The sequence below is a fragment of the Ferroplasma acidarmanus Fer1 genome, from assembly GCF_000152265.2.
GTDB classification, from domain to species: Archaea; Thermoplasmatota; Thermoplasmata; order Thermoplasmatales; family Thermoplasmataceae; genus Ferroplasma; species Ferroplasma acidiphilum.
Genome location: NC_021592.1, coordinates 1,499,462 through 1,557,132, shown reverse-complemented (window position 1 = coordinate 1,557,132; position 57,671 = coordinate 1,499,462). Strand labels below are relative to the sequence as shown.

General features: G+C 37.4%; 54 protein-coding genes and 1 tRNA gene (2 of these 55 running past the window's edge). 28 read left to right on the top strand and 27 right to left on the bottom strand.

Annotated elements, in window-relative coordinates; translation table 11 throughout:
* The 3 genes in view from FACI_RS07935 to FACI_RS07925 are tightly spaced (at most 20 nt apart) and all read left to right on the top strand, a layout consistent with a single transcriptional unit that may run on beyond the window.
* A protein-coding gene (locus tag FACI_RS07935; RefSeq protein ID WP_009887629.1) for a tRNA(Ile)(2)-agmatinylcytidine synthase crosses the window boundary here: on the top strand, positions 1–1,083 show its 3' portion. 234 nt of this gene lie to the left of the window's left edge; 1,083 of the gene's 1,317 nt are visible here — the last part of the coding sequence; the start codon falls outside the window, past its left edge; it ends in the stop codon at positions 1,081–1,083.
* On the top strand, positions 1,084–1,536 hold the full coding sequence (locus FACI_RS07930; protein WP_009887628.1) for an AAA family ATPase: 453 nt from the start codon (positions 1,084–1,086) through the stop codon (positions 1,534–1,536).
* A 20-nt stretch (positions 1,537–1,556) separates the two neighbouring features.
* Positions 1,557–1,799 (top strand): hypothetical protein, encoded by a 243-nt coding sequence (locus FACI_RS07925; RefSeq protein WP_009887627.1) that lies wholly within the window; start codon positions 1,557–1,559, stop codon positions 1,797–1,799.
* 171 nt (positions 1,800–1,970) lie between these two features.
* Here the strand turns inward: FACI_RS07925 and FACI_RS10320 are convergent, their stop codons facing one another.
* The 3 genes from FACI_RS10320 to FACI_RS07915 all read right to left on the bottom strand — a co-directional run bounded on the left by FACI_RS10320 (position 1,971) and on the right by FACI_RS07915 (position 4,808).
* On the bottom strand, positions 1,971–2,117 hold the full coding sequence (locus tag FACI_RS10320) for a hypothetical protein (protein WP_009887626.1): 147 nt from the start codon (positions 2,115–2,117) through the stop codon (positions 1,971–1,973).
* A gap of 82 nt (positions 2,118–2,199) precedes the next feature.
* Positions 2,200–3,057, bottom strand: coding sequence for a thiamine pyrophosphate-dependent enzyme (locus FACI_RS07920; protein ID WP_009887625.1), 858 nt, complete (start codon positions 3,055–3,057; stop codon positions 2,200–2,202).
* Between the two features lie 2 nt (positions 3,058–3,059).
* Positions 3,060–4,808, bottom strand: a complete 1,749-nt coding sequence (locus FACI_RS07915) for a 2-oxoacid:acceptor oxidoreductase subunit alpha (RefSeq protein WP_009887624.1) — start codon at positions 4,806–4,808, stop codon at positions 3,060–3,062.
* Positions 4,809–5,030: 222 nt separating this feature from the next.
* Between FACI_RS07915 and FACI_RS07910 the strand changes: the two genes are divergently transcribed.
* Positions 5,031–5,462: a MarR family winged helix-turn-helix transcriptional regulator gene (locus tag FACI_RS07910; RefSeq protein ID WP_009887623.1), complete on the top strand. Its 432-nt coding sequence runs from the start codon at positions 5,031–5,033 to the stop codon at positions 5,460–5,462.
* A gap of 47 nt (positions 5,463–5,509) precedes the next feature.
* Positions 5,510–7,078 (top strand): site-2 protease family protein, encoded by a 1,569-nt coding sequence (locus tag FACI_RS07905; RefSeq protein WP_009887622.1) that lies wholly within the window; start codon positions 5,510–5,512, stop codon positions 7,076–7,078.
* Between the two features lie 33 nt (positions 7,079–7,111).
* Here FACI_RS07905 and FACI_RS07900 read toward each other — a convergent pair whose 3' ends face one another.
* Positions 7,112–7,768 carry an alpha/beta fold hydrolase gene (locus tag FACI_RS07900; RefSeq protein ID WP_009887621.1) on the bottom strand — a complete coding sequence of 219 codons (657 nt, stop codon included), beginning with the start codon at positions 7,766–7,768 and terminating at the stop codon, positions 7,112–7,114.
* A 61-nt stretch (positions 7,769–7,829) separates the two neighbouring features.
* On the opposite strand from FACI_RS07900, the gene rqcH reads away from it, so the two are divergent.
* Positions 7,830–9,677 carry a ribosome rescue protein RqcH gene (gene rqcH / locus FACI_RS07895; protein WP_009887620.1) on the top strand — a complete coding sequence of 616 codons (1,848 nt, stop codon included), beginning with the start codon at positions 7,830–7,832 and terminating at the stop codon, positions 9,675–9,677.
* Here the strand turns inward: rqcH and FACI_RS07890 are convergent.
* The 3 genes from FACI_RS07890 to FACI_RS07880 form a co-directional block, all read right to left on the bottom strand.
* The gene (locus FACI_RS07890) at positions 9,669–10,586 is read right to left on the bottom strand and encodes a bifunctional phosphoglucose/phosphomannose isomerase (protein ID WP_009887619.1); all 918 of its coding nucleotides are present in this window, start codon (positions 10,584–10,586) and stop codon (positions 9,669–9,671) included. The two genes, rqcH and FACI_RS07890, sit on opposite strands and share 9 nt — an antisense overlap.
* 33 nt (positions 10,587–10,619) lie before the next feature.
* Positions 10,620–11,825, bottom strand: coding sequence for an MFS transporter (locus FACI_RS07885; protein ID WP_009887618.1), 1,206 nt, complete (start codon positions 11,823–11,825; stop codon positions 10,620–10,622).
* Between the two features lie 95 nt (positions 11,826–11,920).
* Entirely contained in the window at positions 11,921–12,367 is a 447-nt protein-coding gene (locus tag FACI_RS07880) for a hypothetical protein (protein WP_009887617.1), read from the bottom strand.
* A 749-nt stretch (positions 12,368–13,116) separates the two neighbouring features.
* On the opposite strand from FACI_RS07880, the gene radB reads away from it, so the two are divergent.
* Entirely contained in the window at positions 13,117–13,827 is a 711-nt protein-coding gene (gene radB / locus FACI_RS07875) for a DNA repair and recombination protein RadB (protein WP_048074068.1), read from the top strand.
* Between the two features lie 2 nt (positions 13,828–13,829).
* The gene (fen, locus tag FACI_RS07870) at positions 13,830–14,849 is read left to right on the top strand and encodes a flap endonuclease-1 (RefSeq protein ID WP_009887615.1); all 1,020 of its coding nucleotides are present in this window, start codon (positions 13,830–13,832) and stop codon (positions 14,847–14,849) included.
* Here fen and FACI_RS07865 read toward each other — a convergent pair.
* From FACI_RS07865 to FACI_RS07850, 4 genes are read right to left on the bottom strand one after another with little or no spacing between them, the layout of a single operon-like run.
* Positions 14,846–15,124 (bottom strand): hypothetical protein, encoded by a 279-nt coding sequence (locus FACI_RS07865; RefSeq protein ID WP_009887614.1) that lies wholly within the window; start codon positions 15,122–15,124, stop codon positions 14,846–14,848. The two genes, fen and FACI_RS07865, sit on opposite strands and share 4 nt — an antisense overlap.
* Complete coding sequence (locus FACI_RS07860; RefSeq protein WP_009887613.1) at positions 15,125–16,114, bottom strand: tyrosine--tRNA ligase; 990 nt, start codon at positions 16,112–16,114, stop codon at positions 15,125–15,127.
* 32 nt (positions 16,115–16,146) lie between these two features.
* Positions 16,147–16,329 (bottom strand): hypothetical protein, encoded by a 183-nt coding sequence (locus FACI_RS07855; RefSeq protein WP_009887612.1) that lies wholly within the window; start codon positions 16,327–16,329, stop codon positions 16,147–16,149.
* A gap of 47 nt (positions 16,330–16,376) precedes the next feature.
* On the bottom strand, positions 16,377–17,999 hold the full coding sequence (locus FACI_RS07850) for a B12-binding domain-containing radical SAM protein (RefSeq protein ID WP_019841720.1): 1,623 nt from the start codon (positions 17,997–17,999) through the stop codon (positions 16,377–16,379).
* 405 nt (positions 18,000–18,404) lie between these two features.
* On the opposite strand from FACI_RS07850, the gene smc reads away from it, so the two are divergent.
* Positions 18,405–21,875, top strand: a complete 3,471-nt coding sequence (gene smc, locus FACI_RS07845) for a chromosome segregation protein SMC (protein WP_009887610.1) — start codon at positions 18,405–18,407, stop codon at positions 21,873–21,875.
* Positions 21,862–22,632, top strand: a complete 771-nt coding sequence (locus FACI_RS07840; protein ID WP_009887609.1) for a hypothetical protein — start codon at positions 21,862–21,864, stop codon at positions 22,630–22,632. The genes smc and FACI_RS07840 overlap by 14 nt, the downstream gene beginning before the upstream one ends.
* Here the strand turns inward: FACI_RS07840 and radA are convergent.
* Together radA and FACI_RS07830 are read right to left on the bottom strand one after the other, a co-directional pair.
* On the bottom strand, positions 22,629–23,624 hold the full coding sequence (gene radA, locus FACI_RS07835) for a DNA repair and recombination protein RadA (protein ID WP_019841717.1): 996 nt from the start codon (positions 23,622–23,624) through the stop codon (positions 22,629–22,631). The two genes, FACI_RS07840 and radA, sit on opposite strands and share 4 nt — an antisense overlap.
* Position 23,625: 1 nt before the next feature.
* The gene (locus FACI_RS07830; protein WP_009887607.1) at positions 23,626–24,639 is read right to left on the bottom strand and encodes a type II glyceraldehyde-3-phosphate dehydrogenase; all 1,014 of its coding nucleotides are present in this window, start codon (positions 24,637–24,639) and stop codon (positions 23,626–23,628) included.
* Positions 24,640–24,734: 95 nt separating this feature from the next.
* Here FACI_RS07830 and priS point away from each other — a divergent pair, with 95 nt between their 5' ends.
* A complete protein-coding gene (gene priS / locus FACI_RS07825) occupies positions 24,735–25,877 on the top strand; it encodes a DNA primase catalytic subunit PriS (protein WP_238553349.1) in 1,143 nt (380 codons plus the stop codon).
* Here priS and FACI_RS07820 read toward each other — a convergent pair.
* Both FACI_RS07820 and FACI_RS07815 read right to left on the bottom strand, forming a co-directional pair.
* On the bottom strand, positions 25,874–26,605 hold the full coding sequence (locus FACI_RS07820) for a hypothetical protein (RefSeq protein WP_009887605.1): 732 nt from the start codon (positions 26,603–26,605) through the stop codon (positions 25,874–25,876). The two genes, priS and FACI_RS07820, sit on opposite strands and share 4 nt — an antisense overlap.
* Positions 26,606–27,042: 437 nt before the next feature.
* Entirely contained in the window at positions 27,043–28,419 is a 1,377-nt protein-coding gene (locus FACI_RS07815; protein WP_009886083.1) for an IS1634 family transposase, read from the bottom strand.
* 153 nt (positions 28,420–28,572) lie between these two features.
* On the opposite strand from FACI_RS07815, the gene tnpA reads away from it, so the two are divergent.
* The 3 genes from tnpA (at position 28,573) to FACI_RS07800 (ending at position 31,610) form a co-directional block, all read left to right on the top strand.
* Positions 28,573–28,974, top strand: a complete 402-nt coding sequence (gene tnpA / locus FACI_RS07810) for an IS200/IS605 family transposase (protein WP_009887604.1) — start codon at positions 28,573–28,575, stop codon at positions 28,972–28,974.
* Positions 28,971–30,020 (top strand): RNA-guided endonuclease InsQ/TnpB family protein, encoded by a 1,050-nt coding sequence (locus FACI_RS07805; RefSeq protein ID WP_009887603.1) that lies wholly within the window; start codon positions 28,971–28,973, stop codon positions 30,018–30,020. The genes tnpA and FACI_RS07805 overlap by 4 nt, the downstream gene beginning before the upstream one ends.
* A gap of 384 nt (positions 30,021–30,404) precedes the next feature.
* Positions 30,405–31,610 carry an IS110-like element ISFac9 family transposase gene (locus FACI_RS07800; RefSeq protein WP_009887602.1) on the top strand — a complete coding sequence of 402 codons (1,206 nt, stop codon included), beginning with the start codon at positions 30,405–30,407 and terminating at the stop codon, positions 31,608–31,610.
* A 54-nt stretch (positions 31,611–31,664) separates the two neighbouring features.
* Here the strand turns inward: FACI_RS07800 and FACI_RS07795 are convergent, their stop codons facing one another.
* Complete coding sequence (locus FACI_RS07795) at positions 31,665–32,825, bottom strand: IS256 family transposase (protein WP_009887601.1); 1,161 nt, start codon at positions 32,823–32,825, stop codon at positions 31,665–31,667.
* Positions 32,826–33,001: 176 nt separating this feature from the next.
* Between FACI_RS07795 and FACI_RS07790 the strand changes: the two genes are divergently transcribed.
* From FACI_RS07790 to FACI_RS07775, 4 genes are all read left to right on the top strand, one after another.
* Entirely contained in the window at positions 33,002–33,940 is a 939-nt protein-coding gene (locus tag FACI_RS07790) for an NAD(P)-dependent oxidoreductase (RefSeq protein ID WP_009887600.1), read from the top strand.
* Positions 33,937–35,478, top strand: a complete 1,542-nt coding sequence (locus FACI_RS07785; protein ID WP_009887599.1) for a thiamine pyrophosphate-binding protein — start codon at positions 33,937–33,939, stop codon at positions 35,476–35,478. The genes FACI_RS07790 and FACI_RS07785 overlap by 4 nt, the downstream gene beginning before the upstream one ends.
* A 141-nt stretch (positions 35,479–35,619) precedes the next feature.
* Positions 35,620–36,024, top strand: a complete 405-nt coding sequence (locus FACI_RS07780; RefSeq protein ID WP_009887598.1) for an SCP2 sterol-binding domain-containing protein — start codon at positions 35,620–35,622, stop codon at positions 36,022–36,024.
* 110 nt (positions 36,025–36,134) lie between these two features.
* On the top strand, positions 36,135–37,625 hold the full coding sequence (locus FACI_RS07775; protein WP_019841709.1) for an aldehyde dehydrogenase family protein: 1,491 nt from the start codon (positions 36,135–36,137) through the stop codon (positions 37,623–37,625).
* A 20-nt stretch (positions 37,626–37,645) separates the two neighbouring features.
* On the opposite strand, the gene FACI_RS07770 is transcribed toward FACI_RS07775, so the two are convergent.
* The 3 genes from FACI_RS07770 to FACI_RS07760 form a co-directional block, all read right to left on the bottom strand.
* Positions 37,646–38,965 (bottom strand): amidase, encoded by a 1,320-nt coding sequence (locus FACI_RS07770; protein WP_009887596.1) that lies wholly within the window; start codon positions 38,963–38,965, stop codon positions 37,646–37,648.
* A gap of 151 nt (positions 38,966–39,116) precedes the next feature.
* Entirely contained in the window at positions 39,117–40,514 is a 1,398-nt protein-coding gene (locus FACI_RS07765; protein ID WP_009887595.1) for an APC family permease, read from the bottom strand.
* A 1-nt stretch (position 40,515) separates the two neighbouring features.
* Entirely contained in the window at positions 40,516–41,829 is a 1,314-nt protein-coding gene (locus FACI_RS07760) for an aspartate aminotransferase family protein (RefSeq protein ID WP_009887594.1), read from the bottom strand.
* A 161-nt stretch (positions 41,830–41,990) separates the two neighbouring features.
* Here FACI_RS07760 and FACI_RS07755 point away from each other — a divergent pair, with 161 nt between their 5' ends.
* Both FACI_RS07755 and sor read left to right on the top strand, forming a co-directional pair.
* Positions 41,991–42,443: an Lrp/AsnC family transcriptional regulator gene (locus tag FACI_RS07755; protein ID WP_048074219.1), complete on the top strand. Its 453-nt coding sequence runs from the start codon at positions 41,991–41,993 to the stop codon at positions 42,441–42,443.
* A 469-nt stretch (positions 42,444–42,912) separates the two neighbouring features.
* On the top strand, positions 42,913–43,836 hold the full coding sequence (sor, locus tag FACI_RS07750; protein WP_009887592.1) for a sulfur oxygenase/reductase: 924 nt from the start codon (positions 42,913–42,915) through the stop codon (positions 43,834–43,836).
* Positions 43,837–44,063: 227 nt separating this feature from the next.
* On the opposite strand, the gene dnaJ is transcribed toward sor, so the two are convergent.
* Genes dnaJ through FACI_RS07730 form a run of 4 tightly spaced genes read right to left on the bottom strand, consistent with a single transcriptional unit; the run spans position 44,064 to position 48,607 of the window.
* Entirely contained in the window at positions 44,064–45,167 is a 1,104-nt protein-coding gene (gene dnaJ, locus FACI_RS07745) for a molecular chaperone DnaJ (protein WP_009887591.1), read from the bottom strand.
* Positions 45,168–45,173: 6 nt separating this feature from the next.
* On the bottom strand, positions 45,174–47,060 hold the full coding sequence (gene dnaK, locus FACI_RS07740) for a molecular chaperone DnaK (RefSeq protein WP_009887590.1): 1,887 nt from the start codon (positions 47,058–47,060) through the stop codon (positions 45,174–45,176).
* A 6-nt stretch (positions 47,061–47,066) separates the two neighbouring features.
* Positions 47,067–47,579 carry a nucleotide exchange factor GrpE gene (locus tag FACI_RS07735; RefSeq protein ID WP_009887589.1) on the bottom strand — a complete coding sequence of 171 codons (513 nt, stop codon included), beginning with the start codon at positions 47,577–47,579 and terminating at the stop codon, positions 47,067–47,069.
* A gap of 59 nt (positions 47,580–47,638) precedes the next feature.
* Positions 47,639–48,607 carry a thiamine-phosphate kinase gene (locus FACI_RS07730; protein WP_009887588.1) on the bottom strand — a complete coding sequence of 323 codons (969 nt, stop codon included), beginning with the start codon at positions 48,605–48,607 and terminating at the stop codon, positions 47,639–47,641.
* Positions 48,608–48,739: 132 nt separating this feature from the next.
* Here FACI_RS07730 and FACI_RS07725 point away from each other — a divergent pair, with 132 nt between their 5' ends.
* Both FACI_RS07725 and FACI_RS07720 read left to right on the top strand, forming a co-directional pair.
* Positions 48,740–49,315, top strand: coding sequence for a chorismate mutase (locus tag FACI_RS07725; RefSeq protein ID WP_009887587.1), 576 nt, complete (start codon positions 48,740–48,742; stop codon positions 49,313–49,315).
* A 1-nt stretch (position 49,316) separates the two neighbouring features.
* Positions 49,317–49,955 (top strand): Rossmann-fold NAD(P)-binding domain-containing protein, encoded by a 639-nt coding sequence (locus FACI_RS07720; RefSeq protein WP_009887586.1) that lies wholly within the window; start codon positions 49,317–49,319, stop codon positions 49,953–49,955.
* Here FACI_RS07720 and FACI_RS07715 read toward each other — a convergent pair.
* Positions 49,938–50,993, bottom strand: a complete 1,056-nt coding sequence (locus tag FACI_RS07715) for an archaeosine biosynthesis radical SAM protein RaSEA (protein WP_009887585.1) — start codon at positions 50,991–50,993, stop codon at positions 49,938–49,940. The genes FACI_RS07720 and FACI_RS07715 overlap by 18 nt on opposite strands.
* A 195-nt stretch (positions 50,994–51,188) precedes the next feature.
* Here FACI_RS07715 and FACI_RS07710 point away from each other — a divergent pair.
* Positions 51,189–51,260 (top strand) — tRNA-Val (locus tag FACI_RS07710).
* Positions 51,261–52,432: 1,172 nt separating this feature from the next.
* On the opposite strand, the gene FACI_RS07705 is transcribed toward FACI_RS07710, so the two are convergent.
* A complete protein-coding gene (locus FACI_RS07705; protein WP_009887584.1) occupies positions 52,433–52,771 on the bottom strand; it encodes a hypothetical protein in 339 nt (112 codons plus the stop codon).
* Positions 52,772–52,899: 128 nt separating this feature from the next.
* Positions 52,900–53,766 carry a menaquinone biosynthesis family protein gene (locus tag FACI_RS07700; protein WP_009887583.1) on the bottom strand — a complete coding sequence of 289 codons (867 nt, stop codon included), beginning with the start codon at positions 53,764–53,766 and terminating at the stop codon, positions 52,900–52,902.
* Between the two features lie 163 nt (positions 53,767–53,929).
* Here FACI_RS07700 and FACI_RS07695 point away from each other — a divergent pair, with 163 nt between their 5' ends.
* Both FACI_RS07695 and FACI_RS07690 read left to right on the top strand, forming a co-directional pair.
* The gene (locus tag FACI_RS07695; protein ID WP_148285748.1) at positions 53,930–54,712 is read left to right on the top strand and encodes a carbon-nitrogen hydrolase family protein; all 783 of its coding nucleotides are present in this window, start codon (positions 53,930–53,932) and stop codon (positions 54,710–54,712) included.
* A 73-nt stretch (positions 54,713–54,785) separates the two neighbouring features.
* A complete protein-coding gene (locus tag FACI_RS07690) occupies positions 54,786–54,971 on the top strand; it encodes a hypothetical protein (RefSeq protein WP_148285747.1) in 186 nt (61 codons plus the stop codon).
* A 55-nt stretch (positions 54,972–55,026) separates the two neighbouring features.
* On the opposite strand, the gene amrB is transcribed toward FACI_RS07690, so the two are convergent.
* Positions 55,027–55,842 carry an AmmeMemoRadiSam system protein B gene (gene amrB, locus FACI_RS07685; RefSeq protein WP_009887580.1) on the bottom strand — a complete coding sequence of 272 codons (816 nt, stop codon included), beginning with the start codon at positions 55,840–55,842 and terminating at the stop codon, positions 55,027–55,029.
* 583 nt (positions 55,843–56,425) lie between these two features.
* Here amrB and FACI_RS07675 point away from each other — a divergent pair.
* The 3 genes in view from FACI_RS07675 to kdpA are tightly spaced (at most 54 nt apart) and all read left to right on the top strand, a layout consistent with a single transcriptional unit that may run on beyond the window.
* Positions 56,426–56,722, top strand: coding sequence for an Lrp/AsnC family transcriptional regulator (locus FACI_RS07675; RefSeq protein WP_009887578.1), 297 nt, complete (start codon positions 56,426–56,428; stop codon positions 56,720–56,722).
* Positions 56,723–56,776: 54 nt separating this feature from the next.
* Entirely contained in the window at positions 56,777–56,938 is a 162-nt protein-coding gene (locus FACI_RS10315) for a hypothetical protein (RefSeq protein WP_009887577.1), read from the top strand.
* Positions 56,935–57,671 carry the beginning of a potassium-transporting ATPase subunit KdpA gene (gene kdpA, locus FACI_RS07670; protein WP_009887576.1) on the top strand. 925 nt of this gene lie beyond the right edge of the window, so 737 of the gene's 1,662 nt are visible here — the first part of the coding sequence; its start codon is at positions 56,935–56,937; its stop codon lies off the right edge, out of view. The genes FACI_RS10315 and kdpA overlap by 4 nt, the downstream gene beginning before the upstream one ends.

Sequence of the window (57,671 nt, the reverse complement as noted above, 5' to 3'; positions counted from 1 at the left end):
TATGAAAAAGTTGCCGGAGAACCTGACAAACAAGAATTGATGGATTTTATCTCATCAATTGTAGAAGATTTCTATGTAAAAGATGATGATAAAACTAATCCGGGAATAGTAATATCAAATGATAGATTCCATTCTGGACTTTACGGAAAAGCCCTTCAGGATGACATAAGTATAGAATTTATAGAAAATTATCTTTCCGGGAGGGCAATTTACAGGAAAATAAAAACAGGGCATGGCATAATAGGGTCGTCTGCTTCCCTTGCATGGCCTGGAAAAAGTTATACATATGAACTGCTAGACTACAGATATCCAAATTATGGGGATATAACATATGGAGAAAAAATTGATATTTCCTCAATTCCGGAGAGTTTTTATTCAACATTCAACAATATTGACATTAAAAACAGATACCCTGCAATTTTCCCGAAGCCGAAGACACCGGTGATATTTGGGGTCAGGGGAGTCGATAAAAATGACCTCATAACAATATATGATAGAATAAAGGAAAGGCATAATATTGATGATCAGGGCTATATTATATACAAAACAAACCAGGGCACAGATGACCACATAATGCCAGAACCGGATTATCTCTCCAGCATGGGCTCATATTCCCTTACCGGCGTAATATCCGGGGAGCCCTATACAATAGAAGGTGGGCATAGCTTTGTAAATTTTAAATATAAGAATGAGGAAATAAAACTGGCTGCTTTTGAACCTACAAAAGAATTCAGGAAAGTATTGATGTCAGTGATACCCGGTGATATTGTAAGCGCTTATGGTTCATATGCTAAGGGAACTATAAAACTTGAGAAACTTCGCGTTATAAAAAAAGCCAGGCTATATAGGAAAGAGCCTCCGGTATGCCCGGAGTGCCATGTTAAAACCAGGTCCAAGGGCCAGATGGATTACAGATGCCCTGTATGCAAAAAACGTTATAAGAATCCAGAAATTACTGAAATAACAAGGGAGTTGGAGGAAAAATTCTATGAGGTGCCCGTAATAGCGAGGCGTCACCTTTCCATGCCATTAAAATTGATGCCGTACTTTTCAGATATACCGCAAACCAGCGGGGTGTCATAAATGATATGCATCACAGGAATCCCGGGCTCCGGCAAAACAACAATATGCAAAATGTTGAATGCCAACGGAATCAAGTGCACAGGGTTAAATGATATCGCATCTGAGTGTGGGGCCCTGAATGGTAATACCGTGGATGTTGATGTATTGAGAAGGGAGAATATAAACTCTGAAGTTGTTGAATCCCACTATTCCCATATGCTGGAATGCAAATATGTAATAATACTTGAAGATAATGAGGAACAGTTAATCAGGAGAATGAAATCCAGAGGATATCCGGAATCTAAAATTAAGGAAAATATTGATGCCCAGCGTTCCGGGGTGATTTACTGGGAAGCATCTGACAGGCTGCCCGCAAACCATATATTTGTTGTACATGAAGATTCCAGGAGCATTAATGAAGTGTTTAAAGATGTGATGGGCATCATATTATCGCTTCATGATAAAGTTAATTAATCTATTTCCTTTTATCACATATGTACAAATGCGATGATATTAAAGAAATAAGGGTCAGATATGCTGATGAAACTGACAGGGAATTAAGTGCTGAGGAAATTAAAGAAGCGTGTAATAAAGCCAATGAGGCTAACGATTCCATAGAACGTGTTTTAATGAAGAAGGAACCAAAAGAAGTAAGATATGTGGAAATAAACCCAAAAAAGTATACAACCCTTAAGAACGAGGCAGGTACAGTGCTTAAACCAATGCCACCCTATTAAATTTAACGTTTTTCAGGGTGTAGAATGGAATGTGCAAAAATAAATTATTATTGCATGGCTATATTATTCTGTAATAATATAATCAATAAATTTCGTGCCAGTAAAGACCATGATTTAATAAAATTAATACCTTAACATCCTTTATAAGGTGCGTTTCTATAAAACAATAGTTTATTTATCCAGCTTTTTCTTCAAATCATTTATCTCAGTCTGAATTGACTTGTCCATAGGATTTTTTCTAGCCTTCTGCTCGAGTTCATCAATTTTCATTTCAATGCTTTTTCTTTTTCTATTTAAATCTCTTTTTCCGAGTCCCATTATTTATGATATTAACATTGTATAAAAATATTGATTAAAAACTGGTACATTTTTAAAAATTATAACCTGTAAAATAAAAATTTTAATAGAATTCTTCAAGATCTTCTTCCGTAAGCTTATACGGAGCAGTATCCTTCAAATTGTATTCCTTTAAGGTTTCATCAACATCTTCGTAAACTGGTGCATCTACGTCATATAATATGCCTATAGGTATAGAATTGGCTTCTTCGCCCCATTCCGATGCATGCTTGAACGCTTCGTAGAAATCCTTTCTATTGTTATCCTTCAGTTCGTATGTTGTCTTTCTGAAGAATTCGTACCCTTCCACCTTATTATATGTAACACAGGGGCTGAACACATCTATAAATGAGAAACCCTTATGCTGTATAGCTGCCTTTGTTAATTCCGCCAGCTGTTTAATATTGCCGGAAAGTCCACGGGCTACAAATGTTGCACCTGCTGATAATGCATAATGTAGCGGATTGAATGGGGGCTCAATATTCCCATCAGGGGTACTCTTTGTAATTCTTCCTATAGGGGTTGTTGGCGATGCCTGCCCTGTTGTTAATCCAAATACCTGGTTATCTGATACCATGTATGTCATATTTACGTTTCTTTTTGCAGCATGATAAAAGTGCTGCGAACCTTCGAAAAATCCATCGCCGTCTCCACCATATGCGATAACGGTTAGATTTTTATTGGCCCACTTTATACCTTCAGCTACTGGAAGTGAACGCCCGTGCAATCCATGGAAACCATAGGTATTTATAAACTCGGGCATATTGCTAGAACATCCTATGCCGGATGAAATAACGGTATTGTCGGGTTTGATATCAAGCTCCGACAGTGCCATTGTAATTGCTCTCAATTGCGAGAAGTTCCCGCATCCAGGGCACCAATCAGGTGCTACTTTTCCTTTGTATTCAGTTACAGGTATCATATTTATTCCTCCACTTTTATTTTTTTGCCAAATATCATTTCTTCCAGTGACAATGCCAGATCGGCAGGGAAGAAAGCCTCGCCATCGTATTTTCCCAGGAACTGGGTATCTACAAGGAATTCTTTCCTTATCAGCCCATTTAGCTGCCCGGAATAATTGTTTTCAACAACTATTATTTTCTTTTTTCCTGCAAGCAGTTTCTTTATATCATGATTCATGGGGAATATGTGTGTTATTTCTATGGCACCTATTTTTGTACCATTTTTCCTCATGCAGTCTATAGCCTCTTCAACTGCACCCTTTGTAGATCCCCACTGGATAACCACATATTCTGCATCTTCCATTTTATATGTAGGTGTCGGTGGCATTTCTTTTATATATAAATTCAGCTTTTTCATTCTCTTTTCCATGGAGAGCTTTCTCTGTGTCGGGTCTGTTATTGCATCGCTAACAACTGCGCCGTATTCATTATGCTCATCAGAATCCTCGTTATGCATTAACCCTGGCTGCCCTGGAAATGCCCTCTTGGAAATGCCGTTTTCTGTATATTCATATCTTTTATAATCAGCTTCACTGGCATCTGCTAGAAGTCCCCTGTCCATTTCATATGAAAGGTCAAGATCCACTGTTTCGTCATGTTCAGCTAGATATAAATCGGTAACAACGAATACAGGAAGCTGGAATCTCTCAGCAAGGTTGAAAGCCTCCTTTGTGAGGTCAAATGCTTCTTTAACTGTTCCCGGTGCGAGCACTATTCTTGGCATGTCTCCCTGACCGGCACCAAGCACCTGGTTGAGATCCCCCTGTTCAGTCTTTGTTGGAAGCCCGGTTGATGGGCCTGGCCTCTGTGCTTCATATATAACCAGTGGAACTTCGGTCATTGCTGAAAGCCCAACACCTTCAGTCATAAGTGCGAACCCGCCTCCTGATGATCCTGTTGCGGCCCTTACTCCAGCATAGTTTGCACCTATTGCTGCATTTATAGCGCTAATTTCATCCTCTGTAAGTTTCAAAAACACATGGTATTTTTTGCCATGGGTTGCAACAAACTGGAGGAAAGATGATGCTGGTGTCATAGGGTATGCAAAATACATTTGCATTCCTGCATTGATAGCCCCAAGTGCAGCTGCATCTCCACCGCCTATTGTGTATAACTTTTTATTAGATGTTTTTAGTTTTCTGTAAACTTTATAATTCTGGAGATAGTATTCATATCCCTCTTTTGCCGCGTTTATATTTGATTCTACAAGTTTTCCTTTTTTGTTGAAAACTTTTTCAATTACACCTGAAAATACGTTAAAATCCAAACCAAGAGATGCAATAACAGCTCCCAGTGCAACTGTGTTTTTCAACAATGGATTTGCATCAAATTTCAGTGCAATATCTCTCATTGGTACCGGGCAATAGGTTATCCCATCGTATTTTTTAAAATTGTGTATGGTTCCCGGGTCATATATTGCTATCCCGTTCAGGGGAGATGCTCCGCCTTCGTTTATATTCCTATTTGTATGCCTTTCAAGTGCATCGGCATTTAAAGCAACCAGAACATCCAGGCCGCTTCCCTGGTTCCTTACTTTTTCATCAGAAGCCCTTACCTGGTACCAGCTTTCGCCGCCCCTGATAAGGCTTTGATAGTAATTATACGTGCTTATGTATAAACCACTTCTTGAAAAAGTTTTTTCTAAAGTTAAACCGGCGGATTGTACACCATCTCCTGCCGCTCCTCCTATTCTGACAATTATTTCTTCCATGGTTTTAGTATTTAGTAGTGCCGTATAAATTTTTGTATGAATACGGAAATTAATTTTAGCCAATTGCCGAAATAAGTAAATTTTTCCGGATAATACAAATTTTGAAATATGAAATTTACGGGATTTCAAACATGAAATATTTAATAGTAAATAATTTAATGGACGATTATTTACTATATAGAAACCATAAAATACCTTTATCATATTAATAATCCGGTACGAATGGATAAAATCAGCAGCTACGACGTCTGGAGGGAGTTTCTCAGAACCTGGAAAACATGGTATAAGGCTTCGGAAAAAAATCTTATGTCTATGGGTGTATCTACAGTAGAATACAGAATATTGAAAAATTTAACAGAAAGAGGGGCTTTGCCCATGATAGAGCTTGCAAATATAAATATGGTAACGCAGGGTTGGATCACCGGTGTTATAGACAAGTTGGAAAAATTGTCGTATGTAATGCGTGAGAGAAGCGACTCGGACAGGAGAGTTATCAATATAACAGTCACGCCAAAAGGGAAAGCCTTCTTTAAAACAATAGAGTCAAGGCATCTGAAATTTATAGATGACACACTGAGGAATTTTAGTTATGAAGAGAGATATAATATCCTCAATTTCCTCAAAAAAATAGAGACAAATGTCGAATCAAAATAGTATTGCAGGAAAAAGATTATTATTAATGTTTAACTATGAGTTTATTCATGAATTATAATGATATATTCCTGATTATTCTTATCGTGTTTTCCTGGATAATTATAATTATACCGCTGGCACCGGCAATTAATAAATCAAAACACTTTGCAACCATGGGGCCAGCTTTAATGATAAGGTCAACAAAAAATGGTGGCGTCCTTGATGCTGTTGCCAAACATTTGCCAGCAAAATCTCTGGGGAAGATATCCACTGTACTTGTTGTTTTTGGAGGATTGCTTGCTTTTGGCATGCTTTTATATGAAGCGGTCTTGCTTACAATTATCCATATCCCCACCAGTGCTGCACCCCCTTTGCAGGATTACCTTGCACTTCCACTTATTAATCCCTTTATACCGCTGGGATATGGAACTGCTAGCCTCGTTTTTGCGGTTGTAATACATGAAATGTTTCATGGTATCGTTGCAAGAAAGCATGGAATAAAGGTAAACAGTGTTGGCGCATTATTTTTTATAATCCCGATAGGAGCTTTTGTAGAACCGGATGAAAAAGAAATTATGGCGGCTGACCCTGTAGTGAGAAGAAGGATCATTGCAGCCGGCCCGGGTATAAATCTTATCATAGCTGCAATATGCATCGTATTGCTTGTTTTTGTCATGATGCCTGCCTCGACCCCTATTCACAGTGGCGTTTATGTAGATAATTCTACAACACTTTACAGTGGACATGCAATACCGAAAGGAATGGAGATTACTTCATATGGAAATTTAAGCGGGAAACAGCTTAACAATCTGGAAACAACTTCCATGATTACACCGGGATTGGCAAATATTACATTGTTTAATGGAAAAACCGAAACAAATGGAAGCGTACCGACGGGCGTGGCCATTGTGGATTTAATTTCCGGTTGTCCTGCGGCGGCGGCAAATGTCTCCACAGATTCAATCATATATAACATAAGCGATGCAGGGCACAGCCACATTATATATAACATAAATACTCTGGGCGATGTTCTGGATAACATAACACCGGGTACAACAATAAATATGACGGTACTAACATTCCACACGGGAAAAACTGTACCTGCATATACAACATATACAATGAAAACTGTTTCCACATATCATTATTATGCAAAGAATGACCCTACTGCAAATAAGGCAGCATACAAAGATGAAAGTTTTATCGGGGTGCAGATAGATTATTCAGGTATAGGGTATGAATCCATTGATAGCCTGCATAGCCTTGTTTTCGGCGGACAGCTGGTGGGCCCAAATTTCTACGAAACCCTTGGCCTGCCACTTCTCGGGCTTTCACCCATACCGGCTTCATTATCCCACATGTTTTCTACGCCCTTTAACTCATATATCTTCTTTGGAATAACTAATACCCTTTACTGGTTCTTCTGGATAGATTTCCTTCTTGGCATTATGAACGCACTGCCATTATCCATACTTGATGGGGGTCAGTTCTTCAGGGATACCCTGACAATTGCATCAAGAAGAGACAGGCTGAAATTCCTGAGGGATGAAAATAATGTCAAAAAAATATATTACGCAATGGGAATATTTGTATTCCTTCTTTTGATGTATATTATAATAGCTCCGCGGATAATTTAACCTGTAAATAATATACAGATAACATACTACAGGTCACAGGTTAGTTATAAATTTTTTAATATTGTTGAAAAATATATCCGGCTTTTCAATCTGAACGCAATGACCTGCCCCATTAATTTTGACAAAGGTTGATGAAGGAATCAGGTCATGGTATCTTAACCCATGGCTAACCGGCACTACATTGTCCCGCGATCCCCAGAGGATAAGAACCGGCTTATCGATTCTGTTTAATTCGTTCAGTATATGGTCAACACCGAGCCCGCCTATAATAATTGATGAATTTATTAATTCCGGGTAGTCTATCAGGCTTTTCAACGCCACACCTGCTGATACTGATGGACCAACAACATTTATGGATGATAGAAAAAGGCTTTCCGCAAAATCCTTTATAAATAACGCACCTTTAGAAGGGGATGACCCGAAATTATAACTGTCATTTGCTTCAGAATTTCCAAATCCCGGGAAATCCGGTGCATAAACATTGAACCCCCATTGGCCGATTTTCCTTAATGCATCGATGCCTGCCCATGAATTTGAAGTTGTTGTTGAATCATGGAGCAGGATGAAATTGCGCATATTTCCACGCTCATATGAAATGTAATAAACTGATTTTCCACCTATATCTACTTTATTTTCCTTTACTTCCATGATAAGTGATTGAACTATTGTTCTAAAATTATTCGGCTGCATGCTAAAATATAGTGTAAAATGCATAACAAAATTAAAATAAGAGCAAGGGCTAAATGAAAACATGAAACTTAAAGAGTCGTCATTGGATTTCCATGCGTTTATTGCCATCTATGGCGATACAATATTAAACTCATTTATCAAGAAGGTATACCAGGTAAACCAGAAAGAATTCGTGCTACAGATATACCGTTCTGATGTAAAAAAGAGGGATTTTTTCATATCGTTAAATAAGGGAATTGGATTTTATGATGCAGAAAAGCCTGAAGAAGCTACACAATTATCAATGCTATTCAGAAAACAGCTTTCGGAGAAACGTATAGTGGGCATAGAACAGATTAATTTTGATAGGGTAGTAAGGATCACACTGCATACAGGCCAGGAGATTATTCTTGAATTATTCGGTGGCGGAAATCTTATACTTACAGATAATGGCAAAATTGTTTTTGCTATGGAGCAGCATGTATACAAAACCCGTAAAGTACAGATTGGTGAAGAATATATTCCTCCCGCAGTTATTAACCCTGTTGCAGACCTGGAAACTTTCTCCGGAATACTGGATAAAAGCAGTGCATCAATAGTTAAAACTCTCGCAACAAGGGTCAATCTTGGTGGGGAGATAGCTGAAGAAGCATTATACAGGGCGAATATAGAGAAAGACAAAATGCCCTCTGAAATAAAAGACCAGTATCAGATTCTCTACGATAGCATAATGGAGATAATCGGGGAATCTTCTAAAAATAATGCATTTTATTATGAGGCAGAAGAACTACTATCGCCTGTGCTCCTGACAGCTATAAATAAAGAACCTGATGTGAAATTTGAAGACTTTAATGAAGGAATTGATTTTTACCTGAAACATTATCCTGAAAATGAAAAAAATAAATCCAGCGTGGAAAGAAGGATTGAGTCACAGAGAAGGTCAATTGAAGAATTTAATAAATTGATGCAGGTATACAATGAATTCGGAAATTACCTTAAAATGAATTTCCCACAACTCCAGAAACTTATAAATATAATTTACAACAATGTAAAAAGAAACACACCTGAAGATTTCAAGTACATGGATATGGATATAAGTGACATTAACCCTGGCAAAAATACATTTGCCATAAATTATAATGGAACTAAAATCATTTTAAATTACAGGGAATCTGCAGGGAATAATATAAATTATGTGTTTAATACGGCAAAAGACTATAAGGGCAAAATTGAGGGGGCTGAAAAAGCAATAGAGGAGACAAAAAAGCTCATAGTAAAAGAAAAACAGAAAGCAGGAAAAAAGAAACGCGTAAAATACTGGTTTGAGTCATACCACTGGTTTATTTCTTCTTCCGGAAACATGATCATGGCTGGCAGGGATGCCAAAACCAATGAGAAGCTTGTTAAAAAACACATGTCCGATGATGATATTTATGTGCATGCAGATCTTTATGGTGCACCCAGTACAGTAATTAAACATGAAGGAATAGAAATTACAGAGGAAACTATAAAGGAGGCCTGCATATTTTCAATCTCCCTTTCAAGGGCATGGCCCGCAGGCATCGGATCAGGAACCGCATACTGGGTATATCCATCGCAGGTCAGCAAAACACCTGAATCCGGTGAATTTGTATCAAAAGGTTCCTGGATAGTAAGGGGAAAGAGAAATTATGTCCTGAACATTCCTCTGGAGTTAAAGGTATCAATTGTAGACTATAAAGGCAATAATATACCTATGATATCACCTGCTGAAACCAGAACTGAATCAAAAAAATGGGTCCTGATTAAACCGGGAAATGAAAAAAGGTCTGTGGCTGCGGAAAAGATAGCAAAAATACTTGGAATAGAAAAATCAGAGATTGATTCTATTCTTCCGCCCGGAGGGTCTATAGTTGTAGAGAATTCAAAAGAAATAAAGGAATTAAGCTAATTTCTTTTTAAGTTCCTCTATGGTTGATACATCTGTGGGGTCTACATTCCTTACCAGGGCAAGTTCATATGTCAGATAATCGGCATAATGAATCAGGTAGAACAGTTTAGAGAAATAATCCTGTGATGGGGATTTTACCACTGTGAATTGCTCCCCTGTAATTTCCTCTGTAATCCCTATTCTCTGGTTAATTCTTGCATTGTCAGATTCAAATGCATAGAACAGATATTCATCCCTCCTGTATGCGGATTTCAAAGGCATAGTATCGTTATGGTTAAGTTCCGGGAAATAGCTATAAAAAGCGAAGGTTTTTGCATTTTCATTAAACTGGGTTTTCCATCTGTATGCTACAGATTTGAATGGTTTAGACCCGTATATTATAGGAATAGAACTATTTTCGTATATCTTAAATGCTTCAGATTTTATGTCGCTGTGATTCTTATCCATATCATCCAGTATGCCATATGTCTGGCTGACTATGGCATCATCTATCGGGGCAAAGGTGTTAAAAAGAGGCATGAGCATATATCCCAGAGCTGACCTTGGCTGGATGCCCGATGGTATGATAATGGATTTTTCTACAATTGTTGCCAGCTTTCCACCCGAGGTGATAGCCCTTACATGGGCACCCTTTTTCTTCGCATCTTCCACATTGCTGAGAGTTTCTTCTGTGTTGCCTGAATAACTCACTACAATAAACAGGGTCTTTTCATTTACAAATCCCGGTATGCCGTAATCACCTATTGAAATAACAGGTATGGAAGTATAGTATTCCTGAAAGATATTTCCAACAATTCCAGAACCGCCCATACCGGATATAACTATATTATCAAAGTTGAAGTTTATATCAAATTTGTCTTTTGATTTTATCTGTTCCTTCAAATTTTTTATCTCATCCAGAAAATTCATATATCATTAGATAAAAATAGCATATTATTTTTTCTATTGGTCCATGTCCCCGGAAAGCCCGGATAGATAGGAAGTAGATTCGTTTCTTTTTTTAATTGTGGCACCGGTAATAAATACTGCTAGAAGGCACACCAGTGTTGTTGCATCTATGATTAAAAGTAACTGGCTATAGCCCACTATTCCACCTATTGTGCCCAGTAAAACTGATATAAGCCCTCCAAAAAGAGCACCGAAATTATATGATACCCCAGAAATTAAACCCCTGACAGCCGGATTTATACGATCCATAAGCAGCAATGGTATAATGGGCATAGAACCGATTCCCAGGCTAAATACAACCATGCCCGGCACTGCAAGAAACCTGATAGGGGAAAAGTAGGGCACGGCCAGCCATGCAAATGCCAGAGCTATCATAGAACCTGCCATAATAAGGTATTTCTTCCTGAATATTGCCGCCAGTTTTCCAAACAATATAAATCCGGCCGCAACTGTGAGGCTGGAGATTATCATTATTATCCCTATCTGTGATGCCGGAACACCGAACGATGTGGCAATAGTAGGGTAAAATGAGAGTATTGCAAAATATGCAGAGAAGAATCCAGACATCATAATCATGGATTTTGCCAGTGGAATTTTATAATCCCTGAGATTAATTTTTTTCTCTGCCTGCCGGATTTTTTTGTTATCATGTGGAATTTTCATTATGGTATATGGTGCGATGATGAGTGGAATACTGCCGGTTATCAGAAAGAATCTCCAGGTAACTGCTATTGTTGGTAGGAAAAGGATATACGCTATTCCGGTTAATGCGTATCCAATTCCATAACCGCTCTGGATTATCCCGAATATTGTTTGTCTTATGCTTGCAGGGGAAAATTCATATCCCAGCATGGTGCCGGAAGTCCACTCACCACCCATGAAAATTCCCTGTATGAATCTGGCGGAGAAAAGTATGATTACGTCAGGTGAGAAGGCCATTACCCCTGCAAAGATAGCGTATCCTGCAGTACTGAAAGCCATTACACGCCTCGCCCCGATTTTGTCTGATAAGTTCCCGAGGTAAAGCCCGCCAAAAAATCTCCCTATTAACCCGAGGGCGAAGAGTAGTGAAACCACACCGAGGCTTATGTGATATGATTTTTCCAGTTCGGCATAGATATATGTTACAAGAGTTAAATCATAAATATTGCCAATCCAGGAACCGGTGGCAGCAAACGTAGCATGGAAATAATCCTTCATAATACGGCATTTTAACATTTAAGTTAAAGTTTCCCTGACTGTAGCTGGCACATAGGCAAAAATTGCGGGGCACTTTATATATAGTTGACAGTATTTCAATCAGAAAATTCTATTTTAACCTTCCATATAGACCTTTCCTGGACTGTTGCAGCCTTTACACCCCTCTGCTGTATAAGACCAACAAATTTTTCCGCACTCTCCTGTTTGTTAAAATCTACGTATATTGCATCAAGCCCGAATTCTGGCATTGTTCCCTGCGATGAAACCAGATCATTAATTTTACTCATTATTGAAATAAATTTTTCCTTATCTATATAAAATGTACCCTTTTCTATTTTTGACAGCCCGGTTTGCATAATGCCATCATAGGTAATACTGGAAACCTTTTTATTAACATGCCTTCCTGAAGTTCTATAATATAAAAACATCAAAATAAGAAAGATTATAAGTAGGGGAATAGCCAGATAATATATGCCTAAGGTAAACGAAAGTGCAGACATAATAAAAAATATGACTCCTATAGCAAGATATACATTTGCCATCCGGTATGTATTTACATTTATTATATATAATTTACCCGAATTTTTGATAGCTGTATTAAACTATAAGAATAATTATATTACATATAGTTTCCGGTGGTAAAATATTTTCGCTAAAGCATTTTGGGTTCCTTACTTTTTCTTATTATTTGCCTTCATTCATCACGGTTTTGCTGGGACAGGTTGCAGAGTTTTAAGGTTGATGCCAGTTATAACGTTACCTTTTCAGGATATCATTGATGGACACCTTAAATCCTTACATATACTTCTGTTCTATCAGCGGAATAAGTTGAAGGTGAATTATATTTTGTAGGAAATTGGAAATTTAACCGAAAATCTTTATAGTCCATACAAAATACACCAATAGTGACGTGTGATACTGATATATAGTACCGTCATGTTTAGCGTTCAGACTACACAACAGATGTGGTGGATGATAGAACCATTAACGATCAGTAGATTGAACGGGTACCATCAAAATAAGTAATGGAAAAACATACCTAAAGATGTTCCAGGCTTTCTCAGGTTGTTGTATAGATATGAAAACTGTGCCAATCTCAATAAAGCAAAAACAATAAAAATAAAGTGTTGATAATGGTATAATAATTCAGGAGTATAGCTCTGAAAATTAAGGGTCTCGTCAAAAAAAGTATGATATGATCAAGTGGTATCAAAGAAGTTAATTAATGCGGTGGGAGGTCCAGTATAAGCCTACTTATGCAGGTCGTTGGCTATATGTAATGTGGTGGCAAATGGAAAAGATAAAACTTAATGAAAGTGAGTATAAAACTATGTCAGGTTATCCGTGCATTGATAAATTAATGGAGGGAGGTCTAGAACCCGGAATAATAACTGAATTTTATGGAGAAGGTGGAGCCGGGAAATCAAATCTGGCCATGATCTATTCAATCTCTGCATTAAAAAATGGGAATTCTGCAATTTATATTGACAGTGAGGGCTTTTCGGTTGAAAGGTTCAGAAGCATAGCAAATGGCGATATGGAATTAATTAACCATATGAATATTTACAGGGTAAAATCACTTGATGACCAGTATTTAGCACTCATAAAATCGGATAAACTGATAGGAGAAAAGAGAGAGTCAAAGAATAGTTTCGGTATTATGGTGGTTGATTCCTTCACAAATTTTTTTAGAATGGAGGCAGGCAAAGATGCGTCCGCCAGAATGGAGGGCTATGAGAAGCAGTTGAATATACTTTCCGGGATCGCGCTTAAATATAAAATTCCGGTGGTCATAACCAATCAGATATATGAGGATGTGAATAATAGTACACTGGAGCCTTTCGGCGGATTTTTTATAGACCATGCCATGAAAGCCATATACAGGATAGAGAAATTTTCAGGGGGAATGAGGAGAATAACCGTTGAAAAACACAGGTCAATACGGGAAGGTTCCTATACCGGCTTCAGAATAGTTGACAGTGGCATAGAATGTGAGGTTTAAAAATGGGGGTAGATATATCAGGAATCCTGGTCAAACATCAGACCAGCATAAGGGAGAACGGAGGTATAACAGTATCCATAGATGCTTTTAATATAATTTACCAGTTTCTAAGCAGCATAAGGGGTGAGGATGGAGAACCGCTTAAGGATGAACACGGAAATATTACATCACATCTTTCCGGAATTTTTTACCGGACAGCCACATTGCTGGAGAACAATATAAAACCTGTTTATTCATTTGATGGGAAGCCATACCGGCTGAAGGATGAAACATTAAAGGAAAGAAAAGCCATAAAAGAAAAAAATATAGCTGAACTTAATCTTGCAATGGAAAACAAAGATGCGGAAAAAATAAAAACACTATCCTCCAGGATTAATTATATTACGGCAGACATAGTATCAGAATCCAAAAAGCTTTTAGACATGATGGGTGTTCCATGGGTTCAGGCGCCAAGTGAAGGCGAAGCCCAGGCTTCCTACATGAGTAAAGTAGGAGCTGTTGATTCTGTAATTTCACAGGACTATGATTGCCTCCTGTTAGGTGCCAGGAGGGTTCTAAGGAATTTTACCATGTATGGCCGGAGGAGAATTTCCGGAACAGGAAAATTCATAAATATTACCCCCGAAATCATAGATTTAAAGGAAAATCTTGACAATCTGGGAATTACACAGGATCAGCTGATTGGCATCGGGATTCTTGTTGGAACTGATTTTAATCCGGGCATAAGGGGAATAGGCGCGAAAACCGGACTATCCCTGATAAAAAAATACGGCGATATAGAATCTGTGCTGAAACAGAAGAATAAAACCATAGATAATCTGGATGAAATTAAGGAATTTTTTCTGAATCCACCGGTTGAGGATACTGGAGAATTAAAATTTGCACCGCCTTACAGGGAGAAAATAATTGAATATCTCTGTGCGGAACATAGCTTTTCAGAGAATAGGATAAACAGTATACTTGACAGGATAGAAAAGAATTACTCCGGAGCAAACCAGTCCAGCCTTGATAAATATTTTTAGAGGTGCAACTCCTGCTCCGATACCATTACCTTATGTGACCTTGGATACTCCAGTTCTATTATCTCTTTCATAGTTTTCTTCAGGTCTTTTTCGTCCACGGTGAAATTTTCGTTTCTGAATCCCTCTTCGATAATGTTGAACCTGCCTTCTAGCTTTTTCACTGTAACTATCCTATCCTTTTTAAAGCTCTTTATAGTGAGCATGTAATTATTATCCATCTTAACTAACATGCTGTAAACGTGTTTATCAACGCTTCTAATCGGTATCCATGGCATTTAATCACTATTAAGTTTATTGCTTACAGGCAATATAACATTTATCAAAATCTGTGTAAGTGCCTTTTTCAAATCCATAGGATGGATCTCGGAATTAAGATATTTTGATTCCAATTCTCCAAAGGAGTGAATTGTATAGGGCCCTCCATGCGATTCCGGCCGGTTTATCTCTATTTCTGTTGCATAATAGGGGAATATAACATACTTTATTATATCAATGACAGGATTGCCATCAACAATGCCCATAGGGCAGAAAGCGTTCTTTATTTTTCTTCTGATATCTTCTTCACTATCGGTAAGAAATAATGCAGAGTCCGGATCACTTTTTGACATTTTTTTAAAATCATCCATTCTCCCCTTTCCCTTAAGAGAGGCAATCAGTGGCATTTCCAGCAATATGGGTTTTTTCCTCCCCATTTTTTCTGCAATATCCCTTGCAAGCATATATGCATGCCTCTGGTCTGTTCCACCAATTGCTATATCGGAATTCAGGTAAAATACATCTGTCACCTGCATGAGCGGATAAATGTATTTGCTGAAATCCTTATCAGCATCTTCTTCTGTTCTTCCCATGATTGGAAGTGATCTTCTTATCCTCAATAATGATGAATTCTTTGCTGTCTGGAGAAGCAATTCCCAGTAATCCGGATTTGCTACCAGATCTGTGGCCCAGATAAACTGGACTCCTTCCAGAAGCCCGGCATATAACATGCTTTTTCTCAGTGTTTCACCACTTTTCCTGATAAGGTCTATATCGCCGCCCAACTTATCATTAACCCTTGCATGCCAGTCAGCCAGCAAGACCTTTACATTAAATCCAAGCTTTACAAGTTCATTTATCTTGTTTACATAAATCAGTATTGCTATGTGTGGAAGGCCGGAGGGCTCGAACCCGATATAAGCTTCGCTGTTATCCGGAACGAGATCTTTGCACTCCTCGAGGGTAACTACCTCGGCAGTATTCTTTTTTAAAATAACCGTATTTTCCATTTTGTCTTAATAACCTGGTATTTTATTAATTTTTATTTTTTGAGAAGTTTATCTAACAATGATGAGGCTTCCTTTTTGGATAATTCTTCTATTGAACCTTTTTTCAGGGATTTTACATAATCATCCACAATCTTCTGGTTTTCCTCTCCCCTTTTTATAAGATCGTTCACAAATGATAATTGCTTTTTTGTTATGTTTTCATTTTTATTGTACATACAGAAGTGATATGCTAATCATAAATAAAATTATTTACGGAAAATTATTATATTCTTGCTTCATTTGTTAAAGAGGAAACTTTTTTATTTTTGATCTCTTTTCCAGCAGTGTACCTTGTTATCCAGTAGACAGTTTTCAGGAATCCTGTAACAGTATTCATATTAATATCTGTAAAATCTGCCGATTTCTTCCCCTTTGTTTCTGCAAGTTGCTTAAATATTTTGTCCAGGTTATCAAATACAGCGCCGTTCATAAGGTCTATTATCCTCCGAGTTACCGGGTTCATCCTCTTTACCATATTCGGAATAACCTGTTTTGTTGTCCTGAAATCGTATTTCCATGCTTCATATAGTAGATCCCAGTAACCTGCCGGCAGTTTTTCCATGTATGGGAAGGGATTCTTGCTTATCCTGGATGATGTCATTGGAATTACAGGCAGGGGGAATATCCATGCTGTATAATTGCTGTCAATTATACTCTGTACTATATCGATACTTTGCTGGAGGTCCTCCTCTGTTTCCTCCGGATATCCAATTGTCATGGTATAACATGGAAAAACACTGGCCTGGTTCATTATAGAAGTTGCCTTTACGATAACGTCCTTCCAGTCCTCAGGTTTCCATGGATAAGGCTTTGCATTCATGTATTTATGCATAATTTTGGTGCTTCCCGTTTCAAGCCCCACAACAGGAGCCTCTGCACCATATTCTTTCAATCCGCCTATTTCGGATATTTCAAAAAGTGTATCAGGCGAAACCAGGACAGCGGGTGCAGATATATGCGGGAATGTAAGGTACCTGGCACCCATTTTTTTAACTGTTGAAAACAGGTTGACAATAGCATCATGGTTCACGGTAAGTTTTTTCTGGCCATAGAGCATTATATCATCTGTAATGAACTCTATATCCTTATACCCGTTTTTCAGATAAAGCGAAGCTTCGGCCTCTACATTTTCCATTGGAATCGTACGGTATGTTTCCGGGGTAATTGAGCAGAAAGAACATCCCCGGGGGCATCCACGGGTAACCTGCACTTCACCGAAACGGCCCGGTTTTATAATGTTGGGTATATGGGTGATATCTGGCATCCTTCCGGTAATTTCAGCGGGCAAAGATTCCCCATCCAGTGATTTTTTTACAAGTACAGGGAAATCTATTTCAGCTTCACCATTAAAAATTGTGTCCACAAAATCCGGTTTATTCAGGCCAATCTGCCATGCTGCCGGCCCCCCTACGATAACACGGAAGTTGTATTTTTGCTTTAATTTTCTTACCACATCAGCCAACTCTTCGAAATATCTGGCAGTCCAGCTCATCTGGCCACCGAAGAGCATGGTCAACTTAAATGTAACAGGGCTCAATCCATATGGGTCATGCACATTAATGCCAACTACTTTCGTGTCCTCATTTACCTCCTTTTCGAGCCTTTCAGGCGATACTATTTTAATGTCGGAAATTCCCGCATTAACTAGAGAGGCTTCTATTTTTCTCAGAGGATATGGCACATGGAGTGGCTCTCCCCTGTTATATTTCGCAGGGGGTGCGAAAAATTTGTCCATTAATAGTTTTGGAACTATATTGTTTGGCATACACGCAACATACCCTAAAACGGAAACTCCACCATAATCGGTAAAAGTTCCCCTATCAGAAGTCAATATCACTTTAGCCATAAATAATTATTTTACCGAAGTATTTATATGTTACGATTGCATATATGGAACTTATATAATAATACATAGATAAAATTAATTGTTCCGATTGTTGTGGCAATCTGAATCGGTTTATAATACCACATATTTGCATAGAATTATCTTTCAGGATAAAATTATTACAGGGCAATTATCCTTATAACTGAATATGTTTATTCTATAAGTAACCGGTTAATATCCGTATTCTGTTATTAATAATCTGGGTTTGAGTGTCCCCCCAGTAATTTAGTGGTTTAGTTTTCAGGTCAATATATGATGTATAATAATACCCGCATAAATCAGGGTAATTAAAAATTAAAATAAATATGAAAATCCGCATATTTATTTATGGAAAAAATAATATATGTATGCACATTGTCATACTAGATGATCGTAGACTCTATTGAAATGGAAAACTTCAAATCTTATGGAGACAAACAATCAATTAAAATTAACAAAGGGTTCACGGTAATTATTGGCCCGAACGGTTCCGGCAAAAGCAATATTGGCGACAGCATGCTCTTTGTTCTTGGCATCAGGGCAAACAAAACTGTCAGGGTAGATAAACTTGAGGATTTTATCCACAAAACCGATCCTCCAAAAAAACATTGTTACGTTGTATTAAACGTTATATCCAACGAAAATAACAGGTATTCCATAAAAAGGGAGCTTGTATACAACCATGGCGAATACAAATCCAATTATTATATAAATGATAAACGTGCGAGCAGGACTGATGTATTGAAGCTTATAGATAGCTTCCATATATATCTTGACGCCTACAGCTTCGTTCTCCAGGGCGATATAAACAACCTTGTAAAAATGACAGGAACCGAAAAAAGGAAGCTTTTTGAATCCATTGCAGGGATAGAAAGTTATAAGGAAAGAATTGAAAGTGCGCAGAATGATATAAATGGGCTGAATGAAAACCTCAATAGCATGGATGCTGTGCTTTTAGAAATAAAAAGTATGCTTGATACCCTGGAAGTAGATAGGGAAAACGCCTTAAAATACAATAAGCTCAATAAAGAAGTTAACGAATTAAAATTCTTCCTTAAAGTAAAGGACCGGGACAGGATAAACCAGGAACTTGCCATGTATAACGGGAATATAGAGAAAAGCCAATCAGACATAGATAATCTGGAAAATGAGAATAAAAACCTGTCCATACAGAGGGATGAAGCCATTAACAGGATAAAGGAAATAGAAGATAAATTGGATGCAATGGGTGGGCAGGAAGTTAAAGGCATTAGAAAAAGGATAGAAGAATTGAATATTGGAATTGCAGAGTTAAAAACAAAGATAGGCAGCACTGGTGAATCAAAGACAAATTCAGAAGCACGGTTAAAAACTTCCCGTGAGGCCTATAACTTCAACAGGGAACAGCTGGAAAATAAACTCAAAGAGAAGAAAAACTATGAGTCTTACCTTAAGGGAACAGAGAATTCCATAGCTAAAATTAACAGGGAACTGGAAAAATTCCGGCAGGAAAATTACGAAAACTCAAAATTGACAAGGGAAATTAACGACAGGCTCGCAGCAATCGATGTAGAAATGCAGCAGGCAAATGACCAGATTATCAATGATTACGACATCAGAACTATAGAACAGGAATTGTCAGGATTTTCCAGGGAAAATACCATGAACGAGGAAAAAATAAAGGAAGAATCCATAAAAGTAAAGGATTTAAAATGGAAAATAGATAACCTGAAAAAAAATATTAAAGAGTATAGTGAAGAAATCAATGAAGTAAATAAAAAATTTCTTACCGTGAGGAACAAGCTTAATGAACTCGTAACAATGAAAAGCAACAACGACGTGGAAATCAGGAATAAGGAGAAAGAACTCCGTGGCCTTAACTATAGAGGCACAGCTAGCCCGGCATTAAGGGAAATAAACAGTATGATGGAAACGGAAAGTGGAATTCACGGGCCACTGGGAAAACTCATAGAATATGAGGACAAATATGCAAATGCTGTGATTGTGGCTGCAGGAGGCAGATTGAATTCCATAGTTGTTGATAATGATTCTGTGGCACAGATGTGCATACAGGCAATAAAAGCAAAGAAATTGGGGCGGTTGACATTCATACCTCTGAATAAGATTGCCACTTCACCGGACAGGCAAAAGGCAGCAGAATTAATAAATTCAGGCAATGCTATTGATTTTGTCAGAAATCTTATAACCTGCGACCCTGCATTTGAAAAAGCCATTAAATACGCATTCGGTGACACCGTACTTATGGATACACTGGAAAATGCAAGGAAGCATATGACCGGAGTACGTATAGTAACGCTGGATGGGGATGTTCTGGACCCTTCCGGAGCAATGACAGGCGGATCAATTAAAAATGATGAAATTCTGGCAAACCGTATAACGAAAGCCATAGCTGAACTGGAGGAACAGAATGAAATACTGAAAAGTGAGATAAGCTTCAAGGAAAAAGAAAACTCGGAAATATCCTCCAAACTGGCTGACCTTACAAGGAAGCGGGATATTTCAACCAGCAATATTAATAATTACGAAACCCAGCTGCAGGAATCTGAGAACTCCATAGAGGCAGCGAAAACAAGGATTGAAGAAATTAAATTGAAAATAAAGGATGCAGAAGATAGAAAAAGCAATTTTGAGTTCAAGAAAAATGAAGTAAAGATGCAGCTATTTACCCTGGATAAGGAACGTAAAGAGCTATTTAAAAAATTAAAGGAACTGGCCCCAGAAAATGTGGAGATAGAAAAACAGATGGAAGAGGAACTGGGCAATGAAATGAAAAGCAGGGAAAATTATTCCAGTAAACTTGCACAGATTGAAACTGAATTTAAACACTTCACAGAAAAAAGCCAGGAGCTGGAGGAAAAAATAACCGGGCTTGAAAATGAAATAACAAAATTTACCGGCATGGTAGCTGAATTCAAAAATAAAGTCGAAGCAATGGAAAAAGAGCTTGAGGAAAACCGTGCAAAAGAAAATGAAATAGATTCCCGTTCAAGGGAGCTTTATACCGAAAAAAACCAGGTTTCCACTGCCAGGGACAAATTATTTGAAAATATAAGGAAGAATGATGATCTAATAAGCAATAAAAAAGCCATTATAGCAGGCCTTAAAACAAAAATAGAAAATCTGGCATTCCAGCTTGAAACAATAAATTACGAGATAGAAAATACAGGCATGGAATACATAGAGTTCAACATGAGCATATCCGAGGTGAAGCAAAAAATAGATGAAAACAGCCGGGAAATCGAAAAGTTGGGGGCGGTAAATATGAAAGCAATTGAACAGTATGACATGGAACTCAATAAGTACAATAGCACAGAGGAAAAATACAAAACCCTGCTTTCAGAGAAAAATGACCTTATAGACCTGCAGAATCAGATCATAGAAGACGAAAAGAGAATATTCCTCGAATTATTTGATACTATTAATTCCCAGTTTCAGAAAATTTATGCAAGGTTATCAGAAGGAGGAGAGGCAAACCTGGAAATCACCAGCAGGGATGACCCGTTGAATTCTGAAGTTTATATAAAGGTAAAGCCCAGGGGAAAACACATGATAAAAATAGACGCACTTAGCGGTGGTGAAAAAAGTGTGGCTGTACTGGCATTGATACTTTCATTCCAGATAAAAAATCCATCGCCCATATACTATCTTGATGAGGTTGATATGTTCCTTGACGGGCATAATGCCGAACATGTAGGCGAATTATTTATGGAAAATTCCAAAACTTCACAGGTGGTGATGGTTTCCCTGAAGGGTGCGGTAACGAAATTTGCGGATAACCTGATTGCTGTAACCACAGATAAGCATGGAAATACAAAAATAATACAGAAACGTATAGGTGAGGGGATTGGAAAGGGATGAAATATTAAAGGCCCTGATAACACAGGATGTGGGCGAAGACCTATCATACTATAATGAAATCCTTAACAGCACAGAGGACAATATAGATTATCCTGATATATTATCACAGACAGTTTCGAAAATATTCAGGCTCGTCCTCACGGGGAAACTGGACCCGTGGAGTGTTAACATTTCAGAATTTAAAAATATTTTTGCCCGGGAAAAGAATGAAAATTTCGAAATTGCCGGTATACTTATTTCCAGTGCCTGGCATGTCCTTTATGAAAAAAGCATATACATGGTTCAGCGTGCTATTTATGAGGGCCCTGATTCTCCTGAAGAATATGCAGAGCCTGAAGATGGCATGGATGTATTCAATGCCGATGATACCACCATAGGAACTATGCCAGACCTCCGTGTTCCGGTAATACATCAGGAAGAAGCTAAAGTAACACTTAAAGAGTTTTTAAGTGCAATGAAAAGTGTATACAGGAACAGTGAAAAAAAGGTAGTGGAGGAGGAGCCAGAAGATATTCCAGATATTGATGAGGATATAATAGCCAGGTCAAACACAGATGCTGTTGACGAAGGCATAAAAGACACATTGCAGAGAATATCACATTATATGAATCCATTTTTTGTTGAAGATTACTGGGGAAACACAAAATATGAAAGGGCAAATTTTATTTTATTTTTGCTCTTCCTGGAAAGAGGAGGAAAAGTTACATTAAACCAGGAAGAACCATTTGGAAATATAGAAGTTATAAAATTATTTTAAGTACCGTCTATTATTCCGTCCTCAGTGAGTGTAATTACAGCTTCCCCTTCAGGCAGGTAAGGCGAATCGATTAGCCTTGCTATTCTTTTTCCTGCTTTGGCTTTTCTGAGATAGAGCCTGAAAGTTGCGGTATGCCCTACAATATTCCCTCCTATTGGAGTCATAGGGTCCCCGAAGAAGACTGCAGGATTTGCAGATACCTGGTTCGTAACAGCTATAACAGCATTGAATATTGTTCCAAATTTCAACAGATCATGCATATGCTTATTCAACAACTGTTGCCTCTCTGCAAGTGACCCCCTGCCAACATATTCTGAACGGAAGTGGGATGTCAATGAATCCACTATCAATAGTTTTATTGGAAACTCCTTTGCTATATCGGATGCCTTCTCAGCCAGGAGTATCTGGTGATGTGCATTATATGCCCTTGCAACGTGTATCCTTTTAAGTGTCTCATCAGGATCAAGATTCTTTGCTTTTGCCATCTGGATTACTCTTTCAGGCCTGAATGTATTTTCTGTATCTATAATGAGCACATCCGAGTTAAGCCCTCCCTGTTCCTCGGGCATTGTTGCGTTTACTGCAAGCTGGAGCATTATCTGTGTTTTCCCGGAACCAAATTCACCGAAAAACTCTGTTATGGATTGTGTTTCCAGCCCACCGCCAATAAGATTGTCAAGCCCCTGTGCACCAGTACTAAGTTTTCTTACTTCTTTTCTTCTCTTCAGAATTTCTTCCCCTGTTTCAAAATTGCCAACATCAGCATATTTTCTGGCTGCATTAATTATTTTTACAGCTGCACCTTCGGCTATGCCACTGATATCAGCAAGGTCCTTAGGCGACGCAACTGCGATAGCCATAATATCGTCGTATCCGTTTTCCCTTAGCTTTTCAGCTGTTGCCTCCCCAACACCGGGTAAATCTTCTATTGTAAGTTTCTTATTTTCAAGTTCGCTGTCCAATTCATCATCTATTTTTTTTTCTTTTGCCATTTTAATATTCAACTCCTTTTATGCCAAGTGAAGCGTCTGTCTTATCCCTCGAGAGATCCGGGTCAGTACCGAACATAGCCCTGATAGCATCAATGTTTTCCGGTATGACATCACTTTCCTGATGCACTGCCTGAATATAATGCACTTTATTCTTATAAATATTTATACTGCCTTTCCAGATCGCTATCTCATAAAGGTCCGATCTATTTCTGGATAGTTCCCTTGCATAATCCATAACCTGTGCTGTGGAATTTACCCCTTCCTTATCATTAATAAGAATTAAACGCCTTTTCGTCGATAATTCAGATATTACTTCATCAATGCCGGGTTCTGATTTTAATTCGAGGTTTATAACATGGACATGCATAAGTGTTGTTGGAACCTTTATAGCTGATGTCTCTACATTTATTCCATCCATAACTGTCTTTAAATCTTCAGCATGGTGTGATGGATATGACATTGAAGGCTCAATTGCGTTTATTGGCCCCTTTTTATTATCATTCGGGTCTGTAGCACGGCGCATAATTGTTGCGTTTACCTCCTGGACTCCAAACTTTTCCTTTAATGGAGAAACAGACCTGGCAAGTGCTGTGGTATTGCATGATACAACACGCACATAGTTTTTGTTTAAAGATTTAGGATAATTGGAATATGAATTGAAGCTTGATTCAACAACGGTGCTTTTTTCTCCCCCTTCCAGGATGGCCTTGATTCCATACTGGCGGTATAACTTCAAATTTTTTTCTCCATTTCCTTCAGGTGTGCCATCAACAACAATATCCGATTCTGAAAGCAAATCCTCCAGTGTGCCTTTCACCCTTATTCCATGTGCTTCAAATTCCCGTTTCTTGTCCATATCTGGAGTGTAAATATTAAAATTCCTGGAAGCAAGTTTTGTAACATAATCAGGGGAATTCTTTACAATGCCTGTAACGTACATGTCATCCTGTATGGATACTCCATAAGCTACTCTCCTGCCTATTGTGCCATAACCATTAATAGCGACTCCTATCATTGGAATAAGATAGTGTTGCATATTATAAATTTATTCATTTATCTGTATCCAGACAATCAAGGAAATGGTTATATTTATTAGATTAATCATACAATGTGACAGGTACCGGATTAATGCAATATTTCAGGGAATATTATTATAAAAACCATCTTGGCATACCTGATATGCTATTCCAGAGGGAGATTGGCTTTATACCTTTTAACGGTACAATGATCAGGCATAAAAAATTCGATAGCCAGAACGAAATAGAAAATTTCGTACGCAGGGCTATACCAAGGCACCTTTATTATTCATCTTCCTATTACAGGTTTCCTGACCAGCATAAAATGCTTGAAAAGGAATGGCTCGGTGCGGAACTTATCTTTGACCTTGATGCGGACCATATTGAAGGAGCAGATAAAATGACATATATGGAAATACTTGCGGAGGTTAAGAAGCATACTCTGAGGCTCCTGGAAATGCTTATGGATGATTTTGGATTTGAAGAGAAAAATATTCGCCTTTATTTCTCCGGAGGCAGAGGGTACCATGTTCATGTGGAAAGTGATAGGATATACACAATGGATTCTGATTCCAGAAGGGAAATCGGAGATTATATCAAAATTGAAGGATTGAATATGGAGGATTTGAAGTTGCTTGACGATAGTTACTTTGAATATGGAATACTTAAGAAATTTAACATTTACATATCCAATTTTTACAGAAATCTGGATGAAAATTACATAAAAAAAGTATTCCCGAAATCCTGGTGGAATTATTTAGAGTATCTGGAAAAATATTACAATGGGGAAAAAATCAGGGATTTCCTCAGCAATGAAAAAGGAAACAAATTTAAGTTGTTGATAAAGCAGAATAAAAGCAATGAAAACGCTTCAATAGATTATGACAGGATAATTCTTGGCAAAATTCTTGAAGATTTTAAAAGTAATGCGCTGGCAGAGATTGATGAACCTGTAACCACAGATATCCACCGCCTTATAAGATTCCCCTATAGCCTCCACGGTAAAACAGGGCTAATGGTTAAACCGGTAGCTATAGGCGAATTAAAAACCTTTAACCCGCTTGATGAGGCTATTCCAGATGTGTTTCAGGGAAGGGATGTAAAAATTAATTTAAAGATAGATAAATTTTCCATAGAAATGAATCGACAAAATTATAATATAGCCAGGGGGGAGAACTCTGTCCCATTATACCTTGCTATATTCGCCAGCGCCATAGATGTTGCAGATTTTATTTAGTCTGCCAGATCAAGGTTCTTCAACCTTGCTATGAAATCATCTTTACTGGTGTCAAACAACGATGTAAGTTTTATCAGGTCTTCTCCTTCTATAAGCTCCTTTGCCTTCGATTTAAATGGGAATATATCTTCTTTTGTTAGAATTCCTTTTTCACCCAGGTCAATTATTGTTTCCCAGGCATTCAGCCGTATATACTGATTGGAGGATTTAAGAACATTAAAAAGATATTTTTTATTATCGTCGTAATCTGCATTGCTAATCACGCCGGCCTTCAATAGCAATGGAACCATGTGCCATGCATCGCTTACAACCCTGGGATTATCACTTTTCAGGCTTGCTATGAAAATATCTTTATACGGAGTTAGATAGGTATTGTCTATATATCCACCATTTACAAGGTCAATAGCATTCCACCATGCGGTAAGGTCCCCACTTTTTACATATGGAATAAGATAGGATTTCCTTTTATCTATATCTTCCTTACTTATATATCCTGCATCAGCAAACCTTCTTGCCAGTACCCATGCATGTACTTTAACCATTTCATCAGTGGTAGTTAGCAAATCGAGGAATTTTGTCTTATTTTCAATAACATACTCTTTTGTGAGTATATTGTTATCAATAAGGAAATCAACCTTATACCATGCATCCAATCTGGAAAACTGGTCCTCAAGCGACAGTGATTTTATATAGTACGGTTTATTCTTTTCAATTAACTCGTTTACCATGATTTATACATAGTGTATCTATATAAATATTTTTCGAGATATTCACAACTATGACTAATTCATCCAGAAAATAAAATTCTTATCGGCCAGATTTAAGGAAAAATTATGATTTAACTTTTAATATTAAAGCATATTGTAGAAATATTCCTATCCATTAACAGTAAGCCTCCGTGTCCAGTGACAGGACTGGTACATAAACTGGATGTACCGTACACTGATATGCTCCCGCGCTAAGCAGGAGAACAAAAATTAACTCCAGAGTGGCTTTTTTGATTAACAGTATTTGCATTGAAGGCACCGGTTCTTATGAGGCCTGAACCTACCAGTATTCTTATACTGTTCCCTATTTTTACTATCCCTTAGCAGAAATCCTACCAGTTTTAACTGTGGGATGAATGCATAAATTATGTACATCTGTCAATTATATCCTTAACTCTTCATTTTTTACGTAATATGTCCAGGTCTATCCCTAATTTTGATATAAGCTCCTTTGCCTTCTTAGGTATTTCACTTACCATCTCAGTTTTCCCTGTATTGTATATTTTTATCCTTGAAAGTATCAGGAGAACATCCTTTACACTGTATTTTCCATCTATCATGTTAAGTACCTGGAAATGCAGGTACAGTGATAGTAAATTAAGGAACATGTATGCTGAAAGCATGTGGTCGTCCCTTATATATGATCTATCTGCCTCAAGATCGTTCTTGTACACATTAAAAGCGTATTCAACGTATTCACGATCTTTGTACAATCTGTATATCCTTTCTGGTTCATCATTGATATCGGAAAGGAGGTAAAGCTTTCCAAAGTCACCAGAATGGTCATAGTATGATGATTTAGGCCTTATATTGTCATGAATCCTTATGAGATAGTCCCTCTCTTCCTCTGATTTTAGAACAGGGTCCTCAAACATGTAAACACCATTCTCAGGCTTCCAGTACTTTACTGGTTTCCCATTGTACATGAATACACCAAGGAAATCATCAGTATCAGGTACAAGGGAAGAATTCCTCCTCAATGGTATTATGTAGCTCAGGTGCCTCTTCTTTAGCTTTTTAATATTGTCTGCGGAGAAGAAACCCTTGTCAGCAACTATAACGCATTTCTCAATACCTGCCATGTCTATTGTATTTGCCATAGCTGACACATCCCTTATTGACCCTGGAAGTACCCTTATAAATGTGGGTAGAGTCCTTGTTGATGAGAATAACATCATAACATTGATCTGTGGCAGGTGTATCTCCTTAGAATTATGGCCGGGTTCCAGGAATGATATATTATCCGATCTGGAGAATATGGCTGTTGAATCCATTAAAACATATTCTCCCTTCTCCGTGAGCTTCCCCATTGCATTTACCATGCCTTCCTGTGGCAGTGATGACAGCATTCCGGAAATAGACCCGGGAGACATGGATTCCCTATACATTCTTGAAAGGTATGTTTTCTCATATAAATACCTTAAAGATTTCATTGGAAGTGGCTGTATATCCCTGAGGATAACATATATTATTATCCTGTCGTACATGTATGGAAATACCTGCTTCAGTACCGGGAGTACTGTCTTCCCTGCTATTCCATACAGTAATGCAATATTTCCATATTCATAGTCTCCCCTTATGCCCGAAACATCGCTCTTCTTTATTATCCCTGCAGGTGTTACAACACCAAGGTATTTGCCTGTAACTTTCCTTGCTCTTTTGAGATCCTTGTCATACCTGCTTGACGATTCATATGCATAATACCTGTCACCGAATCTCCTTATTTCTATCCCTTTGCCCTTATGTTCCAGTACCCAGTCTGGCATATTATTCATATAACGTATATATACGTAATATGTATATAAATATTTCTCTAATCTAATGTGGTAATAAACCCCGTAAAACACTAACTCACTATTACATTGATAGAAAGAATAAAGATGATCTATAACGTAAAAAACTAATAGTTAAGGTTATATAGTATTGTAATGGTGTCAGAACGATGGACAAGAAGCAATAAATCAGTATATAATCTGGGATACCATATTATCTGGTGCCCGAAATACAGAAGAAATGTACTGGTAAATGGCATAGATGTAAGATTGAAGGAATTATTAAATTATAAGGCACAGGAATTAAAGATAGAAATTAAAGAAATGGAAGTTATGCCGGACCATATACACATATTTATAAAAGCAGATCCAGTATTGAGCCCGCATTATATTATTCAGCAATTCAAAGGATATACTTCCAGGATACTGAGGCAGGAATTTCCAGTATTGAAACGCAAGCTGCCAACACTATGGACAAGAAGCTATTATATAGAATCTGTAGGGCATATATCCGAGTCAGTAGTCAGGAAATATATAGAGGAGCAGAAGAAAGTATGATATTAACATATAAAATTAAACATGGCAAAGATTTTTCTGAAGAATTAAACAAAGCCAGGCAAATAGCAGAGTTTGCCATTAAAACAAAATCCATTATATCCAGGGATGTAAAACAGTTCGGGTTAAAATCAGCCATTTCAAACCAGATATTAAGGAAATACTCCAGGAATTCAAAAGCAAAGGATGTACATAAAATAAAATTGACAGTGCCACATCAGGGAATAAAATGTAATAATGAGGACAGAACAATAACCATAACTCCCCTGAAGCTAACTTTAAACTATTATTTCAGGAATGACTTTGATAAGATAAACCAGATTGAACTGGATAATAAATTTGCATATGTATCTATAAATATCCCTGATAATGATCTCATTGAACCCAATGGATACTTAGGAGTGGACAGGAACACAACAGGGCATATTGCTGTTGCTGGCAATCCAGAAACGGGAAAAATAATAAAGCTTGGAAAGGAAGCAGGTCATGTGCATAAGAAGTATAGCAAGACGAGGAAGAATCTGCAGAAAAAAGGAAAAAATAGGAAAGCTAAGAGAATAAAGAACAGGGAAAGCAGAATAGTCAAAGATATTAACCATAAGGTAGCAAGAAAGATAGTGCAGGAAGCAAAGGATAATGGAATGGGAATAAAGCTCGAATATTTAAACGGAATAAGAAATGCAAAATCGAGCAAGAGTTTCAGGTATTCCCTGAATAGCTGGTCATTCTATCAGCTTAAAACTATGATAGAATATAAGGCCAGACTACCTGGAATACCTGTTGCCTATGTCGATCCATATAATACATCTAAAGAGTGTAGCAGATGTGGACAGATAGGCAACCGTTCAGGAAAATCATTTAAGTGCAACAATTGCGGGCACGTTGATCATGCTGATGCCAATGCTTCGTTCAACATAGCATTGCGTCCAGTATTTGAGGAAGGCATAGATCAATTGTACGTAGACAGAGATGCGTACAAAGGGAACACTGGTATCCCTGAAGAGGCAACGTTAGGAACGATGGCGACCTTAGAACCCCACATGCTTTAGCTGTGGGAGTATGTCAGCTAATGGTATTCCAGAATAGAAATAGAGAATAGCCATACATTAAGTTTTCCTTATATAATTTCGATCTACTATAAAGCCAGTAGGATTTCTGCTAATGGATCGTAAAATTTAGATTGATAATAATTAATGATTGTGTCCATAATTTTGTGAATGCTATATGAGAAATAACCTATACTAAAAATCAATCTGGAGTTATCCAGATGTGTATAGGGAGGGGGAGTATATAAATACTGTACTTACGTACTGTTCTGTGAATCTCCCCTGATTCATCATTGCTGATCGGCATTCTCTTTCCAATGGGAAAGTAATAGGTGTCTGCTTAATGAATCATTAATCCCTGTATATGTATGGGTGGAGGAAATATAAATGTTATCCGTAGGAATTGATACGCATGAAAGAATGCATTATGCAGAAATACAGGATGAAAAAGAAAATAAACTATGGCATGGAAAGATCAGGAATATAAAAGAAGATTTTGAATTTTTAATAGATAAAATAAGTAAAATAGAGAAGAGCAATAATGATAAGGTTGAATTTATATTTATGAATCCTACTGGGAATTACCATGTTCCATTGAAATATTTCCTGGAAAATAATAATTTTACTGTATACATGGTAGATGCAAGGAAGACATTGAATTTAAGAAAGATGATAAACCTTAATACTATTAAATCAGACAGTGAAGATGCACATATCTTAGCAGCTACACCATGGCATGATCCTAAATACAGGGAATATACAGGCCATAATAGGTCTTCATTGTCCAGTATTTCAAGGGAAAGGAGTATTGTTGTTAAAAGTATTACTGCAATAAAGAATTATATACATAGTGACCTTGCAGCTGTATTCCCTGAATTTACAGATTTGTACAGCATTAATTCTGCTGCAGGAATGGCAATACTCTATGAATATGCAACACCGTACAGTATTCTAAATGCAGGTATTGATAATATTATAAAATCGATAAAAAAGGCAAGCAAGGGGCATTATAGAATAGAAGATATAAACAGGCTAATGGAAACTGCTGAAAACAGCATAGGAATCCCTGATAAAGATGATGCATATAAATTCAAAATAAGGATGAATATATCCAGGCTAAGGGATGAGATGAATAATTTAAAGAATATTGAAAAAGAGATTATAAGTAGAAGCAGCAATAATGGGGATGTTAATAACCTCACCAATCTCAGGGGCCTTGGGATTATAAATTCTGCAATAATAGTATCTGAGATAGGAAATATAGAACAGTTCGAATCAGCATTGAAATTGCAGTCATATGCAGGAAAATGTCCTGATATAGAGGGTTCAGGAGGTAAAACACATTCTAAGGGAATAACACATGTAAGGAATAAATTTCTTAGCAATGCTGTATATGAGAGTGCAATTTCACTTGTAATGAATAAAAATAAGGAATTCTATGATATATTCAACAGGGAAATAGGAAAAAAGAAATCCAATGTACAGGCATATATAGCAGTTTCAAAAAGATTATTATTCCATATATACAGCATTATGAAGAATCATAAACCATATAAGGAGAAAATGGTAGGGAATTATAAGAGGTATGCATAATGGTCATTAAATTGTAAATAAAATATTACATGCGATAATCTAATATAGGTGTATTTATAAAGGATACCGCTTATTGAACATTTCCTTTATTTCATCCTTGCATTTATAGTATCCGTTCATCTTCCTGAATGCATGCTTTGAATTGTATTCTATTGACTTATAATAGAATACCTTCATTGCTGAATCCTCATCAGGGAATGATGATATTGTTTTTACCCTTCTCCTTACCTCTCCATTTAACCGTTCTATAGCATTGGTAGATTTCAATGATCTCCATATACTGGAAGGATAATTATAGAACCTTAATAGCTTTCCCAGATTCTTTTCAGTATTGTATATTACCTTAGGATACTTACTCTCCCATTTATATTTAAAGTCATTGAATTTTATTATACCCTCTTCTTTACTGTCACATTTAAACATTTTATTTGCGTCTATAGATATTTCCTCAATATCTCTCTCCCTTACATTGGATTTTAATCCCCTGGTATAGTGTATTGTACATAGCTGGAATTCTGATCTGGGATATATTTCCATTACTTCCTCATCTAAGTTCTTTATTCCATCTGCTACAATCAATAATGGCTCCTTTAATCCCCTGCTATAAAGGTCTTCTAATACTTCCTTATAACTATTATGTGATTCTTTAACTGTTAAATAGAATCCCAGTACTTCGTATTCTCCAGTTTCTTTAATTCCTAAAGCAAATATAACTGGCTCTTTATCCACATTTCCCCTTCTTAAATAGAAGAATAATCCATCCAGGAATATTGCTATATACCGTTTATCTAAAGGCCTGTTAACAAACTTATAAACCTCTTCTATGGTTAAATCTGTTATTCTTGATATAGTAGATTTAGAATATTTATTTCCTAAAATATCCTCCATTATACCTGCTATTCTCCTTGTAGATATTCCATTGGAATACATTGATACTATAAGATCCTCTATTCCTATTGATCTGTTATAGGGCTCTATTACCTTTGTATGGAAATTGCTATCCCTGTCTCTGGGGATATTTAACTGTTTTATTTCACCATACTTTGTCTTTAAATCTCTTTTATATTTTCCATTCTTTATTCCTGGATTTTCCTCTAGATATGCATTTAATTCTGTTTCCATTAATTTCTCTATTTTCTCTTTTATTGCTTCCTTTAATATTCTATCTATATCTACATTCTCAAGAGCCGATATGTTTATATCTGTATTTTCCATATTTTATTACCTCCTTGTGTTCAAAAGAGGTATACTTTCCTGTTATTTAATGATTAAATTCATTGGTAACAGGAGAGTTTATATTTACACATAATTACATACACAACCAATTAATTACAAACCATTACCTAATTTACTATTAATAATGCTTTTATACTTATAAATGCTGGTATTTCATGAAAGTTTTAGCTATCCTTCCAGCATTTCTGGATATTGAAAATATTAAAAAATCTATAGACCAGATAATGCCCGGCCTTGAGATCGCAACAAATACAGAATTTGAGAAAAATGATGCGGATGTTGTGGTGATTACAACATTTACCCCATTCGGAAAAAAGGAGATGGATAAATTCCCTGAGTTGAAATATATACAGGTTGCAAGTACTGGGTATAACAACGTTGACCTGAAGGAAGTAAGAAGGAGAAAAATACTTCTGTGCAACGTTCCAGTAGCCAATAAGGATGCTGTTGCAGAACATGTAATAGGCATGTCGCTTGCCCTGTTGAAGAATTTTATACCATTCGACCAGCAAATTAAGTCCGGAAACTGGCCATTATTAACAAACTCCAGGGAATTGCAGGGCAAAACATTTGGAATCATTGGAATGGGTGCTATAGGCATAAAACTGGTACAGAAATTAATACCATTCAATGTGGGAATAGTTTATTACGACCCAAGAAGGTTAAAGCCAGAGGATGAGGAATTTTACGGGTTGACATACCTTCCACTGGACGAACTGGTCAAAGTTTCAGATATTATATCTATCCACACTCCCCTTTCCAAGGAAACCAGATCTATGTTCAATGAAAGCAGGTTTAACCTGATGAAAGAAAATTCCATTTTTATTAACTCTTCAAGGGGCGAAATAGTTGATGAGAAAGCCCTTGTAAAAGCTATAAAGGAAAAGAATATTTACGCTGCAATAGATGTGTTCAGTGTTGAGCCTCCGGATTTTTCCTCTGAACTGTTCCATCTTGACAATGTTATTTTTTCACCACATATTGCCGGCGTAACCATGGAAAGCCAGGAAAGGTTTATCACGGAAACTATTGGAAATGTTATAAGGTATTCACAGGGCATTGACCCTCTGTATAAGGTAGAGGATGAACTATGAAAGGATATGAAATTCTGGAAAAAACCCTTGCTGCCCTGAAACTTGACCCTGTTTTTGGAAATCCAGGCACTACTGAAATACCGATGTTGCGTGGCATCAGAAACTATTACCTGACACTTCATGATTCCATTGCTCTGGGAATGGCTGATGGATATGCACAGTATAACAATACTGCTTCCATTGTGAATCTCCATACACTTCCAGGGCTGGGCAATACAATGTCCTTTGTGAACACTGCGAAATGGAACCGTTCCCCGGTGGTAATAACCGCAGGGCAGCAGGATACGAGGCATATTGTCTTTGACCCGCTGTTATCAGGAGACCTCTTAAATACTGTGTCGGGCCTGGTAAAATATTCCTATGAAATAAAAAATCCATCTGATATTCCTACAGCCTTCAGAAGGGCTAAGGCCATAGCTATGACACCACCAATGGGCCCTGTATTCATATCTGTGCCAATGGATATGATGGATTATACTGCTGAAAATTTATATTTCAATGATGTTAGAACAAACGTTTCTTCCTATGACCCTGAAGCTGTATTCGAAATTGTTGAAAGGATAAACAAAGCAAAACATCCTGCATTGGTGTTTGGATATGAAATAGATGTTTACAACGCTTACGCAGAAGCGGAAGCTTTTGCTGACAGGTTAGGTGTAGAGGTATACAGTGAACCGCTGGCATCCAGAGGAACATTTAACACAGCCAACGAACACTATGCAGGGGACCTATTGCCTGCCTCAACACTGATGAACCTGAAATTTGTGAATAACGACCTGATAGTCTTCATCGGTGGCGATATAACATTTTATCCCTATCTCCCATCATTGCCATTCCCGGGAAAAGATGTAATATTTATAGGTACAGACATATCACACAAAACAGGTGATGGATATACAATGAATCCAAAACTATTCCTCAGTGAAGCTGTAAAATTAATAAAGGCAAAAGGTGACTATAAAAGGGGTACTGATTATCTGTATGCAAATAGGGTGGCCCGCCAGAGGCTAAGTATGGGCGTGGATTATGTACTGTTTAAAGCTAAAAAATTATTTTCCGATTACACCATAGTTGATGAAGCTATATCAGCTTCCGAGAACGTGCGTTCCACATTTGGCTACGGATACAGGAAATACTATACGGCAAAATCAGGCCAGCTTGGATGGGCTACAGCAGCGGCCCTCGGAATAGGGATGAATAACAAAAAAACTCTGGTAATTATTGGTGATGGCGCATTCATGTACACTGTGCAGGGGTTGTGGACTGCAAAGCATTATAATATACCTGTTAAATTCCTGGTTCTCAACAACAGTGGATACAATATACTCAAAAGCTTTTCAAAGAGCTATTATCCGGATATGGAGAAAAAAGATTATTTCCAGCTGAACCTTGACATAGAATCTGTTGCAAAGGGCTTTGGAGTGGAGACACATACAGCTGATGAAAACCTTTCAGATCTGGAATGGCTACGGGATGGAGATGTGCCAAAAGTGCTTGTTGTAAATACAGAAAAAACAGTTGAAAAACTGTTTCTTTGATACTGTTCATACATTATATCAATTTTTTATATCCATTTTAAAGTATTGATAGCCTGTGAAACTGCTAAATATGTATGGATATGCCGCAATGGTTAATTTCCAGGTAAGAAAATTAATATAATAATATCATTTATATTTAATATGGCAAAATTTCCAAGTGATGAATGGGCAAAAGAGTATACAGAAAAGCTAAATTCTAATCCAGCTTATGCTGAGGCAGGAAAAACATGGGATGATTCTCTAACATTTGTTGTTCAGCCCGATGAAACTTATAATGACTCATGGTACCTTTATTTGAACCTGAAGGCTGGCAAGTGTATAGATTCGAAGGTGGGCAAGGCTGAAAGCGATGTTCCAAAAGCAACTTTCAAGTACATGGGAAAGTACTCAAACTGGGTAAAACTCATAAAAGGTGAAATAGACCCTATACAGGGGCTTATGACTGGAAAATTCAAGCTCGACGGATCCATGATGAAAATTATGAGGTATACCAACGCAGCCAAGGAAATGGTAAACACTGCAAAAATGGTTGATTCACAATTTTAATCTGGATAGTTGGAATTCAACCTGAATCATAATTTTTATAATAATATACATTTAAATTATAATCTGACTATAAAAAGTGCATGCAAATTATTTGATAACAGGTGGAAAAAATGGAGAAGATATTTGGCAATATAATTAATGGAATTGAGGAAACCGGTGGGGAGAGAATAGAACTAAAGAGCCCGGTAGACGGGTCATTGATAGGGTATATAATAGATACGGATAAGGATACAGTTGAACGGGCAATACAATCATCCCGGGAGGCTTTCAATAAATTTTACCTTGAATCCACAATAAAATCCAGGCAGGAATTGATCGGGAAACTTACTGATATTGTCCAGGAAAAGGCCACAATATATGCAGACCTGGAATCAAAAAATACCGGGAAAACTATCCGCCAGAGTACTTTTATGGATATACCTCTGGCAATATCCCATATCAGGTACTTTGCTGAAACAGATGAATTCAAATTTCAGAGGAAGATTACGCATCCGGAATACCCAGGCACAGAGGGCATAGTCCAGAACGCACCTATGGGCGTTGTAGCTTCCATAGCACCATGGAATGTTCCCTTTTTAATGGCTGTATGGAAAATCATCCCACCGGTACTGGCTGGAAACGCTGTTGTCATTAAGCCATCACATTATACACCATTGACTGCTATTGAACTTGTAAAAGATATGAAGGCAGCGGGCTTTCCAGATGGGCTTGTGAATCTTGTAAACGGCACAGGCAGGACAACCGGGAACCTCCTGGTGAACAGTGACCATGTTGATATGGTAAGTTTCACAGGTTCCACCCCTACAGGATCCAGAATCATGGAACAGGCGGCTAAAAACATAAAGAAAGTATCCCTTGAACTCGGTGGAAAATCACCTAATATCGTCTTTGCAGATGCCGATCTGGACCACGCTGTAAAAGGCGTAATATTTGGAATATTCCTTAACGCAGGGCAACTCTGTGAATCTGCAAGCAGGTTAATCATTGAAGAATCAATTATGGACAAATTCCTCCAGAAAGTGAAAACATATCTGGATTCCATGAAATCAGGAAATCCAATGGATTTCGAGACCGATATCAGCGCCATAACAACTAAGGAGCAAAAGGAAAAAATAGAGTCATTAATTAGCCAGACTGTCAAATCGGGCGGAAATATATTTTATTCAAAGAATATGCAGGGCACACCTGATAAGGGTACATATTTTCCTCCAACACTTCTAACCGGATTAACTCCAGGACAACAAATTTCTGATGAAGAAATATTTGGCCCTGTATTGACAGTATATCCATTTAAATCTGAAAAAGAAGCCATAGATCTGGCAAATAGCACAAAATATGGCCTTGCTGCCGGAATATGGACAAAGGATATTGAGAAAGCCGGGAGGGTAGCATCAATGATAGAGGCAGGAACTGTATGGGTAAACGAATACCATCTATTGTCAGCTGCTGCACCGAGAGGAGGATTTAAGAAAAGCGGCATTGGCAGGGAGCTGGGGCTTGAAGGTATTCTGGAATATACACAGACAAGGCACATATTCTATGGAAATAATGAATCTGGAATGAGCGATGTGGCATATGGCATATTGATCAAAACTGAATGAATTTTACACCAGAATATTATTTATATATCAAAATAATTTATATTTTTTGCGATAGGGGGTATTCGTGTATGGAAATCAGTTATTTCCTGGAATCTGGAAGCAAGGTTGCATACCTCTATATCCCTTAGTTTGCCACCCACGATCTGAAGTCCCACAGGCATATCTCTGCTAAAGCCACAGGTAATTGAAAGCGCAGGCACTCCAAACAAATTAAACGGATTTGTAAATTTTATATATTTCATAAAGTAATCAAATGGCACATTCTCAATTTCCTTTTTATCCGGCGCTATGGTTGGCAATGTAGGGGAAACCAGGAAATCATACTGGTTGAATAGGCTGTTGAATTCCATGCCTTGTCTCATTCTTAATCTCTTTGCCTCAATATAATCCATTGGTTTAAGTGACGAATAATATTTAATTTGATTTCTGGATTCCACAGAAAATAACTCGGGGTTATTTTCATATCTGGAGCGGTGTATGGTTGCATTCTCACAACCATCAATCATATCGGCAGCTGATGCCATGCTCTCCATGTTGTCTATATGTATCTCTTTTATATCTACAAGATCTTCAGAAACCATATGATCCATGAATGAGTAAAATGCAAACTTTACATTAGTATCGGAACTTTCAGTTAAATTTCCTATTATCCCCAGCAAAGGTTTCCTTCTCTGACTTTTTGCTCTAGGTGATTTAAAGCCCATAGCGGTTACTATGGCAGGTATATCAGAGGCATATCTTGTTATCGGGCCAACAGTGTCCAGTGACCAGGCTTCAGGGAATATCCCCTTTACTGAAAGGCTACCGGTTGTTGGTTTTAATCCACTCACCCCGCACATGCTTGATGGAATGCGTATAGAACCGGCGGTATCTGTTCCCAATGAGAAAAGGGAAAGCCCTGATGATACTGCAGCCGCTGACCCACCACTTGAACCCCCGGTTATTTTTGATACGTTCCAGGGATTGTTGCACACGGGAGTAACTATGCCCATGGCAAACTCGTGTGTATTTGTTTTGCCCTGCAATACAGGCCCGTATTCATCCAATGCCCTGATAACATCTGCGTCCTCCTGTGGAACATGGCCTTTGAAGAATTCAGACCCGTACTCAGTCCGGAGATTTTTAGTGTCTATTATGTCCTTCACAGAATATGGGATTCCATACAATGGGCTACTAGAATGTTTATGTATGGTAGGTTCATTAAATGGCCTTAACGTCGCAAAAGAATTTATGTCCGGGTTTAAGTGGCTTATGTTCTCAGCTGATTTTTTAAACAAATGATATGGAGATATCTCTCCAGAAATAATTAAATCATGCAATGTGTGTATCGGTGGTATCATTTAACTGTATTCTCCGACCGACATTGATCATTGATTTTACACGTTTCATTCATCCCTATTTCCCACCAGAATCAATTAATAACTGAGTGGCAGATGGTAATATACATATCCATCACCACTACTATTGAAGAAAGTCTCCGTTTTAACCGGCTCATTTGGTTTCGGCCTCCTGCTCAAATACTGACTGATCAACGTGTATAGGCTTGTGGCGTATTGTTATTGCCAGTACTATACCTACCCCTATCAGTGCAAGAGTGCCGTAGACATAGATGCTGTTAGGGTATGCCGGGATAGGAATGAAAACACCATATTCCGCTACCGCATATACAATAGTTGCTGGCAATGGCCCTAAAAGCAATGGCAGATAGGCTTTCAGCCTGTATTTTAGTTTTCTCTTTGCGTATATGGGTAGTGATATATCACCCAGTATGTGTATAATATAAAGGAGAGCTGCCTCGGCGGTGATAAGGATAGTGCCACCTTCAAAGGGCCCGAAAATTAACCCGAAAACGATCATAAGGATGAAAGTTACTATTATCATTATACCTATAACCATCCGTGGCGCGCCCGTCCTTTCGTTTACCTTTGCCCACCTTGAAGAAAATAGAATATTGTCCCGAGCCATAGAATATGCTGTTCTACTCCCCGCATTACCTTGTGCAATTCCATTTGAAATGAAGCTATTTGCTACTAGTACTACGAAAATAACCAGTCCAACCGGACCAAGGTATCTGGCATAAACAGTTATCCCGGGATTTGTAGATGTGGCAAAACTTGATATGTTTGATAATCCCCATCCAACAACTACTGCGTATGATGCTAGTATATAAACTGCTGCAGCCAGCAATGCGACTATAACCAGGGCCTTTGGAATGTTTTTCCTTGGATTTTTAATCTCCTCTGATAAGGCTATTACTGAACCGGCCCCCACGAAACTTAAAACTGAGTAAACAGTTGCAAGCCCGAGAGCACTTATAGGGTGCCCTGTGAGTGTAAATGGTGCAAGTGTATTCTTGGACCCGAGGAGTATAATGATTATTATGGCGCCTATTACAAGGAAAGAAATCTCAGCAACAGAACTTATTAGGGTATACCATAATGATGGCCTGAGCCCATTCCAGAGGAAAAAGAATACTATAGCAAATGGAATGAGTGATAAAGGCAGCCAGCCGTAGGGGCTTGTATTCAGAAAGGGTATGTATGGGGCTACGATAGCACCAAAGTAAAGGGTGGAAAAACCTGCTATTGCTGCTATCATGTCGTAAAGGTAGAACCATGCACTCAGCGTACCAAGTTTATTGCCAAGCCCTGAACGCACAAATGCGTAATAGCCACCCGCATGTGATATTCTCTTCGCAAAAGAATAATCCATATACATTGCAGACAGAACACCAAAGGTTGCAATAATGTACGTCAGTGGCAAAGATCCGCCTATTGCAGCCACACCTGTAGTAAAAAAACTTGCAACGGATGCGGCAGGGGCCACAAAAGCCATGGATTGAAACAGGGCAAGCCAGAACCCCCCATTATTCTTTTTCAGTTGATCCATCTTATTTACCCCGTAAAACCTTGCCGAAAATGTTAATTCCTGTATTTATTAATTCATCAGGCATATTCAACGCACCCATGAATCTGAATACATTCCCATAGTGCCCGCATGTATGCATTAACAATCCGTTCTGGAGGAGTTCATGCTTTAATTCCATCATGCGCTTCGAATTCATTGGCTTTCCGTTGTCTACAAGCTCTATGCCTATCATATAGCCCTTGCCACGTACTTCTCCTATAAGATTGGAATCTATCTTGTTGAATTTGTTTAACATTTCCTTTCCGCTGGATTTTACCTTATCAAAATATTTTGGAACCTCATTGATAACAGTTATTCCAGCAGCCATTGCCAGTGGATTGGCCCTGTACGTTCCCAGATGGAATGGCTTCGGCAATTTTTTGTCATAGTCGTCCCGGTAATAAACCAATGATACGGGCAAACCACCTCCTATGCTCTTGCTGACACACACTATGTCAGGGGTAATATTTTCATATTCAAATGCCCACATCTTGCCTGTCCTGCCTACACCGCTTTGAACCTCATCAACAATCATTGTAAGGTCGTATTCAGTACAGAATTCCCTTATGGCCTTTAAAAATCCATCTGGAGGTACAATATAACCGCCTTCTCCCTGGATGGGTTCAACTATAACAGAATCGGGCCTATCGTATCCTGCTTCTCCATCATCCATTATCTTTTTCATTATGGAAATTATATCAGAAACATCATAGTCATACCATAATTCATATGGGTATGGCACCCTTATTATCTTAAATCCATCGCTGTATACTGCTTCCCTGTATTTTCTCCCGGCAGTGGCAGCAATAATTCCCCCGGATACTCCATGGTATGCACCTTCGAATGCAATTGTTGGGGCATTCTTTTTCCTTATTGCATGTGCAATATTGATTGCAGTTTCACATGCATCAGCACCGCTGATTCCAAATATTGTTTTATAATTTCTCATCTCTGGAGGGAAGCTATTTCTCAATGCTTCAAGAAAATTAATTCTAACTTCCGTAGGAATCTCCAGAGCATGCCATATGTCATCCAGCTGTGCTTTCACGGCATCCCTTATTTTATCATTAAATCCCAAATTCATAACACTGATTCCTGATACCCAGTCAATGAAAATATTCCCATCCAGGTCTTCTATTAATGAGTTTTCAGCCCTCTTAATTGCAATGGGAAAACTATCCAGATAGATTACTGTGCTGGATTCCATTTCCCTTTGCCTCTGTAGTAATAATGTGCTCTCCGGTCCCGGTACATCTGTAATAATTTTTGGTAGGTTTTTATAGTCATTTGATGCCATAAAAAGACAATTTCTCGAATAATATAATTATTTCTATGATGTCTTTACACAGGTATTTTAAAGAATGTTTTTCTTTAATTAATATGTATGATAGTATCAATATGCGTAAAATTGGCAATTTAGTGAAAATATTTATTAATACTGTTATTATATATTTATATATGGATAGTTTTGACTTGAGGATTTTAAAAGAAATTTCCAGAGATTCTAGAAAGCCATTAAAAGAGATAGGGAAAGCTATAGGAATATACTCTGCATCGGCAATCAGCAGGAGAATAAAGGAAATGCAGGAAAATAATATAATAAAGGGATTCAAAGCAGAAATAGACTTCGGTAAATTAGGGTATAACTTCGTAACGGCTACCTTTGTGAGGGCTAAATATGGAATAGAATACCATGATATAGTTGCTGAAAAGATTATGAAGATCAAGGGGGTAATTGATGTTCTGTTCCTGCTTGGAGATATTGATTTTTACATTCTATGTGCTACTAAAACAAAAGATGATTACGTAATTATATTAAATGAACTGGAAAAAATTACAGAAATAGAACGGTCGGATACACATACGGTTTTAAATATATATAAATATCATGACATCGCCAACATTTTTTAATATAAATTGTTTCTAACTATGATGTTCTACTGGTACAGCCAACTGATTAAAATTTGTGGTGTCCTGTTAAGCATCTCACTTGCCCTATTCTATAGAGATATTTACCTTTTTCTTTATTGTACAGGATAAGTTCTTTACCATCCTCATCAGAATCTTTTACAGCTATCCTGTTAACGGCTTAATTATAATATGATAATCTAGCGACTATTTTTCCATTGATATTATTGCAGCTTCACAAAGGTTCCAGCCCACTGAACTCATACAAAAGAATTCTTTAAAAATTATTTTTGAAAGAAGATAAAATTTATGAATTTATTTTGACAGATTACGCTGTTTTGGGTCATATTATTACGAATATAAGTACAAAACAAATAAATTTCTCTAGATATCATTAATATTTCACGAAATTCACATCTGTGATTAATAAACCTTATATATGACTTATTCATCTATAATATGGTGATAAAAAATGCCTAAACCTTACGTAGCAATAAACGAAGTGGAGATGTTGAATAACGACACGACCATGCAGATGTTCCAGCAGGTTGGTCCGAAAGTATGCCAGGTAACAGCCAGGCATCCGGGATTTGTTGGATTCCAGAATCATATGCAATTCGGGATAATACCGATGGGTACAAGATGGGGCGGTGGCTCCATGGATATGACAAAAATGGATACTATGAATGTATATCAGTATACAATGTGGAAAAGCATTAAAGACCACGAAGATATGCACAGGGAAAACTTCTCTTCAATATTCAGATTATGCTCATCCTGCCTTTCACAGGTAGTTTATGGACCATGGGAACCATTATATGAAATTGTAGATGCCAGCATGCCATTAAACACGGAAATGGCTGATTTCACAACCATGTTCGGGAAAAAATTCGCTGCGGGAGACCCAGCAGGAGTTCCGCCTATATCCATGCCATACGGCCAGAGAACAATAGCACTGTCCGAGCACACTGTAAAGAAGGATAAGGAAAAGGAATTCGAATCAACAATAGTTGAAGTAATGAAAGACTTTGAAAAGGCGCCGGGATTTCTGGGATACATGATTTTAAAAGAAGTTGGTGTCTCAGCAGTAGGGTCATTCCAGCTGAAGTCAAAGGGAATTCATGAAACACTGGAATCCGGTGGTGAAGTACCAACACAGCAGGAGGGTTCATTCAAACCAGAAGAGGCAAGGCCTACACCACCTGAGTACAAAGTTCATATGGAATGGGCCTCCCCGAACGACGCAATGTTTGGAATTGGAAGGGTTCTGTTTGCACATCCAGCAAGAGAGATCCACGACAAGGTTCTTGACACATTGATAAGAGGGCCCTATATAAGGCTTTTAAACCCGATGATGGAAGGAACAACATGGAGAGAGTACCTTAACTCTCCATAAATTTTTTTATAAAATATATTTTACTGGAATTTAAATTAAACTTTCTCATTTGCTTAACTTCATTTTTAGTCTGAAACTTTTAGTTTTTTTATGTTATGGATCATCTTTTCTATTTTCCCGCATTTAGGATAAGCCGGAATTATATTATATAAAAATAAAGAACGTTAATTCGCTATTCAATATAAAAATGAAAAGATAACAATTTTCTGTTGTAATTTATAATAATATCATATGTGGAACCAGGATTTCTTAACAGGTTCGCCCTTGAGCTCCTCTATTAGTTCCTTTTCCCTGGATGTAAGGTGCTTCGGAACCTGAAGTTTTAGCACAACAAGGAGGTCTCCACTCCCACGTGAGGTTAATTTAGGCATTCCAGCACCTTTAATCCTCAATACATCCTCTGGCTGGCTTCCAGCAGGAATATTTAAAGTAAATTTCTCTTTGAAAAGGGGAATTTCAACAGACCCGCCCAGAGCAGCTGTAGGGAAATCTATGGCTTCTTTAACGTAGAGATTATCGCCGGTACGTTTTATATTCGGGTTCGGCTGGACATAAACGACAGCGTATAGGTCACCGGTCACACCACCAAAAGAGTTGCCCAGTTTCTGTGTCCTGAGCCTTGTGTTGGTATCAACGCCCTTTGGTATTGTTATAGAAATGTTCTCCATTTTTGGTATGTATCCTTTTCCAGCACATGCTTTGCAGGGGGTTTTCGGTATTTTTCCTTTTCCCATACAGGTACGGCATACTATTACCTGGACAAAGTTAAAGAAACCCTGCCCCCTGCTTATTCTTTCCTGGCCGGTACCATGGCAGGTGGGGCATGTAACCAGTACTCCACCTTCCGCTCCTGTACCATTGCATACTTCACACATGGCATTTCTTTTGAACTTAATAGGTTTTGATGCACCGTAATATGCATCCTCCATAGTGACGTTAAGTTTTACATAAATATCGAGGTCCGGCTGGGGGCTACTACTGCCATAGGAACCATTGAAATTTCCTCTTCCAAATCCGCCGCCGAATATGGTATTAAATATATCATTAATATCGTCAAAATGTGAGAAATTATCCCAGTTAAAGCCTGCGCCACCGCCAGCTCCTGCATCTCCAAATGTTGTAGAGCCGGTAGCATCATATTGTTGCCTTTTCTGGGGATCTGAAAGCACTTCATACGCTTCTGCGATTTCCTTGAATTTCTGTTCAGCCTCCTTACTGCCTGAATTTACATCGGGGTGGTATTTCTTAGCAAGTTCTCTGAACTTTGAACGTATCTCTTCCTGAGAAGCGGTTTTATCTACTCCCAGTATCTGATAATAATCTCCTGACATTTTAACTCATTGGTTTTCTTTATAGTCGGTATTAACAGTACTGTCATCTGATTGCTGTTCGTTATTATTCTGTTCCTGCGAGGATCCCTCTTCTCCCTGCTGTTCAGACTGTTGTTCAGATTGTTGCCCGGCGCCCTGATCTGGCTGCTGCGCCTGAGCCATTTTAGTGTAGACTTCAGTCATTTCCTTTGTTAAGTTTTCTGTAATCTCCTTTACTTTATCTACATCTTTCTTCTCAACAGCATCCTTCAGGTCTTTTATAATGCCCTTTATTTTATCCTTTGTTTCGTTGTCAAGTTTGTCCCCTGCTTCGTTTATTGTTTTTTCTACAGTATATGCCAGAGATTCACCGTTATTCAGTGTTTCTATTGTCTCCTTTTCTTTCTTGTCCTCTTCTGCATATTGCTCAGCTTCCTTTTTCATTTTTTCTATTTCATCCTTGGAAAGCTTGTTTGAGGCACTGATAGAAATACTCTGGGATTTGCCGGTACCCTTGTCTTTTGCGGAAACGTTCAGTATGCCATTTGCATCGATATCAAATGTAACTTCAATCTGTGGGACTCCCCTTGGCGCAGGTGCTATTCCTGTGAGTACGAAATTTCCTAGAGAAACATCATCTTTAACAAGTGGCCTTTCACCCTGGACTATATGAATCTCGACAGATGTTTGCATATCAGCTGCAGTAGAGAAGACCTGGGTTTTCTTTGTTGGTATTGTAGCATTGGCATTTATCAACGGAGTCATAACTCCACCAACAGTTTCTATGCCAAGTGTCAAAGGAGTTACATCCAGAAGTACAATATCTTTTATATCTCCCATCAGCACTCCTCCCTGAATTGCAGCACCTGTTGCAACTGCCTGCATCGGGTCAACACCGCCTTCGGATTTTTTGCCAAAGTAATCTTCAACATATTTTTTGACATATGGCATCCTTGTAGGTCCGCCAATGAGTATAATCTTGTTTATATCACCCTTTGAAAGCTTGGCTCCTTCAAGTGCTTTGTCCAGAGATGCTGCAGACTTTCCGACTATTGGCGCAATAAGTTCCTCCAGCTTTGCCCTGGTAAGTTTAAATTCCAGGTGCTTCGGGCCGTCCTGAGTGGCTGTTATATATGGAAGGTTTATATCTGATTCCAGAACTGTAGACAGCTCTATTTTTGCTTTCTCGGCTGCATCCCTTAACCTGATATATGCAGATTTGTCTTTCCTGAGATCTATTCCTTCCTTGGATTTGAAATCATCAGCAAGGAAGTTAACTATAGCTTCATCCATATCACTGCCACCCAGTTTTGTATCACCGGATGTTGACATAACTTCAAAAACTCCCTGGCCGAAATCCATCACTGTAACATCAAGTGTGCCTCCGCCAAAATCGTAAATAAGTATTTTTAAAGTTTCGTTGAGCTTATCAATTCCATAAGCCATGCACGCAGCGGTAGGCTCATTTATAATCCTTTTTACATTAAGCCCGGCTATAGCCCCGGCATCCTTTGTTGCCTGTCTCTGGTTATCGTTGAAATATGCCGGTACAGTGATAACAGCATCGTTTACCGGTTCACCGAGAAATGCCTCTGCATCTTTTTTTATCTTCTGCAATATAAATGCTGAAATCTGCTGCGGCGTATATTCTTTTCCGAATATTTTATATTTGAAATCTGTTCCCATTTTCCTTTTGGCACCGTATATTGTTCCCTCGGGGTTAAGGAGAGCCTGTCTCCTTGCAGGCTCGCCTACCAGTAGTTGTCCGTCTTTTGTGAACGCCACATAGCTTGGAAAAGATTTTCCGCCCAGTGATACGCCCTCTGCTGCTGGAATGGTTTCTGGCTTTCCAGAAATAACAACAGCCGCTGCCGAATTGCTTGTACCTAGATCTATACCTATTATTTTACTCATTTTATTTCACCTTTTTGAAACTATTACTTTTGATGTTCTTAGAACATCGCCATTAAGTGTATAACCTTTCTGAACCTCTTCAAGAACGGTTCCATCCTCCCCCTGGTCCAGGACACCCACAGCCTCTTCCAGATTCGGATCGTATTTTGTCCCTTTAACCTCAAGTACCTGCAATCCATGTGATTGAAGTACTTTTAACAGCTGGGACCTTACCGGCTCCAGTTTTGGGTCGTGGGCTATACCGGCATCGAGTGTATCAAGAACAGGCAGGAGTTCCTTAATGAGATCACTGCTAGCATTTTTTCTGATGTTTTCTATTTCCCTTTCTTTGTATTTTGAATAGTTTTCCATCTCTGAACGCTGGCGCACATAGAGGCTCTTGTAGTCATTGAGATCAGACATCGTATCTGTGTATAACTGTTTATATTTCTTCATCTCTTCCCTGTCTTTCATTTTATTTCTCTTCCTTACCTGCTCTATATCGAATTCAAGGGGCCTATTATATTCTTTATGGTTCATCATAAGTATATTTGTTCTTCTATATAAATATTTTCTATATAAGTTTTACCCTTTTGGCATTATTTATTAAGTGGCATACTGTTGAAATGTTCGTATCCCTTATTTATTACTGGAACCCATGCCCTGCCATCATAGATTACATTATCGCCGTTATATGTTTCGCCTATGCAATGGACTTCTATATTTTCATGTGACATGGCTGCCATAAATTCTTCAAGGGAATTTTTTTCAACTGTAAACATCAGTTCATAATCTCCGCCAAATGACAATGCTATGTCGCTGACTGAAAAATTGGAGATGGATGCAGCCTTTTCAACATCCCTGTCAAATGGTATTTTATCACCGTATAGTTTAAAGCCAACGCCAAAGTCAGTTGAAATTTGATGTATAGAAGCGTAAACCCCGTCTGATAAGTCCATCATAAATTTTGCCCCGGAGGCACTAATTTTTATTGCTTCATTAATCCTTGGCTCAACATCAAGCATCTTTCTGATTCCCAGTTCACGGTTTATTCCATACATGTAATAAATATATCCGGCGGCCGATGACCCTAAAGAATTTGTTACCATCAGAAATTGCCCGGGTTTAATTTCTGATCGCCTTCTTATAAGTTCCGGCACCTGTTTCCCTATTATAGTACCGGCTGCTGTAAAATCAGAACCTTCTTTTGTATCGCCACCAATGATAGACACATTAAACTTGTCCAGCTCGTGCCTCACTCCCCTGTAAAATTCCTCCAGATAGGAAATATCATATTCAGGAGATACAGATAAAGAGATAAGGAAACCTGATGGTATTCCGGCCATAGCTGCAATGTCGCTCAGGTTAATTGCCGCAAAAAATTTTCCGGCGAGAAAAGGTTCTGCGCCTTCTGGCAAATGGGTTTCCCTTGTTATAAGATCCGTTGATAACAAAGCATAATAATTGCCAAAGCCTATAATTGCACAATCGTCCCTGTTGTCAAGATTTTTAGAGCCATCTTCAAGGGTTTGTATTATTTTTCTCTCCCCTAAATCTTTTAATTTCAATATTTCTCTTATAAATTTGTTTAATTTAAAGTTTGCCCTCTAAATTTTCTGTGTGGAATTAGCAGTTTAATGGTAATGCATTGTTGTTAAAATTGGAAAATTTTTATATGTGATAGATATACTCTATCATAGGTGATAGAATTTATTAATAATATGGATACCCTGAGAAATGAACTTTACAATAATTCCAGAGATATTATCAAACTACTTGAAGAAAGGAGGGAAATAGCTGGTAAAATTGGGGAATGTAAGGTTGCCGGAGGTCTGAAAATAAGAAATCGGGAGAGGGAAATAGAGATATTAAAATCCCTTTCATACGATCATTTCACTGAATTTGTGTTGAATTTGCTTTTCGAGTTTTCAATAAATTATGAAGTTTTAAATAGAAACTCTGCTGATAGTGTAAAGTATTCCAGAATTCTTAATGGAGTAAAATATATAGAATACAGAAGTGAGAGGGATAATCTCATATTTCTCCTTTCCAGAATCCTTAATCCGGGCACTGTGGTGCTATGCGATTACCATGAAATTAGCAAAATCCTTATCAGTGCCGGGCACCATATAGCAAATGCTATTGAAAAGCCTGATCTTGTTATATATATGGATGGAAGAGAAAATCAGGAGATAATAATAAAAGATGGTTCCATGCTTATATCTGAAAATTTCCTTGCCAGTAAAGCAAATATATATACCGTGGAAATACAGTAATATGCATTTATTAATAGTAGGATCAGAGGGGCGTTTAGGAAGAACATTGATGAAAATTTTTCCCGGGTCATCATCCATAGACCTTGAAAATGAAGATCAACTTCAATCTGAACTTACAAAAGCTGATTTTGCACTTCTAGCAGTTCCATTGGAGGAAACAGTGAATATTATCCGCAGTTTTCCTGAATATAGAGGGTTTGTTGATTTAACATCCATGAAGTATAACATGGAGGAATTTTCCGGGCATATAATAAGTATTCACCCATTATTCGGGCCAGAATCCTATAAAACTAATAAGACAATTATCTTCATTAATGATATTTCAACTCCTGATTCACTGGATAAGGTAAAAGAACTATTCAATGGATACAGAATAATATCTATGAATGCCCGAGAGCATGATTATCTTATGAGCGAACTACTTGTGAAACCATATATACTTTCATACATATCTGAAGCTAGCAATACAGATATAGTAACAGGTTCCTATATCAAATTTCTCGAGATTGAAAAAATAAAACATAATGAAAATACCGAAATTTTTCTTGACACAATAAAATACAATGAAAGGGCCATGGAAATAATAATAAATATAGAAAAAAAACTGGATGAGCTTAAAAAATTAATAGGTAATAGATGAACCTGATAAGCGTTTTAGAAGCGTCATATAATCACCCTGGAAGAACATTTTATCTTCCAGATCCAGATCATATCTATAGTCTTCCAGATCCAGTGAATTATAATAATCACTTAATTCACCAAAATCATGGTCAAGGGAAGATTGCATTATAAGGTCAAGCAATTTGCCGTCGTATTTATCGTTATGCACTCCTCTCTCCTTATTCCCGCCTGTAGGGTATGACAGGACAGGGTACTGGCTTCCGAGGTCTATCAAAATCTTTGCCAGGGAGTATAGCCTGGGTGGGCGGTACAGTCCCTTTTTCCATAGTTTCTCTACCAGTGTATTCTTCTGGATATTCATTGGATTTATTGATATATCTGCCGAGTATGGGGCTACAATAGAAACTGATTTTTCTATATCAGCAATAGCCATTTTTTCTGATATGAATGGAGGTTTAAACAATAAATACGTACGTAATTCTATTTTTTCCTGTTGCAGAATTTTTGCAGCATCAATAAATTTTTTCAATGTACTTCCCTTATTAACTGAATATTTCATAATATAGTCATCTGCACTTTCTAGCCCTATGGCTATTCTCAGGTCAATCTTTGCCTTTTTAAATGGTTGCAATGTTTCAGGTTTTATATATTCTGTTCTTGACTCTACAAGCAATTTATCAACCTTATCTTTCATCCTATCGATAAAGTAATCCCTCACGGCAGGGTGTACTTCGTTGGGATCGAGAAAACTTCCGGAAGTAAATATTTTCAATACTTTTGTATCGTTAAGCGAATCATATAATGTATCTACCTGCCTCATAAGATTTTCATCCACTATTTCAGGGGAGGTGTCATTAAAATAGCCACACATGGAACATGCCGTAAATTTATACCACGCACATCCTGTTGTCCTGAAAATACATACCATTGTTTTCTCCGGGCTACCTCTCAGGCGATCCAGTTCTTTCCAGATGGAAACTGGTTTATCAACATCATTTTTTCTGTTATTTTCATGCATGAGGCTTTTAATGTAAAGCGAATAATCTCTAACTACCATTTATTTAGTATTAATCCTATCTATATGAGTATTGTTGTCTATTTATTTGAAAATATGTAATATTTTTAATTTCTGTGAGCTTTTTTCTTTAATTCTTTTTTTCTATGGTAGTGTTTATATAGAAACGCAATTCAGGATATAATAGTAAATCTCTATTAGGTAAAAATTATATATTATCTTCAAATCAACCTTAGAGGGCTCGTAGTCTAGTGGTATGATGTCTCCCTGACACGGAGAAGGTCACCGGTCCGAATCCGGTCGGGCCCATTCCATTAATTGTAAGTAAAATGAACTCATATAACACCTTTTATAGATGCCTTTAAAATGTTTTAGATATATAGAAATTATTGAATATTTGAAAATAAAAGTCAATCCAATTTTCACATCCATGTTATTATGCCTTCTCTGTTATCCTTATAAATAACTTCATACCTCCGTGGCCTTCAAAAATGATTTTGTTCTCTCTTTAGACTTGCCTCTAATCCGGACACTTTTAGATTAGGTAGTTTAGCTAATAGCTCTGAGTTCGAAAGCGTAGTATTGTAATAAGCAAAGAGTAAGGTGATATAAAAATAATTATTCATTTTAATCTGTTCTCATATACAATACAGAGTTTTTGATTAATATCTAAAGCCATAGTCGTTATACTTTAAAACAACTATATAGTCATTAATTCTCGGTTCGACGATACCTATTATTGCATATATGGATATTAAGTGCCTGAGGATAAATAATAAAATCTGTGAAGGTTGTGTACATAATTATGTGTAAATATAAATCCCCTGTTACTAGCAAATTTAATCATCAAATAACATGGAATGATACACCTTTTGAGCAAGGGGGTAACAAAATATTGAAAATACAGATATGGATAGAATATTGAAGGAAACAATAAAAGAGAGAATGAATTTTTGAAATAAGAATAACACTGTGCAATCAGATAATGTACATTATTTTCTGTAAATTGTAAATAGCCTTACTCTCTGTTGATTTCCTCCATATTAATATATTTTCTTCCTGTTACATACCCCTCATTTATATCTATCATTAAGGTTCCACTTCTTTAAATCCCTCATATTCTCTCTGTTCAATCCATAACTTTTTATCTTTTCTTTTATTACTTCTAATTGGTCTTGCATTTTTTTCATCTCCTAATTTAAATTATGCAAGACCATTTATAATTTACGGACAATTACTTACACTATCGAATTTATGAAATTGATATGAAGGGCAACATAGAATTAAAGCAATAAGGGAGATATCTGAATTGGTAATATAACTCAGGTCATCTTTATTTCTGCAATTTGGGAATATAAATTCCTGATAAAAGAAGATGTAGCAGATTCAAAACTATCGCAGAATTTTACAACGCCCAAATAAGAAAAAAATTCCTTTGCTTTAACACAAATATTAGCATAAATGTATTATTTTGGTATCAATTAACTTATGGAGTAAAGCCAGGGCGTTACTGAACTGCTGTTTATATAGCTCCCTAGCAAACTATTCTGATAGGTTCCGTGTACCAGTACAAAGGAATTAACTGATGCTGTTCCGTTATACAAGACAGTAATTGATTTACCATTGTCATTCAGTGTGAATGCAGATTGCCCGTTTACTGTTACATCTTGCGTTATCTTGCCGGCTAAATAATATGAATTATTGTCTTTCATTGCAGAAGGGCTGGTGTTTAGAATAGTTGGTATAAGGCCGTATATTAATAATGCCAGTACAATTATTATTACAAGGACTATTATTCCTTTATGTTTATTTCTTGCCATTTTACTCATATACCTATCTATAATTATCTATTTAAATACATCTACACAACCTTCACTTATTAAAATATTAAAATTTGAAAGTACACTTATTATTTATAGATTCTATATGCAGTTATTTCCAGTAGTTTTCATATCAATCTCAATTCTTTAACTCCGGGCAGGAGATTTTTTTTATGCATTATTTCATAGAAGAATTCCAGTCCTGATTTTACATCATCTATGGAAACATTGTATTCCTTTACATCCGCACCTATAGTACCCTTTATAACTTCAAGGCTGATATCTGAATTCTGCACCTCTCTCATAATTTTTACATCTACAGGCAGTATTTCCTCCATATGTGATTCGGCATATTTTTTGCTTTTATTGTACAATTCCTTGAATTTTAAAGCATACTCCTCTCCAATTTCAGAGTTGATGACAACTGTTCCCATGGGCATCGGCCTGTTGCCCGATAATTGTTTCCACATTTCCCACATGCTTGCAAGCCTTACAGGTTCAACTCCCATCTTTCTCAGGTCATACATTGCCTTAAGTTCATGGACTGCAACCATAACACCGTCTTCGTTCACCATGGAATTTACCTCATCGAGGACCCTGTGTACCACTATAAGTTTCTTATACTTCCCGATTAGCAACTTATACAGGTTAAAGGCAGTGGTGTTCAATCCGTGGACAATTATTTTAGAATTCTTTATTTCATCAATATCCATTTTTTTCATTGCCAGAATGGGCATTCCTGTGATTCCGTCAACAGCCGAAGCAACAGCACTTGAAAGGATAAAGTAATCATTCTGGATATAAGGGTAAAGTGCAGCCGATGGAACTGATATATCAACATCTTTTTTCACTATTTTATCATTAACCTCCTGCACAGTTGGAATGAACTCAAACTCCAGGTTAAAATCGTCGCTTTTTACCTTCTTTTCCAGTAATGGAATAAATGGGTATAGATCTCCGGAATCTGCTAAAGCACCAATTTTTAAGGTTTTCATATCTGGTTATATGCAGATAATATTAAAACGTTTCAGCAAATTCAATTTTTCCTTTGTTTCAACATGATTATAATTAAACTCTCGATATAGAAATTTCCAGAAGGTAACTGCATAGAAGTGGAATATGCGTATGATTTTTATATTAATACAGGTTATATATGCTATGGTAAAAATAGCACTCACACAATTAAAGCCTGTAGCAGACAAGGATGTAAGCTTAAGAAATATTGAATATTATGCTGGCACTGCGGCTGCAAATTCCGCTGATTTAATAGTATTTCCAGAATATTATATGTTTTATTCACAGTATAAGGATGCTATAATAAGAAATGCGGAGGTGCTTAATGGCAATTATATAAAAAGGATAAAAGAGATATCCAGAACCAATAAAATCGGCATAATAACTGGCATCAATGAGGTCTACGACCATAATTATTACGATACTGCCGTATATGTAAACGATGGTGAATTATTAAATTATTACAGAAAATCGCATCTGTACGATGCTTTTGGATACCGGGAATCCGATATTTATACATATGGAAATGGACCATTTAAAATTTCGAAAATAGGAAATATAAATTTTGGGATGTTAATATGTTATGATATAAGATTTCCTGAGGTTTTCAGGAATTACTCACTTAATGATGCGGATATGGTTATACTGATTTCAGCATGGTTTGCCGGCCCTATAAAAGAGGAGCAATGGTTATCACTTGTATCCACAAGGGCACTAGAGAATACAACATACCTGGCTACTTCTAACATGATTGGCGGTGGCTTTACTGGCATAACTACATTTACCGACCCCATAGGAGCTATAATAAATAGGGCAGCAGAAGATGAAGATATTATTTATTCGATCATTGATACAAACAGGATATCAACTGTAAGGAAAAAAATGCCGGTTTTAAAACAGAGGAGGCCGGAATTATATAAACTGTGAGTGCTCTATGATATATATTATAATAAGGCGGGAGATTTCTAAGTATCTTGTTACTAAAATTTCATGTGATCATATGTTTGATAAAATAGAGCGGCTTGATGATAATGAAGTTATAATAGATTTTCTTCTTGTGTATTATATTAGCAATGAATTCATTGATGCATACATTGCTAACAGGCACATGAGCATGAAACACATAGTTGAGAAAAATATACCACTGTCAATGAAAAAATTATTAAGCCAGCAATCGGAACTTTAATCTTATCATATATTTAAAATTAACGAACTATTATTTATCGCAAATATTATCCCTGTCATTTATATGCTATCATGGCAGAATAACCAACTACCCTTTTTCTATCCTTGCTGTAATCGCCGGAATTGCTATGGTTTAATAGGGCTATTTTCCCTTTCATATTTTTGGTAATTAACATAAGTATGGCAATAGCCCCATAACCACATGCAGTAATGCCATATTTTTCAATATCCTGGTAAAATTTTAGTGTACGCATTTCCTGTATGTCATTTATTAAAATCTGATCCAGCTCATTGTTTTTATCATATGGGAGGTAATGGTTAAAATTTGAGCTTATAAGCACAAACGGTTTTTCCTCCAGGCTTTCAATGGTCTCTGCTATGTTTCTGGCAATAGCTGCTCCCTGATTCCCAAGTATTAATGGTGTAAAGGTAAAATTACTTTTAAAAAGGTATTGTAAAAATGGAAGCTGGACTTCTATTGAATGCTCTGTTATGTGTGCTTCCTTATCGTCATGGATAATATCAGATTTCAAAAGCAGCCTCTCAGATAATTCGGAATTAACCTTTGCATAGCCTAGAGGGGTGCTCCAGTAACCATCAGGATATATGGCAGGGTACGCAGGAAATTTTGAATGGTTAGGCCCGATTATAAGGAATGTCCTTTTTTTGCTCTCCTGTATTATTTTGTATGCATATGCAGCTGTATGGCTGGAATACATATACTGGCCATGTGGAACTATGGCCCCTATGAGTTTTTTATACCGAATATCAGGCATTGTTATATCCATGGAACCCTTAATACTATCCATAAGTGCTTCATAGTCATCCGGATAGAATCCCCCCGATACGTGTGGTTCTCTGGTGTTATCCATATATAAGAATTACTATTATTTATATAAAGTTTATATAAAGGTTTAAACTCCAATTATGATTATATATAAATGTGGAGCACTCTACCAATTCACTTAAAAATTGACAGAGAGTCTTTGGAAAAATTCAATGTGTATATAGAAAGGAAGGATAGCCCAGATCCATTCTACCCACGGTTGCGCATAAAAATAATTTATGCTAAAGACAGGTTCATTTATGCATTATACTGGGGCCATAGGCCGGGAACAGATATATTTTATTCTTAATATTTTAATAATATTTATTATTCAATTCTTTATCATGAACCAATTGATAGATATTTCATATATCGGCAATTCATGATTTTAATCTTATTTAATGATCATTTAAAAGTTAATATTTTTACAAGTTCTAGTATAAAGATGAAGTTAGCTACTTCACGCCCCTCTTTTAAAATCATATTGTGATAAAATGAAAATTGTAATATCGACGATAGGTGTTATTATACTATTTCGTAGAAATCTCGTGTTCCCTAGGGTTATTCTGGGATATTCCAGCATATGTCTAAACATTTAAATATTTCATATATATTATCAGCAGAGAAATATGAGTACAGAAAGCGAGCCACCGAGTGAAAAACCTGTTACGGCTATAGTCGATGTTTTTGTAGATACTACAAAAATAGAAGACGTTGTTAATGAACTCTGCCGACTTGATCGGGTAGAGGAAGTCTACGAAGTTACAGGCGAATTCGATATAGCAACAGTTATTAGTTCTACAAATATAGAAGACTTCAGGGATTTTCTGAAAAATAAAATTATGAAGATACCTGGAATCAAGAGCGTAGTTAGTTCTATAGTACTGACCTCAGATAAAGGACCTAGGTCAGATAGGAAACAGTAATTAACCCACCCTGAAGTGAGTTTTTTTTCAGGAAAATGTAAATGTGAGGATATTATGTATAACAAAGATAGTAAAACAAAAACTGGATATAATTTAAAAGGCATATTGAGGAAAATTTCATTTAACCGTGAAATTGAGAAGGCTTTGACAGAGGATCGATATTGTAAAGATACTGCATTAGTGTATTTTGAAAGGCTGGAGGGGAAACCATCATGATTGGGCCTTACTATTTTCTTATTATTGCACTTGTCTGGGCAATAGTTGTCCTTCTTGCATGGATTCTTGCTAAATACCTGCAGGGTGTGTATGACAGCGGCAAAACAATTTTTGATAAAATAATGGATCCAGTTGACAATGTTATTTACAAAATTCTAGGCATAGACAAAAATCAGGAAATGGGATGGAAGGAATATTTTCTCTCCCTGTTTATATTCAGCATATTCACAGCGATTATTTCATTTCTTGTGCTATCATTCCAGGGAGTACTGCCATTGAATCCCATGAAATTTGCTGGATTGAAATGGCCACTGGCATTAAATACTGCCCTTTCTATTTCTTCCAATACTAACCTTCAACATTATGCCGGGGGATCATCACTTTCATATCTCGGGCAGATGGCAGGAATCCAGTCCCTCCAATTTACTTCAGCAGCAACTGGACTCGCTGTGGCTGTTGCGATTTTCAGGGGATTTGTAGGTAAGAAAGATGAAAAGTCAAAGCTCGGAAACTTTTATGTCGACCTTATAAGAAGTATAACTCGCGTTCTCCTTCCACTATCGATAATAGGAGCAATTATAGTTATAGCCCTGGGAGTTCCGCAATCTCTATCCGGATACGATCTGACAACAAGTCTTTCAGGAATTTCACAGATAATCAAGGTAGGGCCTGTTGGTTCTCTGGTTTCCATCATGCAGTTGGGTACCAATGGTGGTGGATATTTCGGTGCCAA

Excerpts from the sequence above, each read along its gene's own strand:
- FACI_RS07915 (WP_009887624.1), bottom strand. The coding sequence starts at position 4,808 with ATGGAAGAAATAATTGTCAGAATAGGAGGAGCGGCAGGAGATGGTGTA.
- FACI_RS07755 (WP_048074219.1), top strand. The coding sequence starts at position 41,991 with ATGGATAGTTTTGACTTGAGGATTTTAAAAGAAATTTCCAGAGATTCT.
- FACI_RS07790 (WP_009887600.1), top strand. The coding sequence starts at position 33,002 with ATGAAAGTTTTAGCTATCCTTCCAGCATTTCTGGATATTGAAAATATT.
- dnaJ (WP_009887591.1), bottom strand. The coding sequence starts at position 45,167 with ATGTCAGGAGATTATTATCAGATACTGGGAGTAGATAAAACCGCTTCT.
- FACI_RS07675 (WP_009887578.1), top strand. The coding sequence starts at position 56,426 with ATGAGTACAGAAAGCGAGCCACCGAGTGAAAAACCTGTTACGGCTATA.
- FACI_RS07930 (WP_009887628.1), top strand. The coding sequence starts at position 1,084 with ATGATATGCATCACAGGAATCCCGGGCTCCGGCAAAACAACAATATGC.
- FACI_RS07700 (WP_009887583.1), bottom strand. The coding sequence starts at position 53,766 with ATGAAAACCTTAAAAATTGGTGCTTTAGCAGATTCCGGAGATCTATAC.
- tnpA (WP_009887604.1), top strand. The coding sequence starts at position 28,573 with ATGGTGTCAGAACGATGGACAAGAAGCAATAAATCAGTATATAATCTG.
- FACI_RS07860 (WP_009887613.1), bottom strand. The coding sequence starts at position 16,114 with ATGGAAAATACGGTTATTTTAAAAAAGAATACTGCCGAGGTAGTTACC.
- FACI_RS10320 (WP_009887626.1), bottom strand. The coding sequence starts at position 2,117 with ATGGGACTCGGAAAAAGAGATTTAAATAGAAAAAGAAAAAGCATTGAA.
- FACI_RS07765 (WP_009887595.1), bottom strand. The coding sequence starts at position 40,514 with ATGGATCAACTGAAAAAGAATAATGGGGGGTTCTGGCTTGCCCTGTTT.
- FACI_RS07830 (WP_009887607.1), bottom strand. The coding sequence starts at position 24,639 with ATGATAGGAGTCGCTATTAATGGTTATGGCACAATAGGCAGGAGAGTA.
- radB (WP_048074068.1), top strand. The coding sequence starts at position 13,117 with ATGGAAAAGATAAAACTTAATGAAAGTGAGTATAAAACTATGTCAGGT.
- FACI_RS07880 (WP_009887617.1), bottom strand. The coding sequence starts at position 12,367 with ATGGCAAATGTATATCTTGCTATAGGAGTCATATTTTTTATTATGTCT.
- FACI_RS07720 (WP_009887586.1), top strand. The coding sequence starts at position 49,317 with ATGCATTTATTAATAGTAGGATCAGAGGGGCGTTTAGGAAGAACATTG.
- FACI_RS07920 (WP_009887625.1), bottom strand. The coding sequence starts at position 3,057 with ATGATACCTGTAACTGAATACAAAGGAAAAGTAGCACCTGATTGGTGC.
- FACI_RS07775 (WP_019841709.1), top strand. The coding sequence starts at position 36,135 with ATGGAGAAGATATTTGGCAATATAATTAATGGAATTGAGGAAACCGGT.
- FACI_RS07800 (WP_009887602.1), top strand. The coding sequence starts at position 30,405 with ATGTTATCCGTAGGAATTGATACGCATGAAAGAATGCATTATGCAGAA.
- FACI_RS07795 (WP_009887601.1), bottom strand. The coding sequence starts at position 32,825 with ATGGAAAATACAGATATAAACATATCGGCTCTTGAGAATGTAGATATA.
- amrB (WP_009887580.1), bottom strand. The coding sequence starts at position 55,842 with ATGGATAACACCAGAGAACCACACGTATCGGGGGGATTCTATCCGGAT.
- FACI_RS07820 (WP_009887605.1), bottom strand. The coding sequence starts at position 26,605 with ATGGTAAACGAGTTAATTGAAAAGAATAAACCGTACTATATAAAATCA.
- dnaK (WP_009887590.1), bottom strand. The coding sequence starts at position 47,060 with ATGAGTAAAATAATAGGTATAGATCTAGGTACAAGCAATTCGGCAGCG.
- FACI_RS07905 (WP_009887622.1), top strand. The coding sequence starts at position 5,510 with ATGAATTATAATGATATATTCCTGATTATTCTTATCGTGTTTTCCTGG.
- FACI_RS07885 (WP_009887618.1), bottom strand. The coding sequence starts at position 11,825 with ATGAAGGATTATTTCCATGCTACGTTTGCTGCCACCGGTTCCTGGATT.
- FACI_RS07890 (WP_009887619.1), bottom strand. The coding sequence starts at position 10,586 with ATGAATTTTCTGGATGAGATAAAAAATTTGAAGGAACAGATAAAATCA.
- FACI_RS07785 (WP_009887599.1), top strand. The coding sequence starts at position 33,937 with ATGAAAGGATATGAAATTCTGGAAAAAACCCTTGCTGCCCTGAAACTT.
- FACI_RS07760 (WP_009887594.1), bottom strand. The coding sequence starts at position 41,829 with ATGGCATCAAATGACTATAAAAACCTACCAAAAATTATTACAGATGTA.
- FACI_RS07705 (WP_009887584.1), bottom strand. The coding sequence starts at position 52,771 with ATGGCAAGAAATAAACATAAAGGAATAATAGTCCTTGTAATAATAATT.
- FACI_RS07805 (WP_009887603.1), top strand. The coding sequence starts at position 28,971 with ATGATATTAACATATAAAATTAAACATGGCAAAGATTTTTCTGAAGAA.
- FACI_RS07695 (WP_148285748.1), top strand. The coding sequence starts at position 53,930 with ATGGTAAAAATAGCACTCACACAATTAAAGCCTGTAGCAGACAAGGAT.
- FACI_RS10315 (WP_009887577.1), top strand. The coding sequence starts at position 56,777 with ATGTATAACAAAGATAGTAAAACAAAAACTGGATATAATTTAAAAGGC.
- fen (WP_009887615.1), top strand. The coding sequence starts at position 13,830 with ATGGGGGTAGATATATCAGGAATCCTGGTCAAACATCAGACCAGCATA.
- FACI_RS07865 (WP_009887614.1), bottom strand. The coding sequence starts at position 15,124 with ATGCCATGGATACCGATTAGAAGCGTTGATAAACACGTTTACAGCATG.
- radA (WP_019841717.1), bottom strand. The coding sequence starts at position 23,624 with ATGGCAAAAGAAAAAAAAATAGATGATGAATTGGACAGCGAACTTGAA.
- FACI_RS07735 (WP_009887589.1), bottom strand. The coding sequence starts at position 47,579 with ATGAACCATAAAGAATATAATAGGCCCCTTGAATTCGATATAGAGCAG.
- FACI_RS07855 (WP_009887612.1), bottom strand. The coding sequence starts at position 16,329 with ATGTACAATAAAAATGAAAACATAACAAAAAAGCAATTATCATTTGTG.
- FACI_RS07690 (WP_148285747.1), top strand. The coding sequence starts at position 54,786 with ATGTTTGATAAAATAGAGCGGCTTGATGATAATGAAGTTATAATAGAT.
- smc (WP_009887610.1), top strand. The coding sequence starts at position 18,405 with ATGATCGTAGACTCTATTGAAATGGAAAACTTCAAATCTTATGGAGAC.
- FACI_RS07815 (WP_009886083.1), bottom strand. The coding sequence starts at position 28,419 with ATGAATAATATGCCAGACTGGGTACTGGAACATAAGGGCAAAGGGATA.
- FACI_RS07770 (WP_009887596.1), bottom strand. The coding sequence starts at position 38,965 with ATGATACCACCGATACACACATTGCATGATTTAATTATTTCTGGAGAG.
- rqcH (WP_009887620.1), top strand. The coding sequence starts at position 7,830 with ATGAAACTTAAAGAGTCGTCATTGGATTTCCATGCGTTTATTGCCATC.
- FACI_RS07900 (WP_009887621.1), bottom strand. The coding sequence starts at position 7,768 with ATGCAGCCGAATAATTTTAGAACAATAGTTCAATCACTTATCATGGAA.
- sor (WP_009887592.1), top strand. The coding sequence starts at position 42,913 with ATGCCTAAACCTTACGTAGCAATAAACGAAGTGGAGATGTTGAATAAC.
- FACI_RS07850 (WP_019841720.1), bottom strand. The coding sequence starts at position 17,999 with ATGGCTAAAGTGATATTGACTTCTGATAGGGGAACTTTTACCGATTAT.
- FACI_RS07780 (WP_009887598.1), top strand. The coding sequence starts at position 35,620 with ATGGCAAAATTTCCAAGTGATGAATGGGCAAAAGAGTATACAGAAAAG.
- FACI_RS07925 (WP_009887627.1), top strand. The coding sequence starts at position 1,557 with ATGTACAAATGCGATGATATTAAAGAAATAAGGGTCAGATATGCTGAT.
- FACI_RS07715 (WP_009887585.1), bottom strand. The coding sequence starts at position 50,993 with ATGGTAGTTAGAGATTATTCGCTTTACATTAAAAGCCTCATGCATGAA.
- FACI_RS07910 (WP_009887623.1), top strand. The coding sequence starts at position 5,031 with ATGGATAAAATCAGCAGCTACGACGTCTGGAGGGAGTTTCTCAGAACC.